The sequence below is a fragment of the Bacteroides sp. B1-V-101 genome (genome assembly GCF_023656585.1).
Taxonomy (GTDB): domain Bacteria; phylum Bacteroidota; class Bacteroidia; order Bacteroidales; family Bacteroidaceae; genus Bacteroides; species Bacteroides thetaiotaomicron.
Genome location: NZ_JAMOKH010000023.1, coordinates 1 through 57,671 on the forward strand (window position 1 = coordinate 1; position 57,671 = coordinate 57,671).

Sequence of the window (57,671 nt, forward strand, 5' to 3'; positions counted from 1 at the left end):
ATCTTGCAATAAATTATACATTTTTTTGCTATTTATTAGATTTCATAGACTTTGACTACCTGGCTATTCTTAAAAATAGAACATAAAGAAGTATGAAAACAGCTATAAATTCATTACTCCCAAGCAATCACGTTGACCAATGCCCAGCCATTGAAAATAACAATGGGGGAAGATACACAAAAATTGGATGAAGTTGTTGTTACTGCTTTGGGTATCAAACGTTCTGAAAAAGCACTTAGCTATAATGTGCAGAAAGTTAACAATGATGCTTTAACTTCCGTAAAGGATGCTAACTTCGTCAATAGTCTAAACGGAAAAGTGGCTGGTGTGAATATACAACGCAGTGCTTCCGGTGTAGGAGGTAGTACTCGTGTTACAATGCGTGGTAACAAATCTATTAGCGGAGATAACAATGTTCTATATGTAGTTGATGGTGTACCAATTGGTAATCAAGCTGACAGAACTGGCGACGGAACAGGATTCGGAAGCGGCAGAACTTCAGGTGAAGGTATCGCCAATTTCAATCCGGATGATATTGAAAGTGTGTCAGTATTGACTGGACCGTCTGCTGCAGCATTGTATGGAGCAAGTGCAGCAAATGGAGTAATCTTAATCAATACGAAGAAAGGCGAAGCTGGAAAAATGCGTATAGATGTATCTTCTTCAGTAGAGTTTATGACACCGCTCACAATGCCTAAATTCCAAAATAGATATGGAATATCAGGAAACTATTATTCGTGGGGAGATAAACTGGAAAATCAATCATCGTATGATCCTAAAGACTTCTTTGAATTAGGGGCAACCTTTAATAATTCATTTAATCTTTCAACCGGAAACGATAAGAATCAGACTTATTTTTCGATTGCTGCTGTAAATTCTGATGGTATTGTCCCCAATAACAAGTACCACCGTTACAATGTGACATTGAGAAATACTGCTAAATTCTTGAATGATAAGTTGACATTAGATGCATCTGCAAGTTATATACGTGAGTATTATAACAATATGATTTCTTATGGAACTTATTTTAATCCAATTGTTGGCGCATACTTATATCCGCGCGGTGAAGATTTTGAGAAAGAGAAGTATTTTGAACGCTATAATAGTGAACTCGGATATTCTCAACAGCAATGGAGTCCCGGAGATTTTGGCATGGATATACAAAATCCATATTGGATTGCCTATCGTAACATTCGTCCGGAAGTAAAAGACCGTTATATGTTATATGCCTCTTTAAAGTACGATATTACCAACTATTTGAATGTGGCAGGTCGTGTACGTTTAGATAATACATATACTGAAAAGGAAGATAAACGTTATGCATCTACCATAAACACATATGCTAGTACAAACGGACGCTATACATACTCTAACGAGACGTTTCGACAGAAATATGCAGATATAATGGTAAACTTCGATAAACAGTTTGCTGAAATCTATCATGCTACGATCAATGCAGGAACTTCTTTCGAAGAATATGATACAAAAGGACGTGGATATGGAGGGCAGTTGCTATTAGTACCGAATAAATTTGTATATAGCAATATAGACCCGACGCAGAGCACCGCAAGTCAAACCGGTGGAGACAGCCGCAGGAGAAATTTTGCTGTATTTGCTTCTGCTGAGTTATCATGGAATTCGGCCTTATACCTAACCTTGACAGGGAGAGCCGATAAGCCTTCTCAATTGGTAAACAGTGATGATCCGTGGATTTTCTATCCTTCAGTTGGTTTGTCTGCCATCGTTACTGAACTGTTACCCAATAATATTAAAGAGAAATTAGAGCCAACTTTAGGTTTCCTGAAAGTCAGAGCTTCCTATACAGAGGTAGGTTCGCCGATCCCCTATACAGGGTTAACTCCTGGAACTCTCACTCACGAACTTGAAGGAGGAACCTTTAAACCTTTTAAATATTATCCGATTTCCAATCTGAAAGCTGAAAGAACTCGTTCTTATGAAGTAGGTCTTGATTCCAAATGGTTTAATAATACAATAACTTTCGGAGTTACGTATTATCATTCAAATACATATAATCAGTTACTGAAAGCTACATTGGGTAGTAATTTTGAATATATGTTTGTACAAGCCGGTAATGTCCAAAATAGAGGACTTGAATTAAGTTTAGGATTTGACAAGAAATTTGGTGATTTTAATTATAATACAACGTTCACTGCGACGACAAATAAAAATAAAATAATCCAATTGGCACGTGATGTCTTGAATCCGGTAACAAATACCTTGATAGATTTAACGGATATTCAGGTTGGGCGTTTCCGTTTGAGAGAAGGAGGAGAAATTGGTACTGTATATGCAAATGAATGGCTAAAAAGAGATGGTGATAATTATATAGACTATCAGCCAGGTCAGGCATTAACTACAGAAACCACCTCACCCTACAAGCTAGGTAGCGTGAACCCTAAATGGAATTTGGGATGGCAGCATGGATTTAGTTACAAAGGATTTAATCTTAACTTGTTGTTCACAGCTCGTATTGGAGGAATCGTAATATCTAAAACACAAGCTATGTTAGACAGATATGGAGTATCTGAAGCATCAGCAGATGCACGTGATGCAGGTGGTGTATCATTAGGATATTTCAAAGTTGATCCAAAAACTTATTATGATGCAGTTTCTAATTTGGATGCCTACTATACATACTCAGCAACTAATGTGAGATTGCAGGAAGCCAGACTAACTTATACTTTCCCCAATAAATGGTTTAAAGGAACTGTTAATAATTTGAGCTTGTCAGTATACGGTACTAATTTATGGATGATATACAATAAGGCCCCTTATGATCCTGAACTAACAGCTTCCACTGGTACTTTTGGTCAAGGATACGATTACTTTATGTTACCCAGCCAGTCTACTTATGGATTGAGTTTGAAATTTGGATTCTAAAATAAATAAAGGAATTGAATATGAAAAAATATATAATTCTGCTTTTGGCACTTTGTTCTATGTCAGCTTGTGATTATGAAGCTGTCAATACCAATCCTTACGGTGTCTCCGATGGGGAATTAGGTCCTCTTAAATATGGTGCCCGTTTCATGAATATGCAGCAAAGAGTGATCCCTATAGGTTCACCTAGTTTGACAACTGGACCTGGAAATGATTTACAAAATACTGATTTGATATCTTCCGGTAACTATATTGGTTATTTTGGCAATAATAATAATTGGGGATTTAATAATGAGGCTAATTGGAATTTTACAGATAGTAGAATGAATTATGCATATCAGAACTTTTACTCGCAAATCTTTTTGCCCTGGAATGAAATATATGAAATCGCTAAAGATTCGGATTCCCCATCAGAACAAGCTATATTGGAGATTGCTAATATTGTCAGAAATATAGCATGGTTGCGAGCTACAGACGTTTTCGGTCCTATTGCTTATAACTCAGCAGGTGATGGAAGTATTGCGCCAAAATTCGACAGCCAGGAAGTTGTTTACAGAAGCATGCTGGCTGATCTGTCAAAATCAGTAGAATTGCTGAATACAATATCTTATAGTGTGATGGCTCAGTACGATTTGATATACAATGGCAATGTTCAAAACTGGGTAAAACTGGCTAACTCATTAATGTTGAGAATAGCTGTCAGAGTACATTTTATAGATGAGACTTTGGCTAAAGAATATATTACGAAAGCATTAGATCCTAAAAATGGCGGTGTTATCGAAGATATTTCAAGTGAAGCAAAGATCAAAAGTTCTGATAAAATGCCATTGCTGAATTCAATGTTAGCATCTGTCAATGAATATAACGAAACAAGAATGGGCGCCACTATTTGGGGATATTTGGATGGATATAAAGACCCTAGGTTAAGTGCATATTTTACTGAAGGAACATATGGTTCTGGCAGTTGGGCGCAAACAGGTTATTTTCCGGTTGCACCGACGAATAGTAAATCTAAATCAGAAACCTCATATTCTGCAAAATTTGCATCGCGTCCGAAAGTAGATTCCAATTCTCCTTTATATTGGTTCAGAGCATCCGAAACTTATTTTCTGAAAGCAGAAGCTGCTCTATACAATTTGATAGGTGGTGACCCCAAAACGTTCTATGAACAAGGAATAAATATTTCATTTCAAGAGCAAGGAGTCAGTGGAGTTGCCACATACCTGTCAGGAACAGGTAAACCAACCGGACTCACTGGTAGTAATTACAAATATGGCACTTATAACCATGATTTAAGCATTGGAAATACTTCACCCAAATGGGATGATTACACAGGAAATTTGAGTAAGCAAGAAGAACAGTTACAGAAAATTATTACGCAAAAATATCTGGCACTATATCCGAACGCTGTGGAAGCCTGGACCGAATATCGCAGAACCGGTTTCCCATATTTAATGAAACCTATGGATGAAGCCGCTCCTGGAAGAATTGGCGCCTCAATAGAAGATTGCAGAGTTCCTGAACGCTTTAGATTTGCTCCTACAGCCTATAATTCCAATCCTAATATGGCTGAAATTCCAACATTGCTGGGAGGTGGAGATATAGGAGCTACTAAATTATGGTGGGTACGTTCAAACAGGCCCAAACAACCTAATCAGTAATAATGATATTCATTTTTAAGAAAAGAAAATTATGAAATTATTAAAGTATTTGTGTATAGGTATATCTGCCTTAAGTATACTAAGCTGTTCTGACTGGACATCTGAAGAAAGAGAGGTTTTTGAGAATCAAGAAGGAATGCACCGTCTGATTCCCCTAATAGAAGCCCAAACTGAAGAAGATCTTACACCGACCATGCGTGAATATTTCGCTCAAATAAGAGAATATAGAAAAACTCCTCATGTGAAAGGCTTTGGTTGGTTTGGTAACTGGACTGGAAAAGGAAACAACGCTCAAAATTATTTGAAGATGTTACCCGATAGTGTAGATTTTGTATCTCTCTGGGGAACAAGAGGTTACCTTTCTGATGAACAGAAAGCAGATTTGAAATTCTTCCAGGAAGTGAAAGGAGGAAAGGCGTTATTATGTTGGATTATTCAAGATTTGGGAGATCAGCTGACTCCTAAAGGATTGAATGCAACGCAATATTGGGTAGAAGAAAAGGGACAAGGAAACTTCATTGAAGGAGTAAAAGCATATGCAAATGCTATTTGTGATAGTATTGAAAAGTACAATCTTGATGGTTTTGATATTGACTACGAACCTGGATATGGACATTCCGGAACTTTAGCAAACTACCAGACAATCAGTCCTAGCGGTAATAATAAGATGCAGGTTTTCATTGAAACTTTAAGTGCCCGCCTACGTCCTGCTGGAAGAATGTTAGTTATGGATGGTCAGCCGGATCTCTTATCTACAGAAACTTCAAAATTGGTTGATCATTACATCTATCAGGCATACTGGGAATCAAGTACTAGTTCTGTAATTTATAAAATAAATAAACCGAATCTGGACGACTGGGAGCGTAAAACAATTATTACCGTTGAATTTGAACAAGGGTGGAAAACTGGTGGCATAACTCATTATACAAGTGTGCGTCCTGAATTGAACAGTATGGAAGGGAATCAGATTCTTGACTATGCAACACTCGATTTGCCCAGTGGTAAGAGAATAGGTGGTATAGGTACTTATCATATGGAGTATGACTACCCGAATGACCCTCCTTACAAATGGTTGAGAAAAGCCTTGTATTTTGGTAATCAGGTATATCCTGGTAAGTTCGATTAATATTAAAGAATGACTATTATGAAAAAGAATATTTATTTAGCTGTTCTGTTATTCTTAACAGGTTGTCAAAATGAGTTATATAAAAATCCTTTGGATGATTTTCAAAGTGAGCAAGGAGTATATATAGCTAATAACAGCGTATTACAAAGCTTTGTGGAAGAAGGCAAAGATGTGGAAATTAAAGGGCTGCAAGTAGCTTTAGCTGTTCAAGATACTAAAGAAATAAAAGTTACATTGGAGGCTGGTAATCAAGCTCAGTTAGATGCTTATAATGCTAAAAATGGAACTAACTATATAGTACTTCCTAAAGAGATGTATGAGATCTCACAGAAAATAACATTTATGCCTCTTTATGCAATGATGGATGTTCCTATTTCTTTGAAGAATGTAAAATTCTCACTAGAAGGTAACTATGCTTTGCCTATACGTATTACAGGAGGTGACGTGAATATTATCAGAGGGCAAGAAGAGACTTTACTTGTACTTGAGCAAAGAGTGAATACAAAAGCGCTCCGGATAAGTACAAGTGGAAGTGGTTCGGGGAGCGAGGATGATAAAATGTTCCCTAACGATTTCAAAGTTGATCAATGGACAATGGAAGTTATGGTCAATAGGGCTAGTTACAAAAGTAACAATCGTTCTATTTGTGGAACTAAATTGGTTGCCAATGCTGGTCCTATGGATGAGATTTATACTCGTTTCGGTGATGTAACTATTAACCCTAATCAATTACAAATTAAGACGGGAAGCTCTCAGATTGATGTTCCCGCTGACAAATTCTCTGCACAGCCTGACACTTGGTATATGTTAGCTTTCGTATATGATGGTCAAAAGAATTATGTATACGTGAACGGAGTGCTGGTTGCTGACCGGGAAATCAGAACAGGTCCTTATGGATTGATTGGCTTTTGGATTGGTGGTTCAAACGAGCTGATTCGTGAGGTTCGTTTTTGGAAAACGGCCAGAACTTCGCAAGAGATAGCTTCGAATATATGGAAGATGGTAAATCCTGACGATGACAATTTACTGCTTTATTATCCATTGAATGGGAAGAAGAGGGATAGTGCTACCGGAGAAATTACAGAGGATGAGACTCTGCTTTGGGACTGGAGTAAGAATGGTAAGAATTTACCCAAGCCATCAAGTTATTCTTTTGATGATAACAAAGGGAACGGGTTTATATTCCCACCGCAAGAATAGCAACAAACTACAATAAATTGTACATATAGAAAAGGCTGCCTTTGGAATGAGGCAGCCTTTGTTTTTACTATACATTGTAAATAATAACAACATAAATAAAGAGACAGAACTATCCACTCAACAATTCATATATTTACACAAATATACAAATTATCAAATACAAATATCAATGGTTATATTTAGTATGAGATGTTCTTCTCTCATACTACTCCGCATATCTCCCAATCAATCACGCTTGCCAACGCCCAACCCCTAAAAGTCACAATGGGTGAAGACACGCAAACCTTGGACGAAGTAGTAGTTACTGCGTTGGGTATCAAACGTGAACAAAAAGCGTTGAGTTATAATGTACAGCAAGTAAAGGGAGAAGCTTTAACAGCGGTGAAAGATGCCAACTTTATCAATTCGCTTGCAGGTAAAGTAGCCGGTGTGCAGATAAGCAGCGGTGCTACAGGTGCCGGTGGTGCTACACGTGTTGTAATGCGTGGTATGAAGTCATTGACCAAGAATAACAATGCTTTATATGTGATTGACGGTGTACCTATGTTTAACACAGGTTCAAGTGGTGGTGACGGTCAGTACGGATCAATGGGTGGTTCTGATGCAGTAGCAGACTTAAACCCGGACGATATAGAAAGTATAAGTATGATGACCGGACCGTCAGCTGCTGCCCTTTATGGCTCTGCCGCAGCCAATGGAGTAGTCCTGGTTAACACAAAGAAAGGGAAAAAAGAAAAGATATCACTTACTGTTTCCAATAGTACGACCTTCTCCAAGGCATATATTATGCCTGAGATGCAGAACAGATACGGAACAAGTTCAGGCTTGTTCAGCTGGGGAGATCTGACAGATAAAAGATATGATCCGAAAGACTTCTTCAATACCGGTAGTAATATTATAAACTCCATTACATTATCGACAGGAAGCGATAAAAATCAGACTTACTTCTCAGCTTCCACGACAAATTCAGATGGTATTTTACCAAATAACAGCTACAACCGCTATAACTTTACCGCACGCAATACAACTAACTTCCTGAATGATAAGCTGACACTGGATATCGGTGCGCAATATATCATACAGAATAATACCAATATGGTATCTCAGGGACAATATTACAATCCCCTACCCGCTTTGTATCTGTTTCCACGCGGAGATAATTTTGATGAAATCCGCCTGTACGAACGTTACGATACAAATTACGGATTTATGAAACAATACTGGCCTTATGGCGACGGCGGACTGTCTTTGCAGAATCCTTACTGGACTCAAAACCGCATCAGACGTACCTCTGACAAAAAACGCTATATGCTGAATGCCTCTCTGAAATGGAAAGTTACAGACTGGTTAAATATCACCGGACGTGTCAATTTGGACAACTCGGATTATCGTAACAAAACAGAAAAATACGCTTCAACACTTGCCACTTTCTGCTCTGTCAATGGTGGTTTTGAAGATGCTATGCGTCAGGAACGTTCTTTATATACCGATTTAATGGCTACTGTTGATAAAACATTCGGAGATTTCCGTCTGAATACCAATATAGGTATGTCACTTTATCACACTTCCATGCAGACAATCGGCTTTGCTGGTGACCTGATTATACCTAACTTCTTTGCACTGAATAATATTAATTACGCTGCAAACTATAAACCACTACCGGACGGATACGATGACGAAGTACAAAGTATATTCGCTAATGTCGAATTAGGATGGAGAAGTCAACTTTACCTCACGTTGACCGGACGTAATGACTGGGATTCCAAACTGGCTTTCTCCAATCAGTCTTCATATTTCTACCCTTCTGTCGGCTTATCGGCTGTACTGACGGAAATGTTCGCTCTGCCTAAAATCATATCTTATGCAAAAGTACGTGGTTCTTACACAGTTGTAGCCTCTTCTTTCGACCGCTACCTGACTAACCCGGGATATGAATATAACAGCCAGACTCACAACTGGGCAAACCCGACAGTTTACCCGATGGACAATCTGAAACCGGAGAAAACCAAATCATGGGAAATCGGTCTGAACTTGAAGTTCTGGGAAAACCGCTTCAATCTGGACGCAACCTATTATCGTTCCAATACTTTAAACCAGACATTTAAAGTAGATATTCCCTCTTCCTCCGGATATAATAAGGCAATCGTTCAGACTGGTAATGTACAAAACCAAGGAATCGAACTGGCGCTCGGCTTCACCGACGAATGGGCAGGATTCAGATGGGCATCAAATGCTACTTTCACTCTGAACCGCAACAAGGTAAAACGTCTGGCAGGCGGTAGCACCAACCCTGTAACGGGCGAACTGATCGATATGCCAAACATGCCTGTAGGATGGCTTGGTAAAGAGAATGTAGCTCCCCGAGTAATCTTGACAGAAGGAGGTACAATGACCGACATATACGTGTACAATGAATTAACCAAAGATAATAACGGAAATATAAAAGTGGATGCTCAGACCGGAGGACTTAGTATGCATACGGCAGAGACTCCTACCAAAGTCGGAAATTTGAACGCCAACTATAATTTAGGCTGGACCAACAATTTCACTTACAAAGGAATCAATCTGGGAGTCGTACTTTCCGCACGTGTAGGTGGTCTGGCATACTCAGCCACGCAAGGTGTTCTGGACTACTATGGCGTATCAAGTATCACGGCAAATGCACGTGACAATAAAGGTATACCAATGAATAACGGAAAAGTAGATACACAGAAATACTATCAGACCATCGGTACCGGTGAAGGCGGTTACGGAAGATACTATTTATACAGTGCCACCAATGTCCGTCTTCAGGAACTCAGTCTTAGCTATACACTTCCCAAGAAATGGCTGAACAATGTAGCCAATGTAACCTTCGGGCTTGTAGGACGCAACCTGTGGATGATCTATTGCAAAGCACCGTTTGACCCTGAATTGTCTGCTTCTACATCCAGTAACTACTATATGAATGTGGACTACTTCATGCAACCAAGCATGCGCAATATAGGATTTAATGTAAAAGTACAATTCTAAATTAATGAGAAAATTATTATGAAGAAATATCTAAGAAATATAACAGTCGGTACTGCTTTGGTATTAGTTGCCGGGAGTTGTACCGGTAATTTTGAAGAATACAACACCAATCAATTCCAGATTCATGAAGCTGACCCTTCTACTTTGATGAAGTCAATGATTGAGACGATCGTAAACATTCAACAGAATGACTCGCAGATGATGGATCAGATGGTCGGTCAGTTAGGAGGCTATCTGACATGTGCGAATGTATGGAGCGGCACTAACTTCGGCACATTCAATCAAAGTGATGCCTGGAATGCAGGTCCCTGGAATACTAATTTCGAGAAAATATACGGTAATTTCTTCCAGATACAGGAAGCAACTAATGAAAGCGGGCACTATTATGCTTTTGCACGTATGATACGGGCCATAACCATGCTGCGTGTTGCCGATTGTTACGGTCCGATGCCCTACAGTCAAGTGAAAAAAGGTAACTTCTATGTAGCTTATGACACAGAAGAACAAGTCTATAAGAATATAATGGAAGATTTTGCAAGCGCTGCCAACGTACTCTATAACTATTACAAAGATACCAATGGTAACGCACCGCTCGCCAGCAACGACCCTATATTCAGCGGCAATTATGCCAACTGGGCAAGACTCGCAAATTCCATGCGACTGAGGGTGGCTATCCGCATCAGTACAGCATATCCGGAGATGGCAAAAGAAAATGCGGAAGCTGCCGCATCTCATGAAGCCGGACTGATCGAAGCAAATAATGACAATGCCATGATGGATTGCGGCTCGCAGACAAACCCTTACCAATTGGCAGCTGTAAGCTGGGGTGATTTGCGTGTCAATGCCAATATCGTTGATTATATGAACGGATACGGTGATCCGCGTATGTCTAAATACTTCAACCATTCAACATTCACTGGTCACACTCAGGAATATGTGGGCATGCGCTCCGGAGAAGATGGTTTTGCCAAAAGTGACGTTGCAGGTTATTCCATACCGGCCATCACAGGAACTTCAAAGCTATTGGTATTCTGCGCTGCTGAAACAGCATTCCTCCGTGCGGAAGGCAAACTGAAGAACTGGTCTGTCGGCAATAAATCGGCTAAAGAGTACTATGAAGAAGGAATCAAACTCTCCATGGAACAGTACGGCACAACAATGCCTGACAATTATCTGACAAATACCGAAAAACCGACAGTATCACATAATAATGATCCCAGAGGCCATGCATATACCATCTCCAACACCGTTGCCGTTGCATGGAATGACAACAATGAAGAAGAAAATCTTCAGCGTATCATTACTCAGAAATGGATAGCCAACTATCCGTTGGGACTGGAAGCATGGGCTGAATATCGCCGTACCGGTTATCCGGAACTCTATCCTTGCATCGACAATCTGTCTCCATCAGGAGTAGACAGCAAGCGTGGTATGCGTCGTCTGAGATTCCCTTACACGGAAGTACAGAACAACCATTCCAATTATCAGCAAGGTGTTTCGTATCTGAAAAATGGTGGTCCGGATAATGAAGCCACAGATTTGTCGTGGGGAAAAACTAATTAATATAACCTCCTAACTAGAATTAATATGAAAAAGAATTATTTACTATATTTTTTATTGTTAGCGTTGAGCACCCCAATATGGGTGAGCTGTAATGACTGGACAGAATCAGAAGCAAAAGATTACTTCGAAGGTCCTTCAGAAGAATACTATGCAGCCCTGCGCGCATATAAAAAGTCTGATCATCCCAAAGCTTTCGGATGGTTCGGCAACTGGACAGGCGAAGGCGCTTCATTAGTAAACAGCATGGCAGGAATCCCGGATAGCGTGGATGTCGTTTCCATCTGGGGGAATTGGTCGAATATTACAGAAGCGCAAAAGAAGGATCTCAAGTTCTGTCAAGAAGTAAAAGGAACTCGCTTCACCATGTGCTTTATCATCACTTCGGTAGGTACACAGATCACTCCACAACATATATATGACAATTGGGAGTCAATGGGATTCGCAAGCCAACAGGAAGCTGTTAATGATTTCTGGGGCTGGCCTTCGGACGAGTCTGATAAAGAAGCCGTCGAAGCATCTATCCGCAAATATGCAAATGCTATCGCTGATACGATCAACAAATACGGCTATGACGGATTCGATATCGACTACGAACCAAACTATGGTAATAAAGGTAACATTGTGGACGACGATGACAGAATGTTCATATTCGTAGACGAACTTGGCAAACACTTCGGTCCTAAATCGGGAACCGGCAAGTTATTGATCATTGACGGCGAACCGCAAAGTATAAAGAACAGACCCGATGTAGGCCCTTACTTTGATTACTTTATCATTCAGGCCTATAAACCCGGTAATGACAACAATCTGGACAAACGTCTGATAGACGGTGGTGTAGCAGGTCCGGGACTCGTTCAGACTTACGGTAGCGTAATGTCCGAAGAGCAAATCACAAAGATGACCATCATGACCGAAAACTTTGAGGCTGTAGATGCTGCTATGGATGGCGGATATCCTTATACCGACCGTTATGGCAACAGCATGAAATCTTTGGAAGGAATGGCACGCTGGCAACCGAAAAATGGTTTCCGTAAAGGCGGAGTAGGAAGCTATCATATGGAAGCAGAGTATCCGACAAATCCGGAATACAAGAATCTACGCAAAGCTATCCAGATTATGAATCCTTCTACCAAACCGTTAATTAAATATTAATTCACTATGAAACAGATTAAAAACATAAGAAACTTCTTGTTGATATCGCTTATCGCAGGCGGTACATGGATCGGCTGTGACGATGCGAATTATAGTACATTGGACACGCACGTCTTCTTCGAAGAAGCTTTAACTGCAACAAGCACCAAAGTGACTGTTATGGGCAGCGGTGAAACCAATGTCACACTGAACGCGCATATCAGCAATACACAACAGAAAGACAACAGCTATAGTCTGGCAATAGATCAGGCTGCTCTTGACGCATACAACAAGGCTAATGGTACAAACTACATCGCATTGCCGGAAACCCATTACACCCTTCCGGACAATATTACGATTAAAGCAGGCGCTTATAATGCAGATCCCATTTCCATACATATCAAAGCATTCTCCGAGGAAATGAATGCATCCGGTGAATCATATGCTTTACCCGTACGCCTGGTAGCAAAACAAGGTAGTATTGATGTAATGCCTGTTACCGGTAGCTTGGTGATTCTTGCCAATAGTATCATGGAATTTTCCGCCCCGCAATTTGTTGGAAGTACAGAACTCGTAGCCCAGAAATTCTCTGAAGCTCCTGAAACCTACAACGAGTTTACTGTCGAAGTTCGTTTCCAGGTAAGCAATACTGCCAATCGTAACCGTGCAGTATTCAGCACATCCGGCAGCGACGGCAAGAGCTTGTTATTGCGTTTCGAAGATCCGCAAAGCGACAATAGTGACCACAAAGCTCACTCATTAGTTCAGATTCAGACTCATGAAACCTATCTGAATCCGACCTACTCTTTCGAACCTAATAAGTGGCAACATCTTGCTGTGACATACAACGGTTCTAAATATCGTATCTATATTAACGGTAAAGACGGAGGTTCAAAAGACGTTGCCGGCGGGCCTTGTATATTTGGTAATATGAGTTGGTTCAGTGGCGGTAGCTGGTGGAGCGGATGTAAAATCTTGGTAAGTGAAGCCCGTATCTGGTCTGTATGCCGGTCGGAAATTCAGATTCAGAACAACATGACTATCACAAGTCCAAAATCTCCGGGATTAGAAGCTTATTGGAGATTCAATGAAGGTAAAGGTAATGTATTTGAAGATGCTACCGGTAAAGGGCATACTATTACCACAACAGTCACTCCTGTGTGGATAGATAAGATTCTGTCTACAGATGAAGCTACTCCATGGAAATAAAATGATGGTACAATTTTAATATAGTTACTATGAATAAAGTATTTCAATCAATAATCATTACACTCATGAGTGCAATGATCCCTTTCTTCTCATCTTGCAGCGATGATGATTCGGTCAACGAATGGGATATGAGCTATGTTTCTTTATTGCCGGCAGATTATTTGAGACCGACTCCTTCGTTTACACTAAAGCATGTGGAAGAAGAAGGTATTGAAGGCAGTGTTGAGTTTCAGTTTATGGCTACAACACAAAAAGCTGTTACCCAGGATATAAATGTACACTATAGTGTCACCTGTGATGGTATAGATGCAAACAAAATCAATCTGTCTGCCAAAAATCTGTTGATAAAAGCTGGTTCTACAGCTTCAGAACCGATTACTTTGAGCATCACAGACTGGAAGTATCTGGAAAATACCAAAGAAGCGCTTGAGTATACTCTGAAAATAAAAATCGCAGATATCGAATCAACATCGGCGGAAGTTACTAATGCAGCATACTATCAGGAAATAGTTCTGAAAATCTCTAAAACCGCAGAAAAGAAAAAGGAAAGTGTGCTACTGACCAACGTCAAAGACTGGATATTCACCTTTATGACCGGAGTAGAAAATTCGGCATCAAACTCTGTCGCAGGAACAGGAACGAATGACGTTGCTACAAATGGAGTACCTTTCTGGTTGACAGTTGACTTCAAAGAAGTTAAAAACGTCACAGGCGTTCAAACAACCCATTGGGGAGCCGGATATGCTCCTTCAAAAGTGGAAATATTCTCTTCGGAGAATGGAGATGACTGGGTATCCATCGGACAATGGGATACTAAAGGAAGAACTCAGACTATCACATTCGACGAGCGGGTTAAGACACGTTACCTGAAGTATCAGATGATTACTGTTCCCAGCCGCGTAGATATCACAAGGTTCTATATTTATGCATGGTAATAAGCGTATGGAATAAGTTTTCCATCAATTAAATATCGGACAAGAGCAGACTTACAAGAAAAATGTATAAGTTTGCTCTTGTTTTTATATAGAGCTACAATCCACCTTTAGCAAACATAAATTAGATAAAATGAAAAAACATCATCTATTAGGAGTCATTCTTTTATGCAGTGGACTATTTTCCTGTTCTTCAGGAGTTATTCAGCAGGCAAACTACGAAGTTATTCCTCTGCCTCAGGAAATCAAAATTACGACCGGAAGCTTTGTACTAAATGACCGTACTTCCATCGTCTATCCGAAAGATAACAAAGAAATGCAGCAAAATGCAAATCTGTTGGCGAAATACATTCATCAGATGTCCGGCAAAAAGCTGAAAGTCATTGACGAGCCAGTCACTTCAAACGCAATAATCTTAGCAACAGGTCTGAATGCAGACAATGCCGAAGCATATCAACTAAAAGTAACCCAAGACAACGTAACCATCACAGGTACTTCAGAAGCAGGAACTTTTTATGGCATACAGACTTTACGGAAGTCACTCCCAATTACAAACAAAGGAGACATAAGCCTTCCTGCTGCCGAAATTAACGACTATCCACGTTTCTCCTATCGCGGAGTACATTTAGATGTTTCACGCCATTTCTTCCCGGCCGACTCTGTCAAACGCTTTATTGATATGATGGCTTTACACAATATCAACCGTCTTCACTGGCATCTGACCGATGATCAGGGATGGAGAATTGAAATCAAAAAACGTCCGGAGTTGACCACTATCGGTTCCAAACGCTCGGAGACAGTCATCGGACATAATTCTGGAGAATATGACGGCATTCCCTATAGCGGTTTTTACACACAGGATGAAGCTAGGGAGATTGTAAAATATGCACAGGAACGCCATATCACAGTAATACCGGAAATTGACCTTCCGGGACATATGCAGGCTGCGCTTGCTGCTTACCCCGAATTGGGTTGCACGGGCGGCCCCTATGAAGTATGGAAAATGTGGGGAGTATCAGAAGATGTGCTCTGTGCCGGAAATGACAAGACACTGGCATTTATAGAAGATGTCCTGAATGAAATTGTAGATATTTTCCCATCCGAATATATTCATGTCGGCGGTGATGAATGCCCGAAGGTACGTTGGGAGAAATGCCCGAAATGTCAGGCACGTATCAAGGAACTGGGACTAAAAGCCGATAAAGATCACACAGCCGAACAAAGGCTTCAGAGTTATATCATTAATTATGCTGAACAGTTTCTTAACGGCAAGGGACGTCAGATCATTGGTTGGGAAGAAATACTGGAAGGAGGACTGGCACCCAATGCCACTGTGATGTCATGGAGAGGTATAGAAGGAGGAATTGAAGCAGTGAAGCATAAACATGACGCAATCATGACACCCAGTTCATTCCTGTACTTCGATTACTATCAGACCATGGATACAGACAATGAACCGCCTGCTATCGGAGGGTATGTACCTTTAGAAAAGGTATATAGCTACGAACCGGTTCCTCAGATACTCACTCCCGAAGAAGCTAAGCATATCGTAGGCATACAAGCCAACTTATGGACGGAATATATCCCTACTTATAGTCAGGTAGAATATATGGAACTCCCCCGTATGGCCGCATTATCAGAAGTACAGTGGACTATGCCGGAGAAAAAGGAATATGCGGATTTCCTGAAACGATTACCCGGACTGATCGCTGTCTATGACATCAATCAATATAACTATGCCAAACATATCTTCCAGGTAAATTCCCAATATATCCCTGATACCGAAGCCAACGTATTGAATGTTGCCTTATCCACTATTGATAATGCTCCGGTCTACTATACACTCGATGGCAGTGACCCCACAGCCAGTTCCAATATATACACGGACACACTGAAAATCGGCCAAAGCTGCACACTGAAAGCAATCACTATCCGTCCCAACGGCAGTAGTGCAGTGTTGAAAGAGGATATCAAATTCAACAAAGCCACCATGAAGCCGATCACCATGCAGCAGCCCATTAATGAAAAGTATAAATTCGAAGGAAAGAATACACTCATTGACGGACTGGCAGGAAGCAGAAATTACCGTACCGGACGATGGATTGCCTTCTATCAGAACGATCTTGAAGCAGTGATTGACCTGCAACAGGAGACTCCGATAAGCAAAGCATGGGTACGCACCTACGTAGAAATAGGAGAAGAAATTCTTGATTTACGCGAACTTTCCGTAGCCGTATCAAACGATGGAAAAGAGTACAAAGAAGTAAAATCCGAAGTTTACCCCGCCGTCAGTAAGGAAGATAAGAATGGCATCTATACCCATGAACTTTCTTTCGATACAGTGCAGGCACGTTATGTGAAAATAACAGCCCGTCCGGAATATAACATACCGGCATGGCATTGGGGTAAAGGAAGACCGGCATTTATATTCGTAGATGAAATAGGGCTGGAATAAAACTTAAAAAGGTATGTCGCTGGGCGACATACCTTTTTTTAACATTCTCTTTATCCTCTTTATTTTTTAGACAATCGAATAATCCGTCCTTCCTTCTTATAGCTGAAGTGATTTGTATGCATCAATACATTCAATATTTCGTCCGGAAGATTATCAGTAGAGAATTCACCGGTGAACCGTTCGGTCTTCAGACTTTCGTCATCATACACAAACTTCAAGTCATACAGTTTCTCCATAATATTTGTAATCTCCAGCAATGAATGTTGCTTAAATTTCAATTTTCCGTTAATCCACAGAAGAACTTCGGTCGGCTCGGCATATTCTATTAATTCAGCCTGATAGGTCGTTGTATTAATGTTCAACGTTTGTCCCGGTTTCAGCAGATAGCCATTATTGACGGTTCGCGGAGATTCCATTCGTACAGAACCTTGTAACAGAGTGGTCACTACCCTGTCCTCTTCTTCACGTGCCCGTACATTAAACTTTGTACCCAATACACAAGTCTTAATATGCTTCGTATTTACAATGAATGGAGCATGCTTGTCACGAGCCACTTCAAAGTAAGCCTCACCCGACAAATCAATCTGACGATCCGTACTCCAGAAAGAGTTACGGTAAATAAGCTTCGTAGATGCATTCAGCCAAACCTTACTACCGTCCGGAAGCACTGTTTGCGCTCTCTGTCCACCGGTAGTCATCACTGTATAATCAGAAAGTTTATTGGAAAGCAATCCCCACGCAATTCCGCCTGCGAAAACAAGACCTGCCAGAAAAGCGGCTGCCGCGGACGCATAACGTCCCCATCGAACCGATATACTTCTTCGCTTGGCTTTTTTCTCCTTTTCACGTACGAGCGACTTAAACTTCGTCAGTGACGCTTCTGTGTCTACAGCATCCATCACTGCCATACGGTCGCCTACAAAAAGGGTATAATATAGCTGCTCTAGTATTTGTCGGTTTTCCGGTGCTTCTTCACACCATAGTTCTACCTGCTGACATTCTTCGTCATTGCATCCTCCCCTCAGGTAGTTCATCAAGATAGATTCATCCATGTTCAATCATCCTTTTACTATAAAAAAATATAATACCTCTGTTATTAATACAGTTGGCAGCGCAAATATACTAAACTAAAAAAGAAAAAAATATTTTCTCCCGTTTTATTTCGTTTCTTTCATTGCTTTCATTATTTTTGCTCTGCATAAAAAATAATGAAGAATGCAACAACCTCCTATATACCTAGATATTAACAATAATAAATCTATCATCAATGCCTTGAAAGCAGGCGAAGAATATGTATTCGACGCTGTCTACAGGCATTATTTCCGTAGATTGTGCGCCTTTTGTTCGCAATATGTCAGCGAGCAGGAGGAGATTGAGGAGATTGTACAGGACACGATGATGTGGTTATGGGAAAACCGCTGTAACCTTATGGAAGAGCTTACATTGAAAACGCTTCTCTTTACTATTGTCAAAAACAAAGCTCTGAACCGTATTTCCCATTTCGAGATCAGACGAAAAGTACATCAGGAGATTACAGAAAAATTCGAGAAAGAATTCGACAATCCTGACTTTTATCTGGAAAATGAGTTGTTCCGCCTTTATGAGAATGCTCTGAAACAGCTTCCCAAAGATTATCGGGAAGCATACGAAATGAATCGTAATCACCGGATGACCCATAAAGAAATTGCAGAAAAGCTGAACGTCTCTCCCCAAACCGTTAACTATCGTATCGGACAGGCTTTAAAGCTATTACGCATTGCCCTAAAAGACTATTTGCCTTTATTTATTCTTTATTTCGGGCTTGACATATTCAAACAATCATGAAACAATTCATATCAAAAGCATGAGTGAACTCCTAGTCTATAAAGCCTCGGCAGGTTCAGGCAAAACCTTTACCCTTGCAGTGGAATACATAAAGTTGCTGGTACTGAATCCACGTGCCTACCGACAGATTCTCGCTGTTACCTTTACCAATAAGGCAACAGCAGAAATGAAGGAACGTATTCTCAGTCAGCTATACGGCATTCAGATCGGTGACAAAGATTCCGAGGCCTACCTGAACCGCATCAAAGAAGAAACAAAGAGGACAGAACAGGAAATACGGGAAGCCGCAGGAATCGCCCTCGGATATATGCTGCACGACTACAGTCGTTTCCGTGTAGAAACCATCGATTCTTTTTTCCAGTCCGTCATGCGCAATCTGGCTCGTGAGCTGGAACTCAGTCCGAATCTGAATATCGAACTGAACAATGCGGAAGTACTCAGTGATGCGGTGGACAGCATGATTGAGAAACTGGGTCCCACCTCTCCTGTCCTCGCATGGCTGTTAGACTACATCAACGAACGAATAGCTGATGACAAACGCTGGAATGTATCGGATGAAGTCAAAAATTTCGGGCGCAACATCTTCGACGAAGGATATATAGAAAAAGGTGAAGGTCTCCGCCAGCGCCTCCGCAATCCGGATACCATCAAAGAATACCGCAAGCAGCTGAAAGCTTTGGAAACAGAAATCCTGGAGCAAATGAAAGGATTCTATGACCAGTTTGAAGGAGAACTGGAAGGACACGCCCTTACCGCAGATGAACTAAAAAACGGTTCACGGGGAATCGGCAGCTATTTCCGTAAGCTGAACAATGGCATTCTAAGTAATGACATCCGCAATGCCACTGTAGAGAAATGCCTGGAAGATGCCAAACACTGGGCTACTAAAACATCTCCACGGTTTGCCGATATTATTGATCTTGCGAAATCCAGCCTGATGCAGATACTGGAGGATGCGGAGAAGCTGCGTTCTAAAAACAATCTCCTGCTAAATAGTTGCCGGCTTTCCCTGCAGCATCTCAACAAGGTACAGCTTCTCGCCAATATCGACGAAGAAGTGCGACAGCTGAACCATGACAACAACCGGTTCCTTTTATCAGATACCAATGCCCTGCTCCATCAACTGGTTAAGGACGGAGATTCCTCTTTCGTGTTCGAAAAGATAGGAACCAACATCCGCAATGTCATGATCGACGAGTTTCAAGACACCAGCCGGATGCAATGGGGAAATTTCAAACTGCTCCTGCTCGAAGGGCTTTCACAAGGAGCAGACAGCCTGATAGTAGGAGACGTCAAACAGTCCATCTACCGCTGGCGAAACGGTGACTGGGGAATCCTTAACGGTCTGAACGACCGCATCGAGCATTTCCCCATCAAGGTAAAGACCTTAGCCACCAACCGGAGAAGTGAGACCAATATCATCCGGTTCAACAACCAAATATTCACTGCTGCCGTAAATTACCTGAACGAAGTATACAAAAAACAGTTGGGCAAAGATTGCGATGATCTTCAGAAAGCCTATGCCGATGTGGTACAGGAATCTCCGCGAAGTGTACAGAAAGGATATGTCAAAGCCACTTTTCTGGAACCGGACGAAGCGCATGACTATACAGACCAGACGCTGATAAGTCTCGGTGAAGAAGTAGAGCATCTGCTTTCTTCCGGTGTACGGCTGAATGACATAGCTATCCTTGTACGCAAGAACAAAAGTATTCCCCGCATCGCGGACTACTTCGACAAAGAGTTACATTATAAAATTGTATCAGACGAAGCCTTCCGCCTCGATGCCTCTCTTGCCATCTGCATGATGATAGACGCACTGCGATTTCTATCCGACGAGAGCAATAAAATTGCACGGGCCCAACTGGCAATAGCCTATCAGAACGAAGTTCTGCAAAAGAATCTGGACTGGAACACCCTTCTGCTCCTTCCGATAGAAAACTATCTGCCGCCCGCATTTCTTGAAAAGCAGAAAGAACTCCGTCTTATGCCTCTCTACGAATTGCTGGAAGAACTATTCAGCATCTTCGAAATGAGTCACATTGAAGAACAGGATGCCTATCTGTTTGCCTTCTTCGATGCCGTAACGGATTATTTGCAAAGTAACTCCTCGGAGCTCGACGGTTTTATCCGCTACTGGGATGAGACGCTGTGCAGCAAAACCATTCCCAGCGGTGAAGTGGAAGGTATCCGAATCTTCTCCATCCACAAATCCAAAGGATTGGAATTTCATACAGTACTCCTTCCCTTCTGCGACTGGAAACTGGAGAATGAAACGAATAACCAACTGGTATGGTGTGCCCCTCAGGAAGCTCCGTTCAATGCCATGGATATCCTTCCCATCAATTACTCGACACAAATGGCCGAATCCATCTATGGGAACGATTATCTGCTGGAACGTCTTCAACTGTGGGTGGACAATCTCAACCTGCTTTATGTAGCCTTCACCCGTGCCGGAAAGAATCTGATCATCTGGAGCAAGAAAGGACAAAAAGGAACTATGTCCGAACTGTTGGCCAATACACTGCCTGTAGTTGCCCTCAAAGAAGGCCTCGACTGGGAGGAAGATTGCTATGAACAAGGAGAACTCTGTCCTTCGGAAGAAGAAAAAGCAAAAACTTCGACCAATAAACTGACTCAGAAGCCGGATAAGTTGCCTGTCCACATGGAGTCCATGCGTCATGAGATTGAATTCCGTCAATCCAACCGCTCCGCCGATTTCATTCAGGGGATCGAGGAAGAAGAATCGGATGACCGTTTCATTCATCGCGGACGTATGCTGCACACGCTATTTTCTGCCATAGAAACAGCAGAAGATATTGATCCGGCTATTGAGCGCCTCATTTTCGAAGGGGTCATCGCCAGCAGCGAAAAGGCCGAAGAAATACGGGAAGTAGCCCGAAAAGCATTCTCCTCCCCGGAGATTCAAGACTGGTATTCGGGGGAATGGACCCTGTTCAACGAATGTGCCATCATTTACAAAGAAAAAGGGGTGTTGCAAACCCGACGTCCCGACCGTGTAATGATGAAAGACGGTCAAGTAGTTGTAGTTGACTTCAAATTCGGTAAAGAGAACCTCCAATATAACAAACAGGTAAAAGGATATATGCAACTGCTTACTAAGATGGGATATAAAAATATCACCGGCTACCTGTGGTACGTAGATGAAGAGCTAATTGTAAAAGTGAAATAATGAAAGCCGCACCGCTCATAGGAATTAGTCGCCATAAGCTTGCTACTGATATACAGAGAACATCGGTTTACTTATAAAACACCTAACAATTGTCAGCCATGAAACGAGGAAAACAAAACTGCAAGATATTGAATGATATCCGCAGACAAAATGTTCAGGCAACAATAAACAAATATATAAGATAGAAAATATAGAACAAATATGCAATCATTTCTCCAACTAGTCGCTCATGATTTATATGCCAAGATAGGAAACGATCTGTCCCGTACAGTACTCGTCTTCCCTAACAAACGTGCCAACTTATTCTTCAACGAATATCTGGCAGGAGAATCCGACCAACCAATCTGGTCTCCTGCCGCAATGAGTATCAGCGACCTGTTCAGGAAGTTATCTGTACAGAAAGCGGGTGACCCTATCCGGTTGGTCTGCGAACTATATAAAGTATTCCGTGAAGAAACAGAAAGCCAGGAAACACTGGACGACTTCTATTTTTGGGGCGAGCTGCTGATCAGCGATTTCGACGATGTAGATAAAAACCTGGTAGATGCGGATAAGCTCTTCAGTAACTTGCAGGACCTGAAGAATCTGATGGACGATTATGAATTCCTTGATAAAGAGCAGGAAGAAGCGATTCAACAGTTCTTCCAAAACTTCTCTATCGAGCGTCGTACCGTACTCAAAGAGAAGTTTATCTCCCTTTGGGACAAACTGGGTACTATCTACCACCGCTACCGTGAGAACTTAGCGGAACTCGGAATAGCCTATGAAGGAATGCTATATCGCAATGTAATCGAGCAACTCGATACCACCCGACTGAAATACGACAAATATATTTTTGTCGGCTTCAACGTGCTCAACAAAGTAGAGACCAAGTTCTTTCAGCTATTACAAGATGCGGATAAAGCCATGTTCTACTGGGATTACGATCTCTTTTATACCAAGCAAATAGTCAAACACGAAGCCGGAGAATTCATCAACCGTAATCTGAAACTATTCCCGAATGAATTGCCCGAAAGTTGTTTCGACACTCTGCGGAAGCCGAAGAACATACGCTATATCTCCGCTTCTACCGAGAACGCGCAAGCCCGCTTTCTTCCGGAATGGGTACAAAGTACTCTTTCCACTGCCAACGAAGAAAAAGAGAACGCCGTAGTCCTCTGCAACGAAGCCCTGCTGCTTCCCGTACTCCACTCCATCCCGCAAGAAGTGAAAAACGTCAACATCACGATGGGTTTCCCGCTTGCACAAACTCCGGTATACAGCTTTATTAATGCCGCTATGGAATTACAAACGAACGGCTACCGTACCGCTACCGGACGTTTCACCTACGAAACCGTATCCGCTATACTGAAGCACCCATATACCCGTCAGCTATCCATCAACGCTGAACCTCTGGAACGGGAACTGACCAAGACTAACCGCTTCTACCCGCTCCCTTCGGAACTGAAAATGGATGATTTCCTGATCAAACTTTTCACTCCTCGAAGCGGCATCAAGGAACTATGCGACTACCTGACCGAATTAATCAAAGACATCTCCCTTCTCTATCGGGAAGAAAGCGAGTACAACGATATCTTCAACCAACTTTACCGGGAATCCCTCTTCAAGAGCTATACCACCATCAACCGTCTCTATAGCCTGATAGAAACTGGAGAGCTGAATGTACGCACCGACACACTAAGACGCCTGGTCAGCAAAGTGCTGACCGCCTCCAACATTCCTTTCCACGGTGAACCTGCCATTGGTATGCAAGTCATGGGAGTACTGGAAACCCGTAACCTTGACTTTCGCAATATCATCCTTCTCTCTCTCAACGAAGGACAATTGCCTAAATCAGGAGGTGATTCTTCCTTTATTCCCTATAACCTCCGGAAAGCTTTCGGTATGACCACCATCGAACACAAAAATGCGGTCTATGCCTATTATTTCTACCGACTGATACAACGGGCGGAAAACATCACCTTGCTTTACAACACTTCTTCCAATGGGCTGAACCGTGGAGAAGAATCCCGTTTCATGTTACAATTGCTTGTAGAAGGGCCTCACAAGATTACCCGCGAATATCTTGAAGCCGGACAATCTCCTCAAGGTACAACAGATATCAGCATAGAGAAAACTCCGGAAGTATTCGAACGACTTCGCTGCTCTTATGATTGTTCGAATCCCCAATCGTATATACTTTCTCCTTCAGCCCTCAACGCCTATCTCGATTGCCGGCTGAAATTCTATTACCGTTATGTAGCCAGACTAAAAGCACCGGACGAAGTCAGTGCGGAAATCGACTCCGCATTGTTCGGAACCATCTTCCACCTCTCCGCCCAATTAGCTTATACAGACCTGACCGCTAACAGGAAAATAATACAAAAAGAAGATTTGGAACGCTTGCTGCGCAACGAAGTCAAACTACAAAACTATGTTGACCTCGCTTTCAAGCAAGAGCTTTTCAAGGTTCCGGCAGACGAAAAGCCCGAATATAATGGCGTACAACTCATCAACTCCAAAGTAATCGTCTCCTATCTGAAACAACTGCTGAGGAATGACCTGCAATACGCCCCCTTCGAAATGGTCGCCATGGAAAAACCTGTTGCCGAAAAGATAACGATTCAGACCGGTCAAGGTCCGATCACCCTCCGATTGGGAGGAACCATCGATCGTATGGATGCCAAAGACACCACCCTGCGTATTGTAGACTATAAAACCGGAGGAAGCCCCAAGACGCCTGCCAACATCGAGCAACTGTTTACTCCGTCGGAAACGCGTCCCAACTATATCTTCCAGACTTTCCTGTATGCTGCCATTATGAGCCGGCAGCAGTCTCTGAAAGTAGCTCCTTCCCTTCTCTACATCCATCGGGCAGCCTCTGAAAGCTATTCGCCCGTCATTGAAATGGGAGAGCCACGCCAACCGAAGATTCCGGTCAACAACTTTGCCTTTTTTGAAGATGAATTCCGAGAACGTCTGCAAAGACTATTAAAAGAAATATTCGATGAGAATGAGCCTTTCACACAGACAGAAGATACAAAGAAATGTGCTTATTGTGATTTTAAAGCCATTTGTAAACGATAAAATGCTGAAAGAATAATTTATAACTATCAAACAAAACCTGTCCTGTTATTCTGAGCTGTCACTACTTCTCTTCTAAAGTAATGTGCTTAGAAAACAGGACAGGTTTTTATCTTATATCGAACTTATATTAGCTTTCCAACAACGGGATCGAGAAACTGAACGTAGAACCTTCTCCTTTCTTCGAAGTGAACCAGAGCTCACCTCCGTTCTTAGTAACAAAGTCCTTACAGAGCAGCAGTCCGAGTCCTGAACCTTCTTCATTATTTGTACCGAAAGTACTGAAATGCGTATCGGTATGCAACAATTTCTTCTGATTTTCTTCATCAATACCACACCCGCTATCCTTCACGCTAACTATCGCCATGCTATCTTCTTCTCTCAGTGATACCAAGACTTCCGATCCCTCGTTACTGAACTTGATTGCATTACTTATCAAGTTACGGATAACCGTCTTAATCATATCAATATCCGCACGTACTTCCATACGATCTTCAGGTATTTCCACAGCAATGTGGATATTCTTCAGCCCGGCTACCATTGTAAAGATCTCGCTCACTCCTTCCACTACTTCTACCATATCGATATTCTGGTAAACAACTTTCAGCTTACCAATCTGACTCTTCGTCCACTTCAATAAGTTGTCGAGTAAGGAAAATACATCCTCTGTTGTCTGATTGGCCATTGTCAGCAGTTCATACATTTCAGAGCCGATAGTTTCACTCGGTAAGTTCAGAATCAGCATATTGAGCACCATCTTAATAGAGCCCATAGGCGAACGCAGGTCGTGTGCAATCACAGAGTAGAGTTTATCACGTCCTATGATAGTCTTGCGCAACTCTTCTGTTTGTGCTATGATAATTCGTTTGGCTGCCACCAACGAGATCTGATGCGTTACACGAATAATCAGTTCCTCTTTATTAAACGGTTTGGAAATAAAATCGTTACCGCCCACCTGAAATCCTTTCACGATATCCGCCGTACTATTCAAAGCAGTAAGAAAGATCACTGGAATTTCGCTCATTTCTTCATCGGCCTTCATTTGCTGGGCTACTTCAAAACCGCTGATATCCGGCATCATCACATCCAGCAACACAAGATCAGGTTTTTCTTTCTTCACCTGCTCCAAAGCCTGAGTTCCATTGCCTGCTGTTACAATATTGAACTTCTCATTGGTCAGAAGCACCTTCAGCAGAAGGACATTTGAAATTACGTCGTCCACAATAAGGACCTTATATTCGGAAGGATTAATTTCCACATTCATATCATTCTATTTTTTATGTTACATCAGACATTTTTAAAATACTCAATCATACGCTTCAGCCCATCTTCCAGCTCGACGGTAGGCTGCCATCCTAGTTTCTCTTTTGCCAGTTTTATATCTGGCTGACGCTGTTTCGGATCATCGGTCGGCAGAGGTTTAAAAACTATCTTCGAAGTAGAGCCAGTCATCCGGATCACTCTTTCCGCCAATTCAAGAACCGGAAACTCATTCGGATTTCCAAGGTTCACCGGACCCGTAAAGTCATCTTCCGTATCCATCATCCGCACCATTCCTTCTATCAGGTCATCGATATACTGAAAACTGCGTGTCTGTTTCCCATCACCATATATCGTGATATCTTCATTATTCAGCGCCTGTATGATAAAGTTTGAGACCACACGACCATCATTAGGAAGCATTCTCGGACCATAAGTATTAAAGATACGAATGATCTTGATGCGAGTCTGATTCTGGCGGTAGTAATCCATAAACAAGGTTTCAGCACATCTCTTTCCTTCATCATAACATGAGCGATAACCTACCGGATTCACATTTCCCCAATAGCTTTCCGGCTGAGGATGAATAATTGGATCACCATACACTTCGCTAGTGGAGGCTTGCAGTATTTTGGCATCCAGTCTCATCGCCAGTCCGAGCATATTGATAGCCCCCATCACAGATGTTTTGGCAGTTTGAATCGGATCATGTTGGTAATGAATGGGTGACGCCGGACAAGCCAGATTGTAAATTTCATCCACTTCGGCAGAATAAGGATAAGTAACGTCGTGTCTTACAACTTCAAAATGATGATTTCCCATCAAATGCTTTATATTGTCCTTAGAACCTGTAAAGAAGTTATCCAAACATATAACGTCGTGTCCCTCATTTACAAGTCGAGTACAAAGATGCGAGCCTATAAATCCAGCCCCGCCACTTACCAATATTCTTTTCATCTTCTAATTTTAACTATTGTTTTTCAGAGAAGAGAACTTCCCCGTCTTGTTTATAGAGGCAAATGTAAACGATTTGCTCATAATATACAATTTTAAAGGTGGATATTTTTTAAGAAAAGCAAAAATAAAATAGTTTCAGTTTCCGAAACAACTTTCCTGTGTCAAGTGTTATTAATAGAAACAAACCACTAATTCAATAGGATTATGATAATGAATGAACTTAATACAAACCTGATAGAAGCGGCCAAAGAAAAGTTCCCTGCAAAAGGACAATTGGCAAATATATTAATGGATACCCTTTATATGGGTAAGGAAGCTATCTACCGGAGGCTGCGTGGCGAAGTCCCCTTTACATTTCAGGAAGCAGCCATTATTTCAAAAGAACTGGGGATATCCCTGGACAGAATTGCCGGAGTTAGCTTCAGCAACAATGCAATGTTCGATATCAATGTAGTAGATCATGGCAACCCCTTCGAAACTTACTATGATTTCCTCAACAAGCACGTCAAGTTATTCCATACGCTGCGGGAAGATCCGAATGCCTCATTAGGTACAGCCTCCAATGTAATTCCGCAGACACTATATCTGAAGCACGAACTTCTGGCCAAGTTCCGTTTCTTCAAGTGGATGTATCAGAATGAACATATTAAGTGCAAACATTTCGAAGAACTGGAGATTCCTCAAAAGATAATCAATGTCCAGCAAGATTTTGCGAAACTTTCGCATCATATTCATTCTACCGATTACATTTGGGACAGCATGGTTTTTCTTCATCTTATCAATGATATACAGTATTTTTCCGACATACATCTCATTTCAGACGAAATGAAGCAAAATCTGAAAGAAGAATTGCTAATACTTACAGATGAGTTGGAAAGGCTTGCTATAAAAGGAAAGACAGACTTTGGTAATGATGTGCATATTTATGTGTCACAAATCAACTTCGAGGCGACTTACAGTTATCTCGAGACAAGTACACTACAACTTAGTCTGATACGTGTTTATTCCATTAATTCACTCACTACACAGGACGTTCAGATGTTTCAAAGTCTGAAAGAATGGATTCAGTCATTAAAGAAATTCTCTACACTCATCTCAGAAAGTGGTGAGATGCAACGCATCCAATTCTTTAATCAACAGCGCGAAATCATTGATGCTCTATAGAGTTCTTCCTAATTTCGATAATCGAAACTAACTGAATTTTATAATTCCAAATCATGAAAGTAGACAAGCTTATTGCCTACTTTTTTCCATTATACGTTCTTTTTCTATCTCTATTCTATCAAATGAGAAAAAGCTCTTACTCTTCAGAACTGTTTTCCCACACAAAACTCTCGTTTACATGCCGTAATTTTGCATAGAATGTATCACATAAAGTATTAACGTATATAAAAGAGAACAAACAATGAAAAATGGTATTGTAAACGAGTTGATTACTGCAATGAAAGAACGGATCCCCAAAGGACAAAATCTTGCCAATTCTCTGGCAGACATCTTGTATATGGGTAAAGAAGCCGTCTATCGCAGACTACGGGGTGAAGTAGCTTTTACTATCGACGAAGTAGCCCTTCTGTCTAAAAAACTGGGGATTTCTATTGATCAGATTATAGGTAACCACCTTTCCAATAGAGTTACTTTTGATATGAACCTGCTGCATTCGCCCAACACTTTAGAAAGTTATTATGAGATTATCAGCCGTTATCAGCAGATATTCGATTATGTGAAAGGAGACGATACGACGGAAGTATATACAGCTTCCAATCTTCTTCCCTTCACACTTTATTCATCTTACGAATACATGTCTAAGTTCCGCCTTTGCCGATGGATTTATCAGAACGGGCAAATGAAAACACCGAACTCACTGGCAGAGATGCAGGTAGAAGACAGAATCGTGAAAGCACATAATAAGCTGAGTGAAAGTGTAAAGCAATGTCGGAAGACCTATTTTATCTGGGATAGCAACATCTTTCTTTCCTTTGTCAAAGAGATCAAGTATTTCGCAAGTCTGAATCTGATTACGGAAGACGACGTGGCACACCTGAAAGATGAACTCTACCAATTGCTTTCAGTCATGGAGACACTATCTGTTAAGGGAGAATTCAGTGAGGGGCGAAAAGTCTCTTTCTATCTCTCAAACATTGATTTCGAAGCGACTTACACCTACATAGAGAAACAAGACTACCAAGTCAGTTTGCTCCGGGTGTATTCCATCAATTCGATGGATTCGCAAAGTCCGCAAATCTGTCAGATACAGCGGAACTGGATTCAATCATTGAAACGACATTCCACACTAATTTCAGAAAGTGGAGAAGCCCAGCGTATCGAGTTCCTGCAAAAGCAACGTACAGTGATCGATACTCTCTAAAGTACAAACAGCCCGGATCATTATCGACCCGGGCTGTTCTCCCTTCAGGATATTACTATTTATCCTGTCCCACTAATAATAGTTCCCCACTATTCTTAGATCATTCTATTGATTCTCTTCCTGAATGCGATGCACCCATCCATTGACAACAATCTGTACAGCAAGCCATGATTCAGACAAGAAAAAGATTATATGATAGTTGCTCTGTCGATCCAGATATTCTTGTGTGCTCAGATTTTTACCCTCCGCATTGGTCATAGCAAGATAATCAATCAGATTTATATCGAACACTCTCTTTCCGGATGCTTTTTCAGTAAGCACCAAACGAGTTTTCCGGTCTTCCATCAGTCTCATTGTATTCATGTCTACATAGGCAGTCGCAGGATCCTTCTGTTCCATATAGTAAGGTCGGAAACTCAACACATCATCATCCAGTAATGAATTATCATGTCCCAGATGTCCATTAGATTCTATAATCTCATAGTCATAGTCATTCATATCCAGTGTCCAGCTGCCTGTATAAGACTGGAAGCCAAATCGTACGATTTTTGTATCTCTGATCAGATTTATCGTCTCAGTCTGGTGGACGGTCCCATCGAAGTTGACATTGATGACTTCACCATACCAGAGCGTTTCCATCCTTTTATTGATGATGAGAGAGGCTTCACGTTTTAGTTTCAATTTTAAATCCGTAAGAGTAGAGACACCAGGTGTCAATGAAGTGATATCATATGAATCACGTGCACCGGCCCATGCCATAAACTGATATTGTCCGACAGGAAGTTCAACTTCCATCAGATAATTGCCGGTAGACAATGCACTTCCCTCTTCAGCTTGTTTAAACAGATATTTCCCATTCTTATCAAATACATAAAGTTCTACTTTATCTACCTGAGCATGAAACGCATCCGCAAACTCCATGTTATAGTCATACTTGAACTTCACTGACAAGCGGCATTCCGGCAGGTCTTCATTAAAGCTGTCGCATGAAGCTACTATCCCGGAACTCATCAACAGAATACCTAAGGCAACGTAACATATAAGGCTTTTTAGATTCATATTTTCCTTTTTTTCAATTATATATAGAGGAAAAGAAATAATCTCTTTTCTCGTTATTTCCTAATTCAGAGGATAGAATACTTTATTGATTCCATCAAAAGTAATATCCCGAAATTTTAAAAAGTTTTCGGCAACTTTGAAAATATTGGGAGTAAAGTTGTGGGAGAGTTTCTCCCACAACTTTTATTTGAAAAATCTATTTCTATTACTAATTCCGAATTACATAATTTCCTCTTGAGTATACCAAGTCCAAGGATTAGGTATAATTTCAATAGACAACCAGCCTTCGTCACTCTCATCCGGCGTTCCTTCGTCCGGATCCGGAATAGCCGGATATCCTGGATTGTTAAACTTCTTAACATTGATATCGTAAACAGAGTTACGAACAACTCCAAATTCACCTAATTCATTTGTTACAGCACTGGTATCATCATGTTTGATCATAATTTTGTAGTAACTTACAGCACCTACATAATAAGTAAGACCTGTTACAGTTATAGCTCTGTCTTTAGCTGCAACATTTCCTACATTAGCTTTTGTTGCTTTAAAATCGTCAACAAGACTGGTAATAGCTGCAGCATCAGCTGTAGCAGGAAGGCTAATTTCACCTACACCAACAGCAGCTAAATATCTATTATACGCAGTAGTACGAGCAGTCGGGAAGGTAGTAGGCTCTTTATCAGCATATTTAGCTTTCAATTCTGCCTCAATCCACTCCATTAATGTAGCAAAAGTATAGAAGCCACCATTGATTAACATCCAGTCACCGACAAGTTTCGGATCTGTTTCCTGAGCTGTAGATGGAGTACCATCATTTGGCGCAGGTCTGCCATATTCAGACGGAATGAATTTAGCCTTCAACAGTACATGTGTAGTATAAGCATGTACATTATGAGTTGCAGTCTGCGTATTTTCAAGACAATATTCAGCAACTTTATTCACCGTAGTTGTAGGATCATTCCAAATTGAAGGAGCTGAAGTACTGGTATAAGCATTATAGTTAGCCAAAGCTTGAGTACTATAGTTAGGGTCAACTCTGTATGAACCGATCTTATACTGGTCAAACGGAGTAATACATGTACCACGAGCACCTAAAGGTTTATTAGCAGGAGTCTCATTCCAAGTCAACGTTCTCTTAGATACAGGGAAGAATGTCTTGTTAGTAGCATTCAACACCCATCCCGCATCCGAAATAGTTGCCTTTGCATCAGAATCAGCAGTAACATATACACGAACTTTTGATACAACACGGTCAATTCTGATAGATATTGGATTATTAGTAGCTGCTGTCTCAGTTGCATAAAGAGCCAAATCGACAGGAGCACCAAATGTTCCTGAAGCTTCATCTTCATCTGAAGGTTCTAACGAACCTTTGGCGTTAGACATCATAAATTTACCAGCAGTTGTCATAGAAGCCGAAGTATCGTCAAGAGCTGCATTTACTGTTGCATAAGTCGTTCCAACAGGCCATTTTTGATCTGTCTCACTAGCAGTCTTTGCTTCAAATTTAGGAGATGGATTCGCAATAATCAATATTCGTTTAGAAGTTGCAGGGACTTTAAAAGCCTTACCTGCAGCCCCACTAGGAATACCATTGGCATCAAGACCAGCTTCGTCATTATCCAATGTCAAGTCAGCAGTTACAGTTGCAGCATCCTCATTCGCATTTGCCGTAAAGAATATGGCACGCACTGTAGTGATTTTTGATTCGTCCTCTGTTGCAGCTTCCTGATTCGGGTTATGCAATCCACGAGTTTGTACCGGAGTCTTTACAGCTAATGCCACCCATGCGTCTCCTGTCGGGTCTGTCACCAATTGATTATCATCACCTGGATTCCCAGTCGGCACTAAATCTTCGTTACTACAAGCAGCAAAAGCCACAGCAGCAAAAGCTAACATAAGAAAATTCTTCTTTTTCATTGTTTTTACAAATTAATAAAAGCGTTTGTAACTAGTTTATTTATCTCTATTTTCTTTTTTTCTTTTCTATTTCAGCTGCATTCGTTTTTTTCTTAGCCAGTTCCTCCAAATTCTGTCCGGCAGCTTGCAGACCCGATTTGGCTGCGGCTTTCAAATATTCTTCCGCATGTTCATACTCTCCTTTTAATAACATTAATACACCCATAGCATTGCTATACTCAGGCAGCTGCTTATTGACATTTACCATATTCAGATAGCGTTCCGCAGATACTAAGTCATTACGCGAAAGAGCAGCAGCGGCAGCATTAATACTGGCGATCTCATCCTTCGGATACATCCGGACCGCAGTCTCGAACACATCGATGAATTCCTGAGAACCCTTCGGATAGCTGTTGGCAACCATAAACATTTCATTCAGGCTCAGATTCTGAGGACGTGTCTTTATGATCTCTTTCGCTTCGTCCAGATTAAAGTTCTTAATCTCATAATTCACCTTACAAATAGCCACACGAAGACTTGGGAATATATATTTCAACATATATCGATAAGGTACTCCGCCACGAAGCTGCATCAACTTAGCTTCCCTACCTTTTTCAACAGGGATATCATTGATAATATTCAGCGCTTCATCTTTATATTCAAAATCAATCGTATCCAGCGCCTTCACCAGTCCATCCCAGTTTTCACCACCAAAGATGATATAATACTGATTTCTCGAGAAATCGTATCTGGATGCCAGATAATCACGTAGCGCCATCGCACGTCCTTCGGACAGACGTTTGTTATTTGCCAGTGATCCTTCAGGTGAAGCATAGCCTACAATATCCAATTTGTTTACCTTGATACTAGGATCAGACTTCAATTCATCAATCATCGCACGGATCTTAGCCAGCTCCTTCGGGTTATTCATATATTCCGGACGAATATTAATCTTGTTCACCTCGAAGTCGAGGAAACATTCCGCCTGTATATCACGGCTCTTCACTTCTTCCGCTTTAGGCTGCAAATAGGCAAAGAAAGGTGTTACCACGTAAGGTACTAATATACGTTCCAGTTCAATATCCCCAAGTGGTTCCACATCCATCAGCTGAATTTCGCCGCAGCCGCATTCGTCGCGCTGTACGTCCACCCGGGCATCGTCCATCCACGATTCGTAAGGCAATATATATCTGTATCGAATCGTATCATTTCTTTTCTTGCTACCCTTTTCCACCACATAAGGTTTTTCGTAGCTATCCTTCTCCTTCGCACTCATCAATAAAAGCCAGCGTTCATACGCCAGGTATTCATTATGTCCCTTGATGGATACTTTCGGAAGATTGTAAGTATGTGCAGGAGCAACCAGTTGCGGAATAAAATCCACTCCGTGTGCCGATTTGACCTTTACATCCTCCAGAACGAAGTCAATATTTATATAAACCGATTTACCGCGCTGTTCCAACTGTACCGGTACTACAGAGATAACCCCGTCATAAGAGCGTGTCTGGGCAACTGCCGAATTTATATTCTGACATAAGATAGCCAATACACACACGATGAATTGTATACTTCCGTTCATCATTCTATTCTACTTTATTTAATTACGTAAATAAGTGACACACTCGCTTTGGTGGGACCGAAATAGTTTTTACTGCTGTCTTTCAGTTTGGTACCACACGCCCTGCACGGATATTTGTCATATACAATATGTGCATACCCCACTCCTACCGATGCTTCGATGCTCCAGCGTTTCTTCAGAATCCATGAATGACCGACGGAAACACCCCCGCCATACAGATATCCCTGATAGCGGCTGTTCTGCATATTCTCACTAATAAACGACCAGTCCGGGAACCCACCGACATTGAAGTCCGCATAATGTCCATGCACTCCGATGAACGTACGTCTGAACTTCTCACAAAACCAGTAGCGGACTTCCGGCTGTATTCCCCAATGGCGCAGACGTCTTCCGTTGTCCGGCTTCCAGGGATTATAGTTCACCGGAACGTCCAGCGTCCACTTACGTGCCAGTCCGAATTCCAGCCCGAGATTCATGGTAGTCGTAGCGTCATATAGAAGGTTGCTTTTAAGCGCAATTTTCTGAGCTTTACTCTCGATAAAACATCCGAGCACCAATACTATGAGTATACTAACTTTCTTCATTTATCTTACGTTTATTAATTACCCTTTTGAGTGATATCAATTTTGATACGCTTCACCGTACTTTCACCTGTATATAAACTACCGGGCATAATTGTTGTCAGATACACAATACCGTTTCTCGTTGTTGAAGCCGTATTAGGCATTATTTTAATATAGATATGCCCGTCTTCCACTATGATTTTATCCGTATCATTTCTGTCCACCATCGAAGATGGCAGTAATTTTATCCATTCCTTAGGATTGTCAGTACCATCTTCCACTTCCCCGGTAAGGCAATGATAATCCACCTCACCAGTCGTCGGAAACGGATAACTATTGGCAGGCATGTATTTAAGTATGGTACCGCCGGCATCAATAGCCGCTCTTCGTCTGATATGAACCTGTTTTTCCAAATTTCCAAGTTTTAATGTTATATATGCATTCACTTTATCTCTTCCCTCAAAACTCTGCCCCACTTCACTATACATCAGCCAGCTTTGTATCAATACACTGACCGGAGTGACACGTGGAGAAGTGCTTGCTACTATAGGCAATTTTCCGTCAGCGGGACTGCTTAGCGCAAACGAATTATCAGCTTCGGCCATATTGTCGGTTATTGTACGCGCATCCGGAAAAGCCTTTTCACAATCCGTTATCACTTTAAAAGCCTCATAAGTACTCGCATCATCCGGAGAATAAGCTATAAAGACAGAATTACTCACACCCAGATAATAATCATTGTTAGCTATAATCTCATAAGAATTACTGTCGTCCACTGTAATTTCAAAATCCAGATCCGTATTCGACGGTTTAGAAAGCTTTGCATCCGCTACGGTATCATACCCCCGTCCATGCACTTTCTTTATTGTAAAAGTATACGCATGATTCCGATATATATTCATATAGTTCAGATCCTTATCTACTATCGCCATTTTGTAATAATAGCTTTTGGTTTCATAAATTCCCTGAATGATCAGATATGTACTATAAGTCTGGGTATTGGTTTCATAGATATAAATAGGACTGTTTTCGGTACTTTGTTTATTGGTTATCGTTTCTGCTGACACCAAAGGCAACGAACATGAAGCATCGTATTGATAATTCGTCAAATTACCAGCATTGCCCATAATAGAAGCAGGGATAAGGTTATGCAACTGCCCCTGTCGCGGAACGTTTGCCACAGCAGACACTCCTTCCAGTTCAAAGTTCGATGCTTCATTAACAACCACGATTTTGGCAACCGCCCGAAGAAGCATCAACGAACTCCCGTCACTCTTTTCTATCTTCGTTGTATTATCCACCTTATCTACTTCCAGCAAATAACTCATCGGTATCGTCTCACCCACACCGCTGAACGGGATGCGGGCAGGAGAAGTACTTGCCGGCTCCGTCAGCAAGTTCGTACATGCAGTAGCCAGGGTAGTTGTTCCCTCGATCAACTTCTCAGTAAGTTGTGACTCATTGAAAACATATCCCGTAGAAGCATTTCCGTAATAAAACTGAGCCATCGGATTAGCTAATATCAGCAACTGGTACTTACTTCCATCAGTCCGCTTAGTTAAAAGGACATATCGCTTTCCTGCAAACTCGAAGGCCTGCACAGCTTCTACAAAAATAGCCCCTGTGCCACTCCCTCTGAACACGAGTACCCAGGGAGTCATTTCGACCGTATTTTCATCCCCTAGTGCCCTGGTCGAAGGCAGGCGGTATGAATTCGCCCGTGCAAAAATCTCAAGCCGTACCTTGTCTTCCGAAATATCTCCCGGATCATCCGGCTCTCCCGTCAACAATGTTTCATGCTCACAGGCGGATATCAGTAAGATGATCACCAGACCAAATATCTTCATTATATATTTCATCATATTCTTCATCTTTTCACGCAACGTATTGATAATTAACTTCCTGTATCATCGGAATTAATTGTTCGGACAAGGAATAGCGTTCTGAATACACAATATCATTCAGATTATCATAAGCAGTAATATAATTCAATTGGTTTATTACGGGAATATAATACGGTTCATTGGCAAAAAATACAAAATCATACGTTTCCGGATTGACTAGATGTGTACTGCTCTGAACACCTATTCCTCTGATCGAAATAAATGTCCCTTTAGCAGTAGTATTATTAGTGAAAGTATCATCCATACAAGATAATATAGCTACTAATAATAAAAGGTTGAATAACCCAATATTCACTTTAAATCCCTCTAATCTCATTAAACATTCGTATTTACCTGACATTGGTACTCAGTCAAGTCTTAATCTGTAATCAGTCAAAATCTCATAATGCAAATGTCGGGATATTGCATGACTCTGCGAATTTCATTCATTTCTCATACAGACAATGAAAGTTATCTTATATGGCTAATAAAGAGGTCGTCCGAATGGAATATTGCGAAATCTAAAAATAAGGAGTAGTAAAACAGGCATTTTGCACTATTAGAATAAAAAAAAGACAAAAGTTTCAGCATTCGAAACTTTTAGTGTGAATTAATATAAATAAATTCCATAATAAAACAAGCCCCCGGATAATCTCATCCGAGGGCTATGTTATATACTATGATACAGGTGAAAAATCAGAGTGTTTTACGTTCTGTCTCCGTAGGTGCCACCTCATCCGGGATACTGAACTCCCGGTTGGCAAACAAATCCGCCAGTCCCGAAATCTGCTTCAAACGCAGCAGTTCATCCCGATCCATTCCGATATTTTTCATAATCCACTGGTCGGACATGCCGGCTCTGTCCAATTCTGCTACAATGTTACACATCAGCTCAATATTATGCATCCCACGGGCACGGTTGTGCCGGATGGTAGAGCTCATACGATTGGACAAATCCTTATCGATCACCACAATCGGAAGCAATCCGTTCTCACGCTTATAAATCCGTTTCGATGTCTTCAATACCGTATATCGGTGATAACCATCTACGAGGATATAATTATCTTCCTCTTTATTGTAATAACATACACAAGGCATTGTAAAACCGTCTTCCCAGATCGAAAGCTCCAGTAACTTCATTTCGGGAGGAGCTACGACATTCGGGTTATAATCGTTCGCTAATACTTTTTCTACGGGCACTGCTTTCACCTCGTAGACCGGACTTTTATCTACACTCATGATACTATGATTCTATATTGTTCCATAACTTGACTTCTCTTACTCATCTCCTCTTTGGTCGGCGAGAATCCCATGTATTTGCAGGCATGGTCATTCTTGAGGATACAGATACACATACGCTTGTAAGTCGGTATTTCCCTAAATTCCGGAATATCGATATCATCCTGATATTCCATGCGCACCGGCTTCTTGTATGTCTTATAGTTGCTATTGTCCATCACGATAATCGGCACTTTGGCATCAATCAGTTTCTGAATGGTGGAATCACTCAGACAGCCTCCTTTGGTTCGCCAAAAATGTACACTGACAGACAGTTTACGCAGATACCCCTTTCGGGCCCGTTCCGGCAAGGTAGAGAGCAGGAAGTACATAAACTCCCTCCAGGTGTACCCTTCCGGAAGTTTCACCATCTGCCATCCCATAGCGTGCGTGCCTCCATACATACCGGTGAAGTTCACGCCATTCACCCGTCCTATCATCTTCCCCCAGGTGTTAGGGTCAAGCACCCGGTAGAGCGCCAGACTCTCCTGCGCTTCATTGATGAACGGGCTTGCTACCCGTTGACGTTCCAGATTGACTCCGGCACGATAATACAGGTCATACAGTACATTATAGTCCCACTGGAATTTTCCGTTTGCCGTCCACACATCCGTCGTCTTCCAGTCGAAGATGGGATAGGCATTATAGATGTCATTTCCGACCTTTGAAGTCCATCTATACTTATGATACATCTGGAATTTGCGGCTCATATAGATACATCGCCAGCGGTTAAAACTTTCCTGCGTACGGATACCGATCAGACAGCAGGTGCGTACCGCATCCTTTTTCTGATGGAGCCACTGCGCAAAACGCATCTGGAATTCATAATCCCACATGGTCGTATTGTAAAAAGGAAAATCCTCCTTCTTCATGGCCTTCTTAGGCATGGAGCGTACCCAGATATCTTTCTTGTTATCCTCCCAGGGCCGCCAGAAGGACTGGTACATAGATGTACACGTAGATACCCGGAAAGGCACGCACACACGGTATACATCCAGGATGTCCTTGTTCGCCTCCAGTATCCTGTCCACATAGTCGATAGTCATCTTGTATTGAATCTCATAGTCCATGTGAAACACTCCCAAACGTATTTTCAGATTATTCCGCCTGATGTAGTCGATACACATATTCAGCAGAACCCCACTATCCTTTCCTCCCGAGAAAGATACATAAATATTATCAAACTCGTTAAATATTACTTTCAGTCGCTCTTGTGCTAATTCATATACATTTTTTGTTCCTGTGATTGTTTTTTTTCCCATAATTCATCTGTTCATTTTTACATAGCGTGTCCACTTCTTGTCCATAGATGCAAACTCGAATTTCTCAAAAGTTTCCTGATCTTGTATCAGCGTGACAGAGTTAAGCGTCCAACCCGCAGGTATAAATGCCGTGACTACAGAAGATAGCAGAAGCGACAAGATCTCTTTTCGTTTCTCGTCCACCGCAGCTACATAATAATTATTAATGACAGCCTTTTTCCCGCTTTTCTGTTCAACCGGAATAAAGCCTATCACATCTCTGTTATCAATCGCAATGTACCAAACAAAATCTTCGCTTGTCTTGAACGGATAGTTATTATTTGCACGTATTACATCCGGATCCATTACTAGAGGCGCCAAAAGCTGATATAAATGTTTGTCTTTTCCTTTTAATTGTATTACCTGTATCATAGCATTCAAAAATAGACAGACAAAAATAGGTAAAATTTCCTCGTTTCAGCACAAAGCATGCGTAAAAAATTTATTTTTTAGCAATTCCCCCTCTTGTTTCATAATTATTTCCAATTCTCCCACCATCTGATGAGTGCACTAATCCAATCGTATTTTTATGTTCCGACAGCCGATTACTTTATACAAAGCAATATGGTTTCTTCCTTGTCCCTGCAATATTTTCTCAATCCTTCTTTCCCTTTCCAGTAAAGTCTCTTCATTATTTTCCACATGAAACTTTTTATTATACCTATTTCCATTATACTTATAAAAAACAATCCCTTTTTGCTTCCGGAAACGGAAACAAAGACTATTTTTTTCAATTGGGTATAGCCGTAACAGATCGGTAATTCTCTTCACGATTCTATCAAGAAAATTTCGTTACATCACTTGTACCGACCTCAATACAGATCTCAACGATATAGCAGTACGTATGTATCCAACTAACGAAACGGCAAACCTGAATAGCATCAATTATCTGCTGAATGGTATCCAAAAACAGACTCTTCACGGCTCAGCACACCATATCTACAGTTGGGAAATTGCCGTTTACGATTCAGTAAAAAAAACCGGAAGAAAATAAAATCGGCGCACTATCTTTGAACCAAAGAAAAGAAAAAGTATAACTCAAAAAGTACAATTATGAAAAAGTTATCAATCTTATCAATGTTGCTATTATTCATTAGCATGGGAAACATTCAGGCACAAACTGTCAAAGAAGAATCCCGCAAACAAAAAAAAGCTGAACAAGAATTACTCGACCAAATGTTTTTCGATGAAGCTAAACAAGCTATAGAAATGAAAAACTTCATTTTGGAAGCAGATCATGTTATGTTTAAATATGGTACCACAGCTTTCGTTTCTCCCAACACAAATTTTGTAGCGGTAAAAGGTAATAAAGCTGTGGTTCAGGTAGCCTTCAATATTCCGATCAGCGGTCCCAACGGTCTAGGCGGCATTACTGTCAACGGGAATATATCCGGATATAAGCAGACTACCGACAAAAAAGGTAATATATCCGTTTCGATGAACGTAATGGGAGTCGGAATATCAGCACAGGTGAACATCCGCTTGAATAAAGGAAGTAATAACGCATCGGTAGACATAAGTCCGAACTTCAATTCAAACAACTTTTCATTAACAGGAAGTTTACTCCCAATGGCTAAGGCCAATGTATTCAAAGGCAATTCACTCTAAGGTAAAAAATGTGTATTCAGTAAATAAACAAGTTAAAATATTTTAGCTGACTATAGGCATTAAATTAAAAACAACTATGGTTTAACACTTAAAAGAAAGAATATGAAAAAGTATCTGTTTATAGGATTAATGGCAGTACTTGCCACTTCGTGTGAAAAAGATCCGGATTTAAGTAGGCTTGACAATAATTTCACAGTTTACACCAATTATGACAGCAAAACTAATTTCAATGATTTCAAAACTTATTGTTTGCCCGATAGTATTCTACTGATAGGACAGGGAATGAAGGCGGAGTATTGGAAGGATGAGAATGCACAAGAAATTATTAAGCAGGTTGCTGATGAGATGGATACCCGTGGTTATACAAGGGTTAAAGTGATTAAGAATGCTAACATTGGGTTACAGCTCTCTTTCACGCGCCAAACAACCCAAATAATAGGAACCGGCGGATGGTATGGAGGCGGATGGTATAACGGCTGGTGGGGACCCGGTTATTGAGGACCATATTGGAACGACTGGTATTATCCGTATCCTGTAACTTATAGTTATAATACAGGAACATTGATAATGGAAATGGTAAATTTGACAGACCATCCCGAGGATACAAGTCAGAAAGTAAAGTTACCGGTAATCTGGCATTCATACGCAACCGGACTATTATTTGAGAATTCCAAATATAACATGCAACTAACGTTGGATGCGGTCAATCAAGCGTTTGACCAATCTCCTTATATCAAGAAATCCTAAAAAGCAAAATTATGAAAACAATAAAATTTATTCCGAAGAAAAAGTATATTCTGGCATTCATGATATCGGGCCTGTTTTATTTCAGTAGTTATGCACAGGATATCAGCGATAGATTGCATTTTAATGTAGACTGGCAGATGAATGCTCCTCTCAATACGAATTTTGCCGATAAAATCAGTGGTTGGGGTATGAACCTGGAAGGAGGTTATTTCCTTACTCCACACTGGAGCCTGGGGGCTTTCCTTGATTTCCATACAAATCATAAATATGTTCCGCGTCAAACCATAACTGAAGGTACTGCTTCGTTGACTACTGACCGACAAGAGTCGGCTTTCCAGCTACCATTCGGGCTTGCCGCTTCATACCGATTTATCAGCAATGGATGCCTGAAACCTTATGTTGGCACCAAGATAGGAACCATGTATGCCCAAAATACAACATATCTGAATACTATAAGTCTGACAGATAAACCCTGGGGGTTCTATGTCTCTCCAGAAATTGGAGTGAACATTTATCCGTTTTCCCAAAGCCGATTTGGTTTCCATCTGGCTGCATATTATAGTTATGCCACCAACAAAAGCGAGTTGCTGACCGGTTGTCAGGATGGAAATAATAATATTGGATTCCGCTTAGGTGTTTGTTTCTGACATGATCTAGATTCTCTCAAAAAGACAAGAGGAAGTACAAAATGTTATAGTTACTTTTGGCGACCTCTTGTTTTTTTGTTAAATTTGTAATATATAAAGTCTACGTTCAATATGCGGCAAAAGTTCAATTATCTGTTTATTGGTTTGCTATTCTCAGGATTGGCATTTTTCTCATATCTGTTTCTCTTGCTTTATTCCGACTTCACCCCGCAACATCTGGAAGTGCTGATTTCTTTCAAGTCATTTATCCTGATACTTGCCGCCTTTAATCTAGTCGGTTTCGGAGTATTAATGATCCACAACTGGCAAAAGCGAAGCTTTCAGTTTCTGGTCAAACGAAAAGAGCGATTGATTATCGATTGCATTCTGACGGCAATTATTCTGTTTTTAATGAATTATCTGGTCTTGTCAATAGTCAAAGCCATATTTGAGGTTCCTGCACCATTTACTCTGAAAGGGTCCGGGCTGAGAATGATAGCCTTAGTCTGGCTGGTAGAAATGGTAATAACCAACCTTACTTTGACTATCAATTTTTACAGGCAGCTAGTTCTTCTGCACGAAAGAACGGAACAAGTCGAAGAGAATTCCATTAAGGCACAGTATGCAGCTTTGCAAAATCAGCTGAATCCTCATTTTCTCTTCAACAGTCTCAATACACTTATATCCGAAATAGAGTATGCTCCCAAAAACGCAATTCTATTTACCCAACGTTTGTCTGATGTATACCGATATATATTACAAAGCCAGCAACAGCGTCTGGTTACTATAGAATCCGAACTCTCTTTCATCGACTCTTATATTTTTCTTCATAAAGTCCGTTTAGGAGACTGCATCCGGATAGAGAATAGAATAGAAGCTGATAATTATGATTTGAAACTCCCCTCATTAACCCTGCAGCTATTGGTAGAAAATGTCATTAAGCATAATATAATTAATATGGATATGCCAATGAATATTTTGATCGATTATGATTCTGAGAATGGAAGAATATTGGTAACCAACAAAATCAGGATAAAGCCCAATGTGGTCAGCACCGGCATGGGATTAAAGAATCTTTCAGCCCGTTACCTCCTGATATGCAATCAGGATATTACCATAGAAAATAATACGAATTATTTTACCGTTAAAATCCCAGTACTGAATGAATAAAATTACAGCAGTCATTATTGAAGACGAAATTCCGGCCGCCCGTCGGTTAAACAATACATTAAATGAGTTACGCCCCGAATGGCAAATTACAGTATTGCCCGGTAGTGTAAAGAAGAGTGTAGAATGGTTTGCGGAAAATCCCCATCCGGATCTTGTTTTTCTCGACATACAATTGACAGACGGCATTTCATTCACATTCATCGAACAGGCACAACCAGAAAGTACTATCATTTTCACCACTGCGTATGATGAATATGCCATTCGGGCATTTACAGTCAACAGTATCGATTATTTACTTAAGCCGATTGATAACATCCGACTGGAAGAAGCAATTGTAAAGTTCGAACATCTGACTACCAAATACCTGAATCAGGGGCAAAAGCCAATTGACTTAATGGAAATTTTACAAAACATCACCCAACCGGGAAAGAAATACCGTACCCGTTTCCTAATCTCAGGCGATGACAAACTTTTTACCTTACAAGTGGAAGACATTGCTTATTTTTATTCAGAAAATAAAGTAACCTTTGCCGTAACCAAGCAAAATAGAGAATTTATCATTGACCTTTCTTTAGACAAGCTTATGGAACAACTCGATCCGGATGTTTTTTTCCGAAGCAATCGTCAAACAGTAGTTAGCATCAATGCCATCGTAAAGGTTGAGTCATATTTTCTGGGAAAAGCAATCTTACATGTAAAGCCGCCTTTTAAAGATAAGATAATTGTCAGCCGTGACAAAATAGCTCCTTTAAAACTTTGGCTAAATTATTAAATTTCAGCAGAGTTAATTCTGCATGTCTCAATATTCATATTCCCAATCAATTGCTTTTTCACTCAGTAAGATTAATAAGAAAAGCTCCGATCCCGTTAAGAACCAGAGCTTTTCCTAATTATAAAAATCAAAAGAAGCGGTGCGTACGGGACTCGAACCCGTGACCCCATGCGTGACAGGCATGTATTCTAACCAACTGAACTAACGCACCAAAATTTCCTTTTTAATTCGCATCTCTCTCGATTGCGGATGCAAAGGTAGACATTTTTTTGAAACCTACAATAGCAAGAGTATCTTTTTTCTGAAAAAGTGTGTTTATTAAGAATTATCATGTACATTTGCAAGCATTACTATAAATAGAAAATAGAATGAAAAATACACCAATCGAACGAAATGTGATTGACGAAACGATTAATGAGTTTCAAATTGTCGACTTTTCGAAGGCTACTATCCGTGAAGTGAAAGCGATAGCTTCAAAGGCGGAAGCAGTATCAGGCGTTGAATTTATCAAGATGGAAATGGGTGTTCCGGGACTTCCGGCCTCTGCCGTAGGAGTAAAAGCGGAAATCGAAGCGCTGCAAAACGGAATTGCCAGCCTGTATCCCGATATCAACGGATTGCCGGAACTCAAAAAAGAAGCGTCCGACTTTATCAAAGCATTCATCAATGTAGATTTAAGCCCGGAGGGATGCGTACCCGTTACCGGCTCTATGCAGGGAACATTCGCTTCGTTCCTTACTTGCAGCCAGTGCGATGAAAAGAAAGACACGATCCTGTTTATCGATCCGGGATTTCCCGTACAGAAACAGCAGTTGGTAGTGATGGGACAAAAGTATGAGACATTTGATGTCTACGACTACCGCGGTGACAAGCTGAAAGAAAAGCTGGAAAGCTATCTGAGAAAAGGAAATATATCGGCTATTATCTACTCAAACCCCAATAACCCGAGCTGGATTTGCCTGAAAGACGAAGAGTTGCGCATCATCGGCGAACTTGCCACCCAATATGACGTAATCGTACTGGAAGACCTGGCATACTTTGCAATGGATTTCCGTCAGGATCTGAGCACTCCTTATCAAGCTCCGTTCCAGCCTTCGGTAGCTCACTACACAGATAATTATGTGTTGCTGATTTCCGGTTCCAAAGCCTTCAGCTATGCCGGACAACGTATCGGCGTGAGCTGCATTTCCGATAAGTTGTATCACCGCAGCTATCCCGGACTGACGAAGCGTTATGGCGGGGGAACATTCGGCACGGTCTTCATCCACCGCGTACTCTATGCACTGTCTTCCGGCACAAGCCACTCCGCACAGTATGCGATGGCTGCCATGCTGAAAGCTGCCAATGAAGGTCAATACAACTTCCTCAGCGAAGTGAAGGTATATGGTGACAGAGCGCAGAAGTTAAAAGAGATTTTCCTCCGTCACGGATTCTATCTGGTATATGACAATGACTTGGGCGATCCGATTGCCGACGGATTTTACTTCACCATCGGCTATCCGGGAATGACAAGCGGCGAACTTGCCAAAGAACTGATGTACTATGGAGTGAGCGCCATTTCACTGGTCACCACCGGAAGCCACCAGGAAGGATTACGCGCGTGTACCTCTTTTATTAAAGACCACCAGTACGCACAGCTCGACGAAAGAATGAAGCTGTTTGCCGAACATCACCCGATTGCCTGACAGCCGAATAGCGTATTTATGCCGGAACTGATGTTCATGTCAGATGCGGATATTCATAAAAGCTGCTCTTAAAACAAAAAAAATGGGAAAGTATGGCTATTATTCCATTTCTTTTCTTATATTAGTGGCACGAATATCAATCTGATGGCATGAATATAGACTCTGACATATTTAAAATTCAATCGAATAATGTATTGCCATCACGAGGAAAGATTCTCATCTCCGAACCTTTCCTTCGTGATGCCACATTCGGCAGATCTGTAGTTCTGTTGATCGACCATACCGAAGAAGGCAGCATGGGGCTGATTATCAACAAACAACTGCCGATATTTGTCAACGACATTATCAAAGAATTCAAGTATATCGAAAATATACCTTTATACAAAGGCGGACCTATCGCTACAGATACCCTGTTCTACCTTCATACACTGGCAGACATTCCGGGTGCCATACCTATCAGCAAAGGACTGTATCTGAACGGTGACTTTGATGAGATAAAGAAATACATACTGCAAGGAAACAAAGTAGACCGCTACATCCGCTTCTTCCTGGGATACTCCGGCTGGGAAAGTGAACAACTGAGCACCGAACTCAAAGAGAACACATGGCTCGTCTCCAAAGAAGAGAATGCCTATCTGATGAACGGAGACACCAAGGATATGTGGAAACAAGCCTTGGAGAAACTAGGCAGCAAGTATGAAACCTGGTCACGCTTTCCGCAAGTGCCGACTTTCAATTAATGTCTCTTCGGATTCAGATACTGGAAGATAGCAGCATCTTTGTAACATCCACCGACCTGTAACCAATCCTTCAACAGTCCGCATTGGACGAAACCGCAGGAAGTAAACAGTTTCATACAGACTTCATTGTCCGTAGCCACATGGGCATAAAGTTGAGTCAGCGACAAGAAATCGAAAGCATACTCGCACAGCAACTGCAAAGCGTCCGATGCGTAACCTTGCCGGCGATAGTCTTTATGAACGGCTATGCCGACCTCACCACGAGAGTGGAGAGGAACAAAATCCGTGATATCAATCGTCCCCAATATCCGATGATCGGACTTACTCATTATCATCAGGCGCAACTGCTTGTCGGCAAACACATCACACTGGGAACCCTCTATATATTGCCGGAGCACGTAGCGGGAATAAGGAACGGTAAAATTACTGATATCCCACATGGAAGGGTCATTCTCCATCTCATACATCACATCCATATCTTCCGGCTCTACCGCACGAAGATAGATGCGGTCATTACTTAAAAAAGACTGTTTCATACCAGCTTATTCTTTATTAATATGGAGTTCGTTACGAAGTCTTTTCTCGCTGGGCAGACAAAAAAGGGAAGCGGTCAGCCCGATCAGCATACAGAGATTTCCGGTGTTGCTAAGAGTCAGATAATAGCATAATACGTTGAGGACGATAGCCACTTCGAGCAATCCGAGGCGTACCATGCTCCACTGCACATAACGCTTCAACGCAAGAGGAATCGTCAGGAGGTCTATCTTCTTTTTCAGTACCAGACTGAACAGTTTCAAGGCAAGCGGCACACACAAGGCGGTCAGCAAGATACCTGCCGTCTCCATATAATAGGTGGCCTGTGGGTTATCGACCAAAGCTCCCACAGGAAGAAGGTCGAACTCCCCTGCCCCAAGCAAAAAGGCGGGAAGCACCCAAAAGAAAACATAACTGATATTCAAATCTCTCACTGCGCGTTTTATCTGTTCTTCCATGTTAGTTACGATATTCGTTCAAATAATAAAGTTAGATTATACGGTTCCGGTAAAAAGAGTCCGGTTGACAATACTGCGTCCCAGAGTGATCTCATCGGCATACTCCAGTTCATCACCAACGGAGATGCCCCGTGCTATTACGCTGAGTTTGACCCCCATCTTCTCCAGTTTACGGTAGATGTAGAAGTTGGTGGTATCTCCTTCCATCGTGGTGCTCAAAGCGAGGATGACTTCCTTGATTCCTCCTTCGGATACCCGCTGTACGAGACTTTCTATTTGCAGGTCGCTCGGTCCTACCCCGTCCATTGGCGAGATCACTCCGCCCAGTACGTGGTAAAGTCCCCGATACTGCTGGGTGGCTTCTACCGCCATCACATCGCGGATATTCTCTACCACACAGACAGTAGAGGCGTCACGCTGCGGATTGGCACAAATCTGACAAGTCTCGGTATCAGATATATTATGACATACTTTACAGTACTTTACTTCACGCTTCAGCGTAATGATGGAGTTGCCGAATGCCTCCACAGTAGCCGTGTCCTGCCGGAGCAGATGTAATACAAGCCGCATTGCCGTCTTGCGCCCGATGCCCGGAAGTTTGGAAAATTCGCCTACTGCCTTTTCAAGCAGTACGGAAGGATATTGTTGGTTCATAGATTACGAATGAAATTCTATCTGTTTCGGGCGCAAAGATACGGATTATTGTTTTTAATACAAAGAAAGTATTACCTTTGCAGCCGATATGATGATATTAGTCATTATTATATGCTATTTTGCGGGCTTGTTGTTAATAGCCCACATCACCGGACATAAAGGCGGATCAAATGCAGCGTTCTTTAAAGGAGAAAACAAATCACCCTGGTATATAGTCTCCTTCGGCATGATTGGCGCTACAATTTCCGGCGTGACTTTCGTATCCGTACCGGGCATGGTTCGCGGAATGGACATGACGTATATGCAGACCGTATTCGGATTCTTCTTCGGCTATATGATCGTAGCACACATATTGCTGCCTCTTTACTACAGGCTGAATCTGACAAGTATCTACGGATACCTCGGTACACGCATCGGCGTGAATGCCTACCGTACCGGCTCTTTCTTCTTCCTGCTCTCCCGTATGCTGGGAACGGCAGCCAAACTGTATCTCGTCTGTCTGATCCTGCATACGCACGTATTTCAGGATATGCACATCCCTTTCTGGGTGATTGCCGTCGGCTCCGTGACCCTCGTGTGGATATATACCCACAAAAGCGGCATCAAGACAATCGTATGGACGGACACCCTGCAAACATTCTGTCTGATCGCAGCCCTGCTATTCATCATCTACTTCACCATACAGAAGCTGGATATAGGCTTTGACGGCATCGTACAGACCATCCGCCACAGCGAACACAGCCGCATCTTCGTATTCGACGACTGGATGTCCCGCCAGAACTTCTTCAAACAGTTCTTCAGCGGCATCTTTATCGTCATCGTCATGACCGGACTCGATCAGGACATGATGCAGAAGAACCTCTCCTGCCGTAATCTGCACGAAGCCCAAAAGAATATGTACTGCTACGGATTCTCGTTCATCCCGCTGAATTTCCTGTTTCTGTGCCTGGGCATTCTGCTGATTGCATTAGCGGGACAAATGCAACTGGAACTACCGGCCATGAATGACGATATCCTTCCCATGTTTGCCACACAAGGATATCTGGGACAGTCGGTACTGGTTCTTTTCACCATCGGCATCATCGCCGCAGCTTTCAGCAACTCAGACTCCGCGCTGACCGCCATGACCACCAGCGTATGTATAGACCTGCTGAACACGGACAAAGACACGGAAGAAACAGCCCGTCGCAAAAGAAAGAAAGTACACCTGTCCCTCTCCATCCTGCTGGCTTTCTTTATCTGCCTGGTGGAGATGCTGAACAACAAAAGCGTGATTGACGCGATCTACATCATCGCCTCCTACACATACGGGCCTTTGCTGGGCATGTTCGCCTTCGGACTGTTCACCCGGCGCCGGACTAAGGACCGGCTGGTCCCGCTCATCGCCATCGCCTCCCCGGTGCTCTGCTACGCTCTGGACTGGTGGATAAACAAAGAAACCGGATATAAATTTGGCTATGAATTGCTAATGTTGAACGGAAGCCTTACCTTTGCGGGGCTCATGCTGCTGTCCGGAAAAGAGAAAACGGCGAAAACGCCTTGAAAACTGGCGTCCGGAGTTTATAATAAAAAGTAGTGGAGTTTATTATAAACGTGACCATAGTTTATTATAAACGATAAGAGAGTTTATTAGAAGTAGAAAAACAAAGAAATAAATGACAATAAAATGGAAATAACGAGTGCAGAATTTGTGATTAGCAACACGGACGTGAAGAAATGTCCGACAGGAGTATTTCCCGAATACGCCTTCATCGGGCGGTCGAATGTAGGAAAGTCGAGCCTTATCAATATGCTGACTGCCCGCAAAGGACTGGCGATGACCTCCGCCACACCGGGAAAGACAATGCTTATCAACCACTTCCTGATCAACCAAAGCTGGTACCTGGTCGATCTTCCCGGATACGGCTACGCCAGACGCGGACAAAAAGGAAAAGACCAGATACGTACCATCATCGAAGACTACATCCTCGAACGGGAACAGATGACCAACCTGTTTGTACTGATAGACAGCCGTCTGGAACCGCAGAAAATAGACTTGGAATTTATGGAATGGCTGGGCGAAAACGGCATCCCTTTCTCCATCATCTTCACCAAAGCAGACAAACTGAAAGGCGGACGTCTGAAAATGAATATCAACAACTACCTGCGTGAACTGAGCAAGGAATGGGAAGAACTTCCCCCGTATTTCATATCTTCATCGGAAAACCGCACAGGACGCACGGAAATCCTCGACTACATAGAAAACATCAGTAAAGAAGTCTATAAAAATAAGTAAACGAAAATGAAAAAGAACATTTTATTTATTGCATGGGTTGCATTATTCTCACTCTTTGCAAGCAACAGTCAGGCACAATCATTAAAGGATCTGCTCAACAAAGACAACATCTCCAAAGTAGTAAATGCCATCACCGGAACACCCGAAACGATAGACATGACAGGTACATGGACTTACAGCGGTTCGGCAGTAGAATTTGAATCGGACAATCTGCTGATGAAAGCAGGAGGAGCCGCAGCCGCCACGATGGCAGAAAACAAATTGAACGAGCAATTGAGTAAAGTGGGCATCAAAGAAGGACAAATGAGCTTCACGTTCAACGCCGACAGTACTTTCACCAGCACCGTCGGAAAAAAGAAACTGAACGGCACTTATTCGTACAATGCTTCCACCAAGCAGGTAGACTTAAAGTACTTGAAACTACTGAACCTGCACGCGAAAGTGAACTGCACTTCCAACTCTATGGATTTATTGTTCAACTCCGACAAGCTGCTTAAATTAATGACATTCCTTGGCAGCAAGACAAACAGCACAGCACTGAAAACTGTCAGCTCACTGGCTGAAAACTACGACGGGATGATGCTGGGATTCGGGTTGAAGAAATAGTGTTTTATTTGCAAAACCAAAAGCTCTGAAACGCCTTTTGGCAGGGCTCGAAAACCGAATCCTAACCGAAAGGGAAACCGAACCTTAACCAGTAGAGAAGAGTAGAGTATATAATTCTATTCTAAAGAAATAGAATTACTAAGAAAGAGAAGAAAGAATTTCGCCGCCGATTCACTTTCAGAACAGAAATGAATCAGACCAGTTCATCTTTGATTCGATGTTCTTTCTGTTCTTTACGTTGTTGAATGCGTTTGTACAACTTAACAATAAATGCTATGAAGTAATTCAACTCATAAAAGGGAGTCATATGATAGAAATCAAGTTTTGTTTTCATAATAGCTGGATTTTATGGGTTTGTTCCAAATATAGTAATTTTTTATGCGATAAACAAAAAATATGAGTATTCATTAGCGTGTTGAAATGAATTAATTTAGTGAACAGAGATCGGCAGTATTCACCTCGCTGCCCACTTCTGCTCGTCTCGGCGCTCAGCGTTTTTCGCCTCGCTGCTTACTCTCATTCAGCTCGGCGCTCAGTGTTCCCCACCTCGGTGGTCAGGATTGCCAAGCCCAAGGACGATGATAAACAGAAGTTATTTTATTCCCTTTTTCGATAAAATTAACTCTGCCGACGGGATAATTTCAGGGAAAAGCGTTACCTTTGGCGTTTGTAATCAATAAAAAGAAGGAAAAATGAAAAAGATACTTTTTTTAATGACCTTGTTAGTGGTAGGAGTAAGTTTCGCTTTTGCCCAGACTAACGCTGATATCAAGTTTGACAAAACAACACACGACTTTGGAAAATTCTCAGAAAACAGTCCGGTAGTAAGCTGCGTATTCACTTTCACTAATATCGGTGATGCTCCTTTAGTAATTCATCAGGCGGTAGCGTCTTGCGGATGCACAGTGCCCGAATATACCAAAGAACCGATCCAGCCGGGAAAGAAAGGTACAATCAAAGTAACTTACAACGGAACAGGTAAATATCCGGGACACTTCAAAAAGTCGATTACCCTGCGTACCAACGCAAAAACCGAAATGGTACGCCTCTATATCGAAGGCGATATGACCCCGAAAGACGAGAAGTAAGAAAAAATAGACATAACGTAAAGGAGAATCTTTCGATTCTCCTTTTTTTTTGTTTACTTTGAAGTCCATTAAGCATAAACTACTAAAAATATAATATGAAACAAGAAGAAGACAAATTCACCGGACTACCCGAGAACGCGTTCAGAGAGTTAAAAGCAGGAGAAGTGTACAATCCCCTGATGAGTCCTTCCAAAAATTATCCGGAAGTAAACTTCTGGTCAGTAACATGGGGTATCGCCATGGCCATCCTTTTCTCGGCAGCCGCCGCCTATCTGGGGCTGAAAGTGGGACAAGTATTCGAAGCCGCTATTCCGATAGCCATCATTGCCGTAGGAGTCTCCGGTGCAGCCAAAAGAAAAAATGCGTTAGGAGAAAATGTAATTATCCAGTCTATCGGAGCGTGTTCCGGTGTAATCGTTGCCGGAGCCATCTTTACCCTCCCCGCCCTTTATATCCTTCAAGTCAAATATCCTGAGATGACAGTCAGCTTTATGCAGGTATTTATCAGCTCGCTGCTGGGTGGTGTACTGGGTATCCTGTTTCTGATTCCTTTCCGCAAATATTTCGTCAGCGATATGCACGGCAAATATCCTTTCCCCGAAGCAACCGCTACTACACAGGTGCTGGTGTCCGGAGAAAAGAGCGGCAGCCAGGCCAAACCGCTGTTGATGGCGGGAATGATCGGTGGATTGTATGACTTCATCGTGGCCACTTTCGGCTGGTGGAACGAGAACTTCACCACCCGCGTATGCGGAGCCGGAGAAATGCTGGCTGAGAAAGCGAAACTGGTATTCAAAGTAAATACGGGAGCTGCCGTACTCGGTCTGGGCTATATCGTCGGACTGAAATATGCTTCCATCATCTGTGCCGGATCACTGGCAGTATGGTGGATCATCATTCCGGGAATGTCCGCCATCTGGGGAGACAGCGTGCTGAACGCATGGAACCCCGAAATCACTTCTACGGTAGGCATGATGAGCCCCGAAGAAATCTTCAAGTATTACGCCAAGAGCATCGGTATCGGCGGTATTGCCATGGCGGGTGTCATCGGTATCATCCGTTCGTGGGGAATCATCAAGAGTGCCGTCGGACTGGCTGCCAAAGAAATGGGCGGTAAAGGCAATGTAGAAAAGAATATCGTGCGTACACAGCGTGACCTTTCGATGAAAATCATCGCTATCGGCTCTATCCTTACGCTGATTCTGATCGTGCTGTTCTTCTACTTCGATATCATGCAGGGAAATATCGTCCATACGCTGGTAGCGATTGCGCTGGTAGCAGGCATTTCCTTCCTGTTCACGACGGTAGCTGCCAATGCGATTGCCATTGTAGGCACCAATCCGGTATCGGGAATGACATTGATGACACTGATTCTGGCTTCCGTAGTGATGGTAGCTGTCGGACTGAAAGGTCCTTCGGGCATGGTGGCCGCACTTGTGATGGGTGGTGTAGTATGTACGGCACTGTCTATGGCGGGCGGTTTCATCACCGACTTGAAAATCGGTTACTGGCTGGGTAGTACGCCCGCCAAACAGGAAACATGGAAATTCTTGGGAACCATCGTTTCTGCTGCCACGGTAGGCGGTGTAATGATTATACTGAACAAGACATACGGCTTCACCAGCAGCGCACTGGCTGCACCACAAGCCAATGCGATGGCGGCCGTTATCGAACCGCTGATGAGCGGCGTAGGCGCCCCCTGGTTGCTGTATGGCATCGGTGCAATCCTTGCTATCGTGCTGACATTCTTCAAGATTCCCGCACTGGCCTTTGCGCTGGGTATGTTTATTCCGTTGGAGCTGAATGTGCCGCTGGTAGTAGGCGGTGCCGTCAACTGGTATGTGACAAGCCGCAGCAAGGATACGGCACTCAATACGGAAAGAGGTGAAAAAGGAACATTGCTGGCATCCGGTTTCATTGCCGGAGGCGCATTGATGGGAGTAGTGAGCGCGGCAATGCGTTTCGGCGGTATCAATCTGGTCAACGAAGCCTGGCTGAACAATACCTGGTCGGAAGTGTTAGCATTAGGAGCTTACGCTTTATTGATCCTCTACTTTATCAAGGCTTCCATGAAAGTAAAATAAGATGAGGAAACTGTTATCTGTTATAGTATCACTTATGACTGCAATGACATTTGCACAACAGCCCGTCGAGCTACCTTTGTGGCCCGACGGTGCTCCCAACTCCAACGGACTGACCGGCGGGGAAAAGGAAGTGTCACCCCACAGAATCAGCAATGTCACCGACCCCACCATAACCGTTTACCGTGCACCGCAGCCGAACGGAATGGCTGTCATCATGTGTCCCGGAGGTGGCTACAGCCGCCTCGCCATGGATCATGAAGGGCACGATATGGCATCCTGGTTCTGCGGACAGGGCATCACTTACGTTGTATTAAAGTACCGGATGCCGAACGGTCATTGCGAAGTCCCTTTGTCGGATGCGGAAAGAGCAATTCGCATTGTACGCGAGCATGCCGGAGAATGGAATATCCATCCCCGCAAAATAGGAATCATGGGAGCATCCGCCGGAGGACATCTTGCCTCTACCCTTGCCACCCATTACAGTGCGGCATCGCGTCCCGACTTTCAGATTCTGCTTTATCCGGTGGTCACCATGACGCAAAGTACTCATGGCGGTTCGAGAAAAGAGCTTCTGGGCGGAAATCCGACCGCAGAACAAGAGGTACTCTTCTCCAACGAACTGCAAGTGACATCCGATACTCCGCAAGCCTTTATCGTCCTGTCTTCTGATGACGGTGCCGTGCCTCCTTCCAACGGAGTGAACTATTATCTCGCTTTACAGAAAAACAATGTTCCCGCATCGCTTCATGTCTACCCTACCGGCGGACATGGCTGGGGATTCCGGGACAACTTCAAGTATAAGCAACAATGGACACAGGAACTCGAAAAGTGGTTGCGTGACGGTGTCGTATTTCCGAAGGAAACAGCACCGATGCTGAGAATCGGAAAGACGTACCTTGGAACAAAGTATGTAGCCAACACACTGGATCAGGGAACGGAAGAAAAGTTAGTCATCCTGCCCCAGACGGTAGATTGCCTTACTTTCGTCGAATATACGCTGGCTCAGGCAATGGGATCTTCTTTTGCCGATAATCTGCAAAAGATACGTTATCGGGACGGTGTGATCGACGGATACACTTCGCGGTTGCACTATACCTCCGACTGGATTGAGAACGGTGTCCGCCAAGGATTTCTGGAAGACGTTACTGCACAAAACAGTACGCAGACCACCAAACTGTCTCTCTCTTATATGTCCACCCATCCCCAAAAGTACAGGCAACTGGCGGATTCGCCGGAGAACGTGAAACGGATGGCCGAGCATGAAAAGGCATTGTCCGGGAAAAAGGTACACTGGCTACCTAAAGGAAAACTCCCCGACGCAGGACTTCCGTGGATCATGGACGGTGATATCATCGCCATCACCACGAATCTTCCGGGACTGGATGTAGCTCATGTAGGGATAGCCGAATATATAAACGGAAAATTGCATTTGCTTCACGCCTCTTCTACGCTTGGCAAGGTTGTTGTCAGCGAAGAGCCTCTCAGCCAAATGCTTCGCAATAATAAATCATGGAGCGGCATACGTGTCGTCCGGATGTCTCACCCTTAAAACAAATGATTATGAAACGAGTAAAACATTTACTTCTCGCGTCGTGTCTGTTGCCTACTTTTCTGGGAGCACAGGGAGTGGCAAGCGCCTCTTTTCTGGAGATTACTCCGGATGCCCAATCGGCAGGTATGGCCGGCACAGGACTGGCTATCACTGACAATGGAAGCACGGCTATCTTTCATAACGCTTCCACCATCGCTTTCTCGCAGGATGTAATGGGTGCCAGCTACTCATACGCTGACATAAATAAAGACTTTGGAATGCATAGCGCATCCCTTTTCTACCGCATCGGACGGGAAGGGAAGCACGGATTTAGCGTAGGATTCCGTCACTACAAGGATGCTGATTTTCATTGGCAGGACGGTGCAGAAGATCATGCCCGCGCATGGAACGTGGAAGCCGCATACTTCAGAAATGTAGCCAAGAACCTGTCCCTTTCATTAACACTCAGATATCTGCAGGCAAAAGCCTATAAGGATGCGGACAGCAAAGGATCAGTCTCCGTGGACCTCGGTGCCAGCTACCATCGCAGCATGGGTATTCTGGACGAAATGGCTTCATGGACAATCGGATTTCAAGCCGCCAACCTGGGTAGCAAGCTGGACGGACAGAAACTGCCTGCCCGACTGGGACTGGGTGGTGCCATCGACCTGCCGTTCAGTATGGACAACCGCTTGCAGGTGGCTCTTGACTTCAATTACCTGCTCCCGTCCGAGTACCGCCATCTTCAAGCCGGCATCGGAGCGGAATATAATTTCCTGAAATATGGAATTATCCGTGGAGGATATCACTTCGGGGATAACGACAAAGGAACAGGCAACTACGGTACACTGGGCTGCGGAATCAACTTCTGGCCGATTCGCGCAGATTTCTCTTATGCACTGGCTGATAAAGACTGTTTCATGCATAAGACATGGCAGCTCGGCATTGGAATCGTTTTCTAGGCTTTTCCTTCGGGCAGTCCGCTAAGTTTTATCATTGAGCAGTTTGCTAAGCTCGCATTCAAGGCGTTGCTTCACTTCGTCCATAGGCACTTCGTGCTTCAGCTCCTGACGAAGAGAAGTGACGCCTTTATCTATAAAGCCACAAGGATGAATATAGCTGAAATAGCGTAAATCCGTATTCACATTCAGAGCCAGTCCGTGCATGGTAACATAATGACTGCTCCTCACTCCGATCGCACAAATCTTACGGGCACGGGGCGTACTCCCCTCCAGCCAGACACCTGTTGCTTTTTCAAGCCGTCCCGCTTCAATGCCATAGGAGGCACAGACACGTATCACAGCCTCTTCGAGCAGGTGCACATATTCCTTCAGCCCCAAATGAAACTCTTCCAGATTCAAGATCGGATAACAGACTAGCTGTCCGGGACCATGATACGTGATATCCCCTCCCCGATCTATACGGAAAAGGGTAGCCTGAATGGCTTTCAGCTGATCGTCATTCAACAGCATATTCTTTTCTTTTCCGCTACGTCCCAAAGTATAGACGTGCGGATGTTCGCACATAATAATACGGTTTTCATAGGGTTCTCCCTGCGCTTTTGCGCAGACAAGGGTATCAAACCATTCTGTCTGCCGCTGCCATGCCTCGGCGTATGGAATCAAATTCCAGTCTACTAATACAGTTTTCATGAGGACAAAAGTAAGAAATAAAAAGAA

The 57,671-nt window shown here is 42.5% G+C and carries 45 protein-coding genes, 1 tRNA gene and 1 pseudogene; 30 read left to right on the plus strand and 17 right to left on the minus strand.

The genetic code is table 11. The features are described from left to right. Positions 1 to 108: 108 nt before the first annotated feature. The 10 genes from NBH01_RS16655 (at position 109) to NBH01_RS16700 (ending at position 17,190) form a co-directional block, all read left to right on the plus strand. Positions 109 to 2,901 (plus strand): SusC/RagA family TonB-linked outer membrane protein, encoded by a 2,793-nt coding sequence (locus NBH01_RS16655; RefSeq protein WP_081013459.1) that lies wholly within the window; start codon positions 109 to 111, stop codon positions 2,899 to 2,901. 20 nt (positions 2,902 to 2,921) lie between these two features. Next, positions 2,922 to 4,562 (plus strand): SusD/RagB family nutrient-binding outer membrane lipoprotein, encoded by a 1,641-nt coding sequence (locus tag NBH01_RS16660; RefSeq protein ID WP_011107593.1) that lies wholly within the window; start codon positions 2,922 to 2,924, stop codon positions 4,560 to 4,562. Between the two features lie 31 nt (positions 4,563 to 4,593). After that, positions 4,594 to 5,688: an endo-beta-N-acetylglucosaminidase gene (locus NBH01_RS16665; RefSeq protein ID WP_074855777.1), complete on the plus strand. Its 1,095-nt coding sequence runs from the start codon at positions 4,594 to 4,596 to the stop codon at positions 5,686 to 5,688. Positions 5,689 to 5,706: 18 nt separating this feature from the next. Next, on the plus strand, positions 5,707 to 6,888 hold the full coding sequence (locus NBH01_RS16670; protein ID WP_008765829.1) for a DUF1735 and LamG domain-containing protein: 1,182 nt from the start codon (positions 5,707 to 5,709) through the stop codon (positions 6,886 to 6,888). A 189-nt stretch (positions 6,889 to 7,077) separates the two neighbouring features. Further along, positions 7,078 to 9,900 carry a SusC/RagA family TonB-linked outer membrane protein gene (locus tag NBH01_RS16675; protein ID WP_250700198.1) on the plus strand — a complete coding sequence of 941 codons (2,823 nt, stop codon included), beginning with the start codon at positions 7,078 to 7,080 and terminating at the stop codon, positions 9,898 to 9,900. Between the two features lie 18 nt (positions 9,901 to 9,918). After that, a complete protein-coding gene (locus NBH01_RS16680) occupies positions 9,919 to 11,463 on the plus strand; it encodes a SusD/RagB family nutrient-binding outer membrane lipoprotein (RefSeq protein WP_008765834.1) in 1,545 nt (514 codons plus the stop codon). Positions 11,464 to 11,487: 24 nt separating this feature from the next. After that, positions 11,488 to 12,615: a glycoside hydrolase family 18 gene (locus NBH01_RS16685; protein WP_008763540.1), complete on the plus strand. Its 1,128-nt coding sequence runs from the start codon at positions 11,488 to 11,490 to the stop codon at positions 12,613 to 12,615. Positions 12,616 to 12,621: 6 nt separating this feature from the next. Then, on the plus strand, positions 12,622 to 13,803 hold the full coding sequence (locus NBH01_RS16690; RefSeq protein WP_016267699.1) for a DUF1735 and LamG domain-containing protein: 1,182 nt from the start codon (positions 12,622 to 12,624) through the stop codon (positions 13,801 to 13,803). A 29-nt stretch (positions 13,804 to 13,832) separates the two neighbouring features. Then, positions 13,833 to 14,738 carry a DUF4999 domain-containing protein gene (locus NBH01_RS16695; protein WP_011107597.1) on the plus strand — a complete coding sequence of 302 codons (906 nt, stop codon included), beginning with the start codon at positions 13,833 to 13,835 and terminating at the stop codon, positions 14,736 to 14,738. Between the two features lie 130 nt (positions 14,739 to 14,868). After that, the gene (locus NBH01_RS16700; RefSeq protein ID WP_225694041.1) at positions 14,869 to 17,190 is read left to right on the plus strand and encodes a glycoside hydrolase family 20 protein; all 2,322 of its coding nucleotides are present in this window, start codon (positions 14,869 to 14,871) and stop codon (positions 17,188 to 17,190) included. A 59-nt stretch (positions 17,191 to 17,249) separates the two neighbouring features. Here NBH01_RS16700 and NBH01_RS16705 read toward each other — a convergent pair whose 3' ends face one another. Beyond that, positions 17,250 to 18,242 carry a FecR family protein gene (locus NBH01_RS16705; protein ID WP_008765837.1) on the minus strand — a complete coding sequence of 331 codons (993 nt, stop codon included), beginning with the start codon at positions 18,240 to 18,242 and terminating at the stop codon, positions 17,250 to 17,252. Between the two features lie 163 nt (positions 18,243 to 18,405). Here NBH01_RS16705 and NBH01_RS16710 point away from each other — a divergent pair, with 163 nt between their 5' ends. The 3 genes from NBH01_RS16710 to NBH01_RS16720 all read left to right on the plus strand — a co-directional run bounded on the left by NBH01_RS16710 (position 18,406) and on the right by NBH01_RS16720 (position 25,273). Continuing rightward, positions 18,406 to 19,014 (plus strand): RNA polymerase sigma-70 factor, encoded by a 609-nt coding sequence (locus NBH01_RS16710; RefSeq protein ID WP_008765839.1) that lies wholly within the window; start codon positions 18,406 to 18,408, stop codon positions 19,012 to 19,014. A 19-nt stretch (positions 19,015 to 19,033) separates the two neighbouring features. Continuing rightward, positions 19,034 to 22,207, plus strand: coding sequence for a UvrD-helicase domain-containing protein (locus NBH01_RS16715; RefSeq protein WP_008765840.1), 3,174 nt, complete (start codon positions 19,034 to 19,036; stop codon positions 22,205 to 22,207). Positions 22,208 to 22,408: 201 nt separating this feature from the next. Beyond that, positions 22,409 to 25,273 carry a PD-(D/E)XK nuclease family protein gene (locus NBH01_RS16720; RefSeq protein ID WP_225680601.1) on the plus strand — a complete coding sequence of 955 codons (2,865 nt, stop codon included), beginning with the start codon at positions 22,409 to 22,411 and terminating at the stop codon, positions 25,271 to 25,273. Positions 25,274 to 25,400: 127 nt separating this feature from the next. On the opposite strand, the gene NBH01_RS16725 is transcribed toward NBH01_RS16720, so the two are convergent. Both NBH01_RS16725 and NBH01_RS16730 read right to left on the minus strand, forming a co-directional pair. Further along, entirely contained in the window at positions 25,401 to 26,534 is a 1,134-nt protein-coding gene (locus NBH01_RS16725; protein ID WP_008763530.1) for a hybrid sensor histidine kinase/response regulator, read from the minus strand. 23 nt (positions 26,535 to 26,557) lie between these two features. Further along, on the minus strand, positions 26,558 to 27,487 hold the full coding sequence (locus tag NBH01_RS16730; protein WP_117860172.1) for a UDP-glucuronic acid decarboxylase family protein: 930 nt from the start codon (positions 27,485 to 27,487) through the stop codon (positions 26,558 to 26,560). A 204-nt stretch (positions 27,488 to 27,691) separates the two neighbouring features. Here NBH01_RS16730 and NBH01_RS16735 point away from each other — a divergent pair, with 204 nt between their 5' ends. Both NBH01_RS16735 and NBH01_RS16740 read left to right on the plus strand, forming a co-directional pair. Further along, positions 27,692 to 28,651: a hypothetical protein gene (locus tag NBH01_RS16735; protein WP_008763528.1), complete on the plus strand. Its 960-nt coding sequence runs from the start codon at positions 27,692 to 27,694 to the stop codon at positions 28,649 to 28,651. A 241-nt stretch (positions 28,652 to 28,892) separates the two neighbouring features. Further along, a complete protein-coding gene (locus NBH01_RS16740) occupies positions 28,893 to 29,852 on the plus strand; it encodes a helix-turn-helix domain-containing protein (protein ID WP_008763527.1) in 960 nt (319 codons plus the stop codon). 105 nt (positions 29,853 to 29,957) lie between these two features. On the opposite strand, the gene NBH01_RS16745 is transcribed toward NBH01_RS16740, so the two are convergent. The 9 genes from NBH01_RS16745 to NBH01_RS16785 form a co-directional block, all read right to left on the minus strand. Next, the gene (locus tag NBH01_RS16745) at positions 29,958 to 30,911 is read right to left on the minus strand and encodes a FimB/Mfa2 family fimbrial subunit (protein ID WP_008763526.1); all 954 of its coding nucleotides are present in this window, start codon (positions 30,909 to 30,911) and stop codon (positions 29,958 to 29,960) included. A gap of 219 nt (positions 30,912 to 31,130) precedes the next feature. Beyond that, entirely contained in the window at positions 31,131 to 32,831 is a 1,701-nt protein-coding gene (locus tag NBH01_RS16750) for an Mfa1 family fimbria major subunit (protein WP_008765845.1), read from the minus strand. Positions 32,832 to 32,877: 46 nt separating this feature from the next. After that, a complete protein-coding gene (locus NBH01_RS16755) occupies positions 32,878 to 34,392 on the minus strand; it encodes a DUF3868 domain-containing protein (RefSeq protein ID WP_182423523.1) in 1,515 nt (504 codons plus the stop codon). Between the two features lie 11 nt (positions 34,393 to 34,403). Then, positions 34,404 to 34,973, minus strand: coding sequence for a DUF3575 domain-containing protein (locus NBH01_RS16760; protein ID WP_117577668.1), 570 nt, complete (start codon positions 34,971 to 34,973; stop codon positions 34,404 to 34,406). A 14-nt stretch (positions 34,974 to 34,987) separates the two neighbouring features. Further along, entirely contained in the window at positions 34,988 to 36,814 is a 1,827-nt protein-coding gene (locus NBH01_RS16765) for a hypothetical protein (RefSeq protein WP_011107606.1), read from the minus strand. A gap of 13 nt (positions 36,815 to 36,827) precedes the next feature. Continuing rightward, positions 36,828 to 37,172 (minus strand): hypothetical protein, encoded by a 345-nt coding sequence (locus NBH01_RS16770; protein WP_008763521.1) that lies wholly within the window; start codon positions 37,170 to 37,172, stop codon positions 36,828 to 36,830. A 359-nt stretch (positions 37,173 to 37,531) separates the two neighbouring features. After that, on the minus strand, positions 37,532 to 38,074 hold the full coding sequence (locus NBH01_RS16775; protein ID WP_008763520.1) for an IbrB-like domain-containing protein: 543 nt from the start codon (positions 38,072 to 38,074) through the stop codon (positions 37,532 to 37,534). Then, the gene (locus NBH01_RS16780) at positions 38,071 to 39,375 is read right to left on the minus strand and encodes a DUF3440 domain-containing protein (RefSeq protein ID WP_008763519.1); all 1,305 of its coding nucleotides are present in this window, start codon (positions 39,373 to 39,375) and stop codon (positions 38,071 to 38,073) included. The genes NBH01_RS16775 and NBH01_RS16780 overlap by 4 nt, the downstream gene beginning before the upstream one ends. 3 nt (positions 39,376 to 39,378) lie before the next feature. Then, the gene (locus NBH01_RS16785; protein WP_008763518.1) at positions 39,379 to 39,786 is read right to left on the minus strand and encodes a hypothetical protein; all 408 of its coding nucleotides are present in this window, start codon (positions 39,784 to 39,786) and stop codon (positions 39,379 to 39,381) included. A gap of 472 nt (positions 39,787 to 40,258) precedes the next feature. On the opposite strand from NBH01_RS16785, the gene NBH01_RS16790 reads away from it, so the two are divergent. The 6 genes and pseudogenes from NBH01_RS16790 to NBH01_RS16815 all read left to right on the plus strand — a co-directional run bounded on the left by NBH01_RS16790 (position 40,259) and on the right by NBH01_RS16815 (position 44,337). Then, positions 40,259 to 40,408, plus strand: a complete 150-nt coding sequence (locus tag NBH01_RS16790; protein WP_155249841.1) for a hypothetical protein — start codon at positions 40,259 to 40,261, stop codon at positions 40,406 to 40,408. A 59-nt stretch (positions 40,409 to 40,467) separates the two neighbouring features. Continuing rightward, positions 40,468 to 41,022, plus strand: a complete 555-nt coding sequence (locus tag NBH01_RS16795) for a DUF4251 domain-containing protein (protein ID WP_008763516.1) — start codon at positions 40,468 to 40,470, stop codon at positions 41,020 to 41,022. Positions 41,023 to 41,124: 102 nt separating this feature from the next. Beyond that, positions 41,125 to 41,769, plus strand: a pseudogene (locus tag NBH01_RS16800) (DUF4136 domain-containing protein). A gap of 11 nt (positions 41,770 to 41,780) precedes the next feature. Then, complete coding sequence (locus NBH01_RS16805) at positions 41,781 to 42,416, plus strand: outer membrane beta-barrel protein (RefSeq protein ID WP_008763514.1); 636 nt, start codon at positions 41,781 to 41,783, stop codon at positions 42,414 to 42,416. A gap of 111 nt (positions 42,417 to 42,527) precedes the next feature. Further along, positions 42,528 to 43,565, plus strand: a complete 1,038-nt coding sequence (locus NBH01_RS16810) for a sensor histidine kinase (protein ID WP_011107610.1) — start codon at positions 42,528 to 42,530, stop codon at positions 43,563 to 43,565. Then, positions 43,558 to 44,337: a LytR/AlgR family response regulator transcription factor gene (locus NBH01_RS16815; protein WP_008763513.1), complete on the plus strand. Its 780-nt coding sequence runs from the start codon at positions 43,558 to 43,560 to the stop codon at positions 44,335 to 44,337. Before NBH01_RS16810 ends, NBH01_RS16815 begins: the two co-directional genes overlap by 8 nt. A gap of 137 nt (positions 44,338 to 44,474) precedes the next feature. On the opposite strand, the gene NBH01_RS16820 is transcribed toward NBH01_RS16815, so the two are convergent. Beyond that, positions 44,475 to 44,548: transfer RNA gene (locus NBH01_RS16820), tRNA-Asp, on the minus strand. Positions 44,549 to 44,705: 157 nt separating this feature from the next. Here NBH01_RS16820 and NBH01_RS16825 point away from each other — a divergent pair. Both NBH01_RS16825 and NBH01_RS16830 read left to right on the plus strand, forming a co-directional pair. Continuing rightward, positions 44,706 to 46,022: an aminotransferase class I/II-fold pyridoxal phosphate-dependent enzyme gene (locus tag NBH01_RS16825; protein ID WP_008763512.1), complete on the plus strand. Its 1,317-nt coding sequence runs from the start codon at positions 44,706 to 44,708 to the stop codon at positions 46,020 to 46,022. A 149-nt stretch (positions 46,023 to 46,171) separates the two neighbouring features. Beyond that, a complete protein-coding gene (locus NBH01_RS16830; RefSeq protein WP_008763511.1) occupies positions 46,172 to 46,762 on the plus strand; it encodes a YqgE/AlgH family protein in 591 nt (196 codons plus the stop codon). Here NBH01_RS16830 and NBH01_RS16835 read toward each other — a convergent pair. The 3 genes from NBH01_RS16835 to recR are packed head-to-tail and all read right to left on the minus strand — an operon-like array spanning position 46,759 to position 48,408. Continuing rightward, complete coding sequence (locus NBH01_RS16835) at positions 46,759 to 47,298, minus strand: GNAT family N-acetyltransferase (RefSeq protein ID WP_008763510.1); 540 nt, start codon at positions 47,296 to 47,298, stop codon at positions 46,759 to 46,761. The genes NBH01_RS16830 and NBH01_RS16835 overlap by 4 nt on opposite strands. Before the next feature lie 6 nt (positions 47,299 to 47,304). Continuing rightward, a complete protein-coding gene (locus NBH01_RS16840) occupies positions 47,305 to 47,754 on the minus strand; it encodes a hypothetical protein (protein WP_072067282.1) in 450 nt (149 codons plus the stop codon). Between the two features lie 36 nt (positions 47,755 to 47,790). Then, a complete protein-coding gene (recR, locus tag NBH01_RS16845; RefSeq protein WP_008763508.1) occupies positions 47,791 to 48,408 on the minus strand; it encodes a recombination mediator RecR in 618 nt (205 codons plus the stop codon). 88 nt (positions 48,409 to 48,496) lie between these two features. Between recR and NBH01_RS16850 the strand changes: the two genes are divergently transcribed. The 7 genes from NBH01_RS16850 to NBH01_RS16880 all read left to right on the plus strand — a co-directional run bounded on the left by NBH01_RS16850 (position 48,497) and on the right by NBH01_RS16880 (position 56,954). Next, positions 48,497 to 49,951 (plus strand): sodium:solute symporter, encoded by a 1,455-nt coding sequence (locus NBH01_RS16850; protein ID WP_048696225.1) that lies wholly within the window; start codon positions 48,497 to 48,499, stop codon positions 49,949 to 49,951. Between the two features lie 123 nt (positions 49,952 to 50,074). Then, complete coding sequence (gene yihA / locus NBH01_RS16855; protein ID WP_008765852.1) at positions 50,075 to 50,683, plus strand: ribosome biogenesis GTP-binding protein YihA/YsxC; 609 nt, start codon at positions 50,075 to 50,077, stop codon at positions 50,681 to 50,683. A 6-nt stretch (positions 50,684 to 50,689) separates the two neighbouring features. After that, positions 50,690 to 51,289 (plus strand): DUF4923 family protein, encoded by a 600-nt coding sequence (locus tag NBH01_RS16860; protein ID WP_008763505.1) that lies wholly within the window; start codon positions 50,690 to 50,692, stop codon positions 51,287 to 51,289. Between the two features lie 692 nt (positions 51,290 to 51,981). After that, a complete protein-coding gene (locus tag NBH01_RS16865) occupies positions 51,982 to 52,377 on the plus strand; it encodes a DUF1573 domain-containing protein (RefSeq protein WP_008763504.1) in 396 nt (131 codons plus the stop codon). 95 nt (positions 52,378 to 52,472) lie between these two features. After that, positions 52,473 to 54,461 carry an OPT family oligopeptide transporter gene (locus tag NBH01_RS16870; RefSeq protein ID WP_250700199.1) on the plus strand — a complete coding sequence of 663 codons (1,989 nt, stop codon included), beginning with the start codon at positions 52,473 to 52,475 and terminating at the stop codon, positions 54,459 to 54,461. Position 54,462: 1 nt separating this feature from the next. Further along, positions 54,463 to 56,010: an N-acetylmuramoyl-L-alanine amidase-like domain-containing protein gene (locus NBH01_RS16875; protein WP_234140953.1), complete on the plus strand. Its 1,548-nt coding sequence runs from the start codon at positions 54,463 to 54,465 to the stop codon at positions 56,008 to 56,010. 11 nt (positions 56,011 to 56,021) lie between these two features. Beyond that, the gene (locus tag NBH01_RS16880; protein WP_008765856.1) at positions 56,022 to 56,954 is read left to right on the plus strand and encodes a PorV/PorQ family protein; all 933 of its coding nucleotides are present in this window, start codon (positions 56,022 to 56,024) and stop codon (positions 56,952 to 56,954) included. Between the two features lie 21 nt (positions 56,955 to 56,975). On the opposite strand, the gene lipB is transcribed toward NBH01_RS16880, so the two are convergent. Further along, positions 56,976 to 57,644 (minus strand): lipoyl(octanoyl) transferase LipB, encoded by a 669-nt coding sequence (gene lipB / locus NBH01_RS16885; RefSeq protein WP_234140954.1) that lies wholly within the window; start codon positions 57,642 to 57,644, stop codon positions 56,976 to 56,978. Positions 57,645 to 57,671 lie beyond the last annotated feature (27 nt).

Excerpts from the sequence above, each read along its gene's own strand:
- NBH01_RS16710 (WP_008765839.1), top strand. The coding sequence starts at position 18,406 with ATGCAACAACCTCCTATATACCTAGATATTAACAATAATAAATCTATC.
- NBH01_RS16770 (WP_008763521.1), bottom strand. The coding sequence starts at position 37,172 with ATGAGATTAGAGGGATTTAAAGTGAATATTGGGTTATTCAACCTTTTA.
- NBH01_RS16830 (WP_008763511.1), top strand. The coding sequence starts at position 46,172 with ATGAATATAGACTCTGACATATTTAAAATTCAATCGAATAATGTATTG.
- NBH01_RS16680 (WP_008765834.1), top strand. The coding sequence starts at position 9,919 with ATGAAGAAATATCTAAGAAATATAACAGTCGGTACTGCTTTGGTATTA.
- NBH01_RS16685 (WP_008763540.1), top strand. The coding sequence starts at position 11,488 with ATGAAAAAGAATTATTTACTATATTTTTTATTGTTAGCGTTGAGCACC.
- NBH01_RS16700 (WP_225694041.1), top strand. The coding sequence starts at position 14,869 with ATGAAAAAACATCATCTATTAGGAGTCATTCTTTTATGCAGTGGACTA.
- NBH01_RS16735 (WP_008763528.1), top strand. The coding sequence starts at position 27,692 with ATGATAATGAATGAACTTAATACAAACCTGATAGAAGCGGCCAAAGAA.
- lipB (WP_234140954.1), bottom strand. The coding sequence starts at position 57,644 with ATGAAAACTGTATTAGTAGACTGGAATTTGATTCCATACGCCGAGGCA.
- NBH01_RS16860 (WP_008763505.1), top strand. The coding sequence starts at position 50,690 with ATGAAAAAGAACATTTTATTTATTGCATGGGTTGCATTATTCTCACTC.
- NBH01_RS16745 (WP_008763526.1), bottom strand. The coding sequence starts at position 30,911 with ATGAATCTAAAAAGCCTTATATGTTACGTTGCCTTAGGTATTCTGTTG.
- NBH01_RS16880 (WP_008765856.1), top strand. The coding sequence starts at position 56,022 with ATGAAACGAGTAAAACATTTACTTCTCGCGTCGTGTCTGTTGCCTACT.
- NBH01_RS16790 (WP_155249841.1), top strand. The coding sequence starts at position 40,259 with ATGTATCCAACTAACGAAACGGCAAACCTGAATAGCATCAATTATCTG.
- NBH01_RS16715 (WP_008765840.1), top strand. The coding sequence starts at position 19,034 with ATGAGTGAACTCCTAGTCTATAAAGCCTCGGCAGGTTCAGGCAAAACC.
- NBH01_RS16875 (WP_234140953.1), top strand. The coding sequence starts at position 54,463 with ATGAGGAAACTGTTATCTGTTATAGTATCACTTATGACTGCAATGACA.
- NBH01_RS16765 (WP_011107606.1), bottom strand. The coding sequence starts at position 36,814 with ATGATGAAATATATAATGAAGATATTTGGTCTGGTGATCATCTTACTG.
- NBH01_RS16795 (WP_008763516.1), top strand. The coding sequence starts at position 40,468 with ATGAAAAAGTTATCAATCTTATCAATGTTGCTATTATTCATTAGCATG.
- NBH01_RS16840 (WP_072067282.1), bottom strand. The coding sequence starts at position 47,754 with ATGGAAGAACAGATAAAACGCGCAGTGAGAGATTTGAATATCAGTTAT.
- NBH01_RS16850 (WP_048696225.1), top strand. The coding sequence starts at position 48,497 with ATGATGATATTAGTCATTATTATATGCTATTTTGCGGGCTTGTTGTTA.
- NBH01_RS16690 (WP_016267699.1), top strand. The coding sequence starts at position 12,622 with ATGAAACAGATTAAAAACATAAGAAACTTCTTGTTGATATCGCTTATC.
- NBH01_RS16755 (WP_182423523.1), bottom strand. The coding sequence starts at position 34,392 with ATGATGAACGGAAGTATACAATTCATCGTGTGTGTATTGGCTATCTTA.
- NBH01_RS16810 (WP_011107610.1), top strand. The coding sequence starts at position 42,528 with ATGCGGCAAAAGTTCAATTATCTGTTTATTGGTTTGCTATTCTCAGGA.
- NBH01_RS16670 (WP_008765829.1), top strand. The coding sequence starts at position 5,707 with ATGAAAAAGAATATTTATTTAGCTGTTCTGTTATTCTTAACAGGTTGT.
- NBH01_RS16870 (WP_250700199.1), top strand. The coding sequence starts at position 52,473 with ATGAAACAAGAAGAAGACAAATTCACCGGACTACCCGAGAACGCGTTC.
- NBH01_RS16805 (WP_008763514.1), top strand. The coding sequence starts at position 41,781 with ATGAAAACAATAAAATTTATTCCGAAGAAAAAGTATATTCTGGCATTC.
- NBH01_RS16835 (WP_008763510.1), bottom strand. The coding sequence starts at position 47,298 with ATGAAACAGTCTTTTTTAAGTAATGACCGCATCTATCTTCGTGCGGTA.
- NBH01_RS16780 (WP_008763519.1), bottom strand. The coding sequence starts at position 39,375 with ATGGGAAAAAAAACAATCACAGGAACAAAAAATGTATATGAATTAGCA.
- NBH01_RS16705 (WP_008765837.1), bottom strand. The coding sequence starts at position 18,242 with ATGGATGAATCTATCTTGATGAACTACCTGAGGGGAGGATGCAATGAC.
- NBH01_RS16660 (WP_011107593.1), top strand. The coding sequence starts at position 2,922 with ATGAAAAAATATATAATTCTGCTTTTGGCACTTTGTTCTATGTCAGCT.
- NBH01_RS16775 (WP_008763520.1), bottom strand. The coding sequence starts at position 38,074 with ATGAGTGTAGATAAAAGTCCGGTCTACGAGGTGAAAGCAGTGCCCGTA.
- yihA (WP_008765852.1), top strand. The coding sequence starts at position 50,075 with ATGGAAATAACGAGTGCAGAATTTGTGATTAGCAACACGGACGTGAAG.
- recR (WP_008763508.1), bottom strand. The coding sequence starts at position 48,408 with ATGAACCAACAATATCCTTCCGTACTGCTTGAAAAGGCAGTAGGCGAA.
- NBH01_RS16825 (WP_008763512.1), top strand. The coding sequence starts at position 44,706 with ATGAAAAATACACCAATCGAACGAAATGTGATTGACGAAACGATTAAT.
- NBH01_RS16750 (WP_008765845.1), bottom strand. The coding sequence starts at position 32,831 with ATGAAAAAGAAGAATTTTCTTATGTTAGCTTTTGCTGCTGTGGCTTTT.
- NBH01_RS16730 (WP_117860172.1), bottom strand. The coding sequence starts at position 27,487 with ATGAAAAGAATATTGGTAAGTGGCGGGGCTGGATTTATAGGCTCGCAT.
- NBH01_RS16760 (WP_117577668.1), bottom strand. The coding sequence starts at position 34,973 with ATGAAGAAAGTTAGTATACTCATAGTATTGGTGCTCGGATGTTTTATC.
- NBH01_RS16865 (WP_008763504.1), top strand. The coding sequence starts at position 51,982 with ATGAAAAAGATACTTTTTTTAATGACCTTGTTAGTGGTAGGAGTAAGT.
- NBH01_RS16665 (WP_074855777.1), top strand. The coding sequence starts at position 4,594 with ATGAAATTATTAAAGTATTTGTGTATAGGTATATCTGCCTTAAGTATA.
- NBH01_RS16695 (WP_011107597.1), top strand. The coding sequence starts at position 13,833 with ATGAATAAAGTATTTCAATCAATAATCATTACACTCATGAGTGCAATG.
- NBH01_RS16720 (WP_225680601.1), top strand. The coding sequence starts at position 22,409 with ATGCAATCATTTCTCCAACTAGTCGCTCATGATTTATATGCCAAGATA.
- NBH01_RS16785 (WP_008763518.1), bottom strand. The coding sequence starts at position 39,786 with ATGATACAGGTAATACAATTAAAAGGAAAAGACAAACATTTATATCAG.
- NBH01_RS16725 (WP_008763530.1), bottom strand. The coding sequence starts at position 26,534 with ATGAATGTGGAAATTAATCCTTCCGAATATAAGGTCCTTATTGTGGAC.
- NBH01_RS16815 (WP_008763513.1), top strand. The coding sequence starts at position 43,558 with ATGAATAAAATTACAGCAGTCATTATTGAAGACGAAATTCCGGCCGCC.
- NBH01_RS16740 (WP_008763527.1), top strand. The coding sequence starts at position 28,893 with ATGAAAAATGGTATTGTAAACGAGTTGATTACTGCAATGAAAGAACGG.
- NBH01_RS16675 (WP_250700198.1), top strand. The coding sequence starts at position 7,078 with ATGTTCTTCTCTCATACTACTCCGCATATCTCCCAATCAATCACGCTT.